Annotated in this window: 57 protein-coding genes (1 of these 57 cut by a window edge); 34 read left to right on the forward strand and 23 right to left on the reverse strand. The window is 63.3% G+C overall.

Annotated features, from left to right (window positions below; all coding sequences use genetic code 11):
* The 4 genes from ABMA32_RS19595 to ABMA32_RS19610 form a co-directional block, all read right to left on the reverse strand.
* Window positions 1–193, reverse strand: a 193-nt coding sequence (locus tag ABMA32_RS19595; protein ID WP_349015493.1) for a hypothetical protein, incomplete at its 3' end; no start/stop codon positions are given.
* A 28-nt stretch (window positions 194–221) separates the two neighbouring features.
* Window positions 222–2,171 carry an ABC transporter permease gene (locus ABMA32_RS19600; protein WP_349015957.1) on the reverse strand — a complete coding sequence of 650 codons (1,950 nt, stop codon included), beginning with the start codon at window positions 2,169–2,171 and terminating at the stop codon, window positions 222–224.
* Between the two features lie 5 nt (window positions 2,172–2,176).
* The gene (locus ABMA32_RS19605) at window positions 2,177–3,202 is read right to left on the reverse strand and encodes a quaternary amine ABC transporter ATP-binding protein (RefSeq protein WP_349015494.1); all 1,026 of its coding nucleotides are present in this window, start codon (window positions 3,200–3,202) and stop codon (window positions 2,177–2,179) included.
* An 87-nt stretch (window positions 3,203–3,289) separates the two neighbouring features.
* Window positions 3,290–4,243, reverse strand: a complete 954-nt coding sequence (locus tag ABMA32_RS19610) for an ABC transporter substrate-binding protein (RefSeq protein WP_349015495.1) — start codon at window positions 4,241–4,243, stop codon at window positions 3,290–3,292.
* A gap of 160 nt (window positions 4,244–4,403) precedes the next feature.
* Here ABMA32_RS19610 and torR point away from each other — a divergent pair, with 160 nt between their 5' ends.
* The gene (torR, locus tag ABMA32_RS19615; RefSeq protein WP_349015496.1) at window positions 4,404–5,120 is read left to right on the forward strand and encodes a two-component system response regulator TorR; all 717 of its coding nucleotides are present in this window, start codon (window positions 4,404–4,406) and stop codon (window positions 5,118–5,120) included.
* On the opposite strand, the gene torS is transcribed toward torR, so the two are convergent.
* Entirely contained in the window at window positions 5,093–8,023 is a 2,931-nt protein-coding gene (gene torS / locus ABMA32_RS19620; protein ID WP_349015497.1) for a TMAO reductase system sensor histidine kinase/response regulator TorS, read from the reverse strand. The genes torR and torS overlap by 28 nt on opposite strands.
* Before the next feature lie 72 nt (window positions 8,024–8,095).
* On the opposite strand from torS, the gene torT reads away from it, so the two are divergent.
* Entirely contained in the window at window positions 8,096–9,154 is a 1,059-nt protein-coding gene (gene torT, locus ABMA32_RS19625; RefSeq protein WP_349015498.1) for a TMAO reductase system periplasmic protein TorT, read from the forward strand.
* A 19-nt stretch (window positions 9,155–9,173) separates the two neighbouring features.
* Here the strand turns inward: torT and ABMA32_RS19630 are convergent, their stop codons facing one another.
* The 11 genes from ABMA32_RS19630 to ABMA32_RS19680 form a co-directional block, all read right to left on the reverse strand.
* Window positions 9,174–10,523: an aspartate aminotransferase family protein gene (locus ABMA32_RS19630; RefSeq protein WP_349015499.1), complete on the reverse strand. Its 1,350-nt coding sequence runs from the start codon at window positions 10,521–10,523 to the stop codon at window positions 9,174–9,176.
* A gap of 94 nt (window positions 10,524–10,617) precedes the next feature.
* On the reverse strand, window positions 10,618–12,075 hold the full coding sequence (locus ABMA32_RS19635) for an FAD/NAD(P)-binding protein (RefSeq protein WP_349015500.1): 1,458 nt from the start codon (window positions 12,073–12,075) through the stop codon (window positions 10,618–10,620).
* A gap of 64 nt (window positions 12,076–12,139) precedes the next feature.
* The gene (locus ABMA32_RS19640; RefSeq protein WP_349015501.1) at window positions 12,140–13,777 is read right to left on the reverse strand and encodes a GMC family oxidoreductase; all 1,638 of its coding nucleotides are present in this window, start codon (window positions 13,775–13,777) and stop codon (window positions 12,140–12,142) included.
* Window positions 13,774–15,291, reverse strand: coding sequence for an FGGY-family carbohydrate kinase (locus tag ABMA32_RS19645; protein ID WP_349015502.1), 1,518 nt, complete (start codon window positions 15,289–15,291; stop codon window positions 13,774–13,776). The genes ABMA32_RS19640 and ABMA32_RS19645 overlap by 4 nt, the downstream gene beginning before the upstream one ends.
* Complete coding sequence (locus ABMA32_RS19650) at window positions 15,284–16,126, reverse strand: class I fructose-bisphosphate aldolase (protein ID WP_349015503.1); 843 nt, start codon at window positions 16,124–16,126, stop codon at window positions 15,284–15,286. Before ABMA32_RS19650 ends, ABMA32_RS19645 begins: the two co-directional genes overlap by 8 nt.
* A complete protein-coding gene (locus tag ABMA32_RS19655; protein WP_349015504.1) occupies window positions 16,117–17,847 on the reverse strand; it encodes a glycerol-3-phosphate dehydrogenase/oxidase in 1,731 nt (576 codons plus the stop codon). The genes ABMA32_RS19650 and ABMA32_RS19655 overlap by 10 nt, the downstream gene beginning before the upstream one ends.
* Window positions 17,848–17,914: 67 nt before the next feature.
* Window positions 17,915–18,910, reverse strand: a complete 996-nt coding sequence (locus ABMA32_RS19660; RefSeq protein ID WP_349015505.1) for an aldo/keto reductase — start codon at window positions 18,908–18,910, stop codon at window positions 17,915–17,917.
* Entirely contained in the window at window positions 18,900–19,880 is a 981-nt protein-coding gene (locus ABMA32_RS19665) for a sugar-binding transcriptional regulator (RefSeq protein WP_349015506.1), read from the reverse strand. Before ABMA32_RS19665 ends, ABMA32_RS19660 begins: the two co-directional genes overlap by 11 nt.
* 16 nt (window positions 19,881–19,896) lie before the next feature.
* Complete coding sequence (locus ABMA32_RS19670; RefSeq protein WP_425475572.1) at window positions 19,897–20,847, reverse strand: ABC transporter permease; 951 nt, start codon at window positions 20,845–20,847, stop codon at window positions 19,897–19,899.
* 68 nt (window positions 20,848–20,915) lie between these two features.
* Complete coding sequence (locus tag ABMA32_RS19675) at window positions 20,916–22,448, reverse strand: sugar ABC transporter ATP-binding protein (RefSeq protein WP_349015508.1); 1,533 nt, start codon at window positions 22,446–22,448, stop codon at window positions 20,916–20,918.
* A gap of 75 nt (window positions 22,449–22,523) precedes the next feature.
* Window positions 22,524–23,543 (reverse strand): substrate-binding domain-containing protein, encoded by a 1,020-nt coding sequence (locus ABMA32_RS19680; RefSeq protein ID WP_425475566.1) that lies wholly within the window; start codon window positions 23,541–23,543, stop codon window positions 22,524–22,526.
* 414 nt (window positions 23,544–23,957) lie between these two features.
* Between ABMA32_RS19680 and ABMA32_RS19685 the strand changes: the two genes are divergently transcribed.
* The 9 genes from ABMA32_RS19685 (at window position 23,958) to hutC (ending at window position 32,331) form a co-directional block, all read left to right on the forward strand.
* Window positions 23,958–24,182, forward strand: a complete 225-nt coding sequence (locus ABMA32_RS19685; protein ID WP_349015509.1) for a hypothetical protein — start codon at window positions 23,958–23,960, stop codon at window positions 24,180–24,182.
* 100 nt (window positions 24,183–24,282) lie between these two features.
* Window positions 24,283–25,059, forward strand: a complete 777-nt coding sequence (locus tag ABMA32_RS19690; protein WP_349015510.1) for an SDR family NAD(P)-dependent oxidoreductase — start codon at window positions 24,283–24,285, stop codon at window positions 25,057–25,059.
* Between the two features lie 95 nt (window positions 25,060–25,154).
* On the forward strand, window positions 25,155–26,300 hold the full coding sequence (locus ABMA32_RS19695) for an ABC transporter ATP-binding protein (RefSeq protein WP_349015511.1): 1,146 nt from the start codon (window positions 25,155–25,157) through the stop codon (window positions 26,298–26,300).
* Window positions 26,301–26,316: 16 nt separating this feature from the next.
* Window positions 26,317–27,423, forward strand: coding sequence for an ABC transporter substrate-binding protein (locus ABMA32_RS19700; RefSeq protein ID WP_349015512.1), 1,107 nt, complete (start codon window positions 26,317–26,319; stop codon window positions 27,421–27,423).
* 92 nt (window positions 27,424–27,515) lie between these two features.
* Window positions 27,516–28,418 carry an ABC transporter permease gene (locus ABMA32_RS19705; protein WP_425475573.1) on the forward strand — a complete coding sequence of 301 codons (903 nt, stop codon included), beginning with the start codon at window positions 27,516–27,518 and terminating at the stop codon, window positions 28,416–28,418.
* Entirely contained in the window at window positions 28,415–29,215 is an 801-nt protein-coding gene (locus tag ABMA32_RS19710) for an ABC transporter permease (RefSeq protein ID WP_349015514.1), read from the forward strand. The genes ABMA32_RS19705 and ABMA32_RS19710 overlap by 4 nt, the downstream gene beginning before the upstream one ends.
* 8 nt (window positions 29,216–29,223) lie before the next feature.
* Window positions 29,224–30,540: a histidinol dehydrogenase gene (gene hisD, locus ABMA32_RS19715; protein ID WP_349015515.1), complete on the forward strand. Its 1,317-nt coding sequence runs from the start codon at window positions 29,224–29,226 to the stop codon at window positions 30,538–30,540.
* Between the two features lie 7 nt (window positions 30,541–30,547).
* Window positions 30,548–31,570 (forward strand): zinc-dependent alcohol dehydrogenase, encoded by a 1,023-nt coding sequence (locus ABMA32_RS19720; RefSeq protein ID WP_349015959.1) that lies wholly within the window; start codon window positions 30,548–30,550, stop codon window positions 31,568–31,570.
* Window positions 31,567–32,331, forward strand: a complete 765-nt coding sequence (gene hutC / locus ABMA32_RS19725; protein WP_349015516.1) for a histidine utilization transcriptional repressor HutC — start codon at window positions 31,567–31,569, stop codon at window positions 32,329–32,331. Before ABMA32_RS19720 ends, hutC begins: the two co-directional genes overlap by 4 nt.
* Before the next feature lie 22 nt (window positions 32,332–32,353).
* Here the strand turns inward: hutC and ABMA32_RS19730 are convergent, their stop codons facing one another.
* Window positions 32,354–32,644, reverse strand: a complete 291-nt coding sequence (locus tag ABMA32_RS19730) for a hypothetical protein (RefSeq protein WP_349015960.1) — start codon at window positions 32,642–32,644, stop codon at window positions 32,354–32,356.
* Between the two features lie 113 nt (window positions 32,645–32,757).
* Here ABMA32_RS19730 and ABMA32_RS19735 point away from each other — a divergent pair, with 113 nt between their 5' ends.
* The 3 genes from ABMA32_RS19735 to ABMA32_RS19745 all read left to right on the forward strand — a co-directional run bounded on the left by ABMA32_RS19735 (window position 32,758) and on the right by ABMA32_RS19745 (window position 35,135).
* Window positions 32,758–33,321 carry a hypothetical protein gene (locus ABMA32_RS19735; protein WP_349015517.1) on the forward strand — a complete coding sequence of 188 codons (564 nt, stop codon included), beginning with the start codon at window positions 32,758–32,760 and terminating at the stop codon, window positions 33,319–33,321.
* Window positions 33,322–33,657: 336 nt separating this feature from the next.
* Window positions 33,658–34,368, forward strand: coding sequence for a helix-turn-helix transcriptional regulator (locus ABMA32_RS19740; RefSeq protein ID WP_349015518.1), 711 nt, complete (start codon window positions 33,658–33,660; stop codon window positions 34,366–34,368).
* Complete coding sequence (locus ABMA32_RS19745) at window positions 34,365–35,135, forward strand: helix-turn-helix transcriptional regulator (protein ID WP_349015519.1); 771 nt, start codon at window positions 34,365–34,367, stop codon at window positions 35,133–35,135. The genes ABMA32_RS19740 and ABMA32_RS19745 overlap by 4 nt, the downstream gene beginning before the upstream one ends.
* A gap of 7 nt (window positions 35,136–35,142) precedes the next feature.
* On the opposite strand, the gene ABMA32_RS19750 is transcribed toward ABMA32_RS19745, so the two are convergent.
* The 6 genes from ABMA32_RS19750 to motA are packed head-to-tail and all read right to left on the reverse strand — an operon-like array spanning window position 35,143 to window position 39,999.
* A complete protein-coding gene (locus tag ABMA32_RS19750; RefSeq protein WP_349015520.1) occupies window positions 35,143–35,580 on the reverse strand; it encodes a hypothetical protein in 438 nt (145 codons plus the stop codon).
* Window positions 35,577–36,656 carry a flagellar biosynthesis protein FlhB gene (flhB, locus tag ABMA32_RS19755; protein ID WP_349015521.1) on the reverse strand — a complete coding sequence of 360 codons (1,080 nt, stop codon included), beginning with the start codon at window positions 36,654–36,656 and terminating at the stop codon, window positions 35,577–35,579. The genes ABMA32_RS19750 and flhB overlap by 4 nt, the downstream gene beginning before the upstream one ends.
* Before the next feature lie 39 nt (window positions 36,657–36,695).
* Entirely contained in the window at window positions 36,696–37,709 is a 1,014-nt protein-coding gene (locus ABMA32_RS19760) for a flagellar motor switch protein FliG (RefSeq protein WP_349015522.1), read from the reverse strand.
* Between the two features lie 29 nt (window positions 37,710–37,738).
* The gene (gene fliN, locus ABMA32_RS19765) at window positions 37,739–38,149 is read right to left on the reverse strand and encodes a flagellar motor switch protein FliN (RefSeq protein WP_425475567.1); all 411 of its coding nucleotides are present in this window, start codon (window positions 38,147–38,149) and stop codon (window positions 37,739–37,741) included.
* A gap of 31 nt (window positions 38,150–38,180) precedes the next feature.
* Window positions 38,181–39,116: a FliM/FliN family flagellar motor switch protein gene (locus ABMA32_RS19770; protein WP_349015524.1), complete on the reverse strand. Its 936-nt coding sequence runs from the start codon at window positions 39,114–39,116 to the stop codon at window positions 38,181–38,183.
* A gap of 7 nt (window positions 39,117–39,123) precedes the next feature.
* Complete coding sequence (gene motA, locus ABMA32_RS19775; protein ID WP_349015525.1) at window positions 39,124–39,999, reverse strand: flagellar motor stator protein MotA; 876 nt, start codon at window positions 39,997–39,999, stop codon at window positions 39,124–39,126.
* 164 nt (window positions 40,000–40,163) lie between these two features.
* Between motA and ABMA32_RS19780 the strand changes: the two genes are divergently transcribed.
* From ABMA32_RS19780 to fliF, 20 genes are all read left to right on the forward strand, one after another.
* Window positions 40,164–41,279 carry a DUF1217 domain-containing protein gene (locus ABMA32_RS19780; RefSeq protein WP_349015526.1) on the forward strand — a complete coding sequence of 372 codons (1,116 nt, stop codon included), beginning with the start codon at window positions 40,164–40,166 and terminating at the stop codon, window positions 41,277–41,279.
* 9 nt (window positions 41,280–41,288) lie between these two features.
* The gene (flgF, locus tag ABMA32_RS19785) at window positions 41,289–42,011 is read left to right on the forward strand and encodes a flagellar basal-body rod protein FlgF (RefSeq protein ID WP_349015527.1); all 723 of its coding nucleotides are present in this window, start codon (window positions 41,289–41,291) and stop codon (window positions 42,009–42,011) included.
* Between the two features lie 7 nt (window positions 42,012–42,018).
* Complete coding sequence (gene fliI / locus ABMA32_RS19790; RefSeq protein WP_349015528.1) at window positions 42,019–43,419, forward strand: flagellar protein export ATPase FliI; 1,401 nt, start codon at window positions 42,019–42,021, stop codon at window positions 43,417–43,419.
* Complete coding sequence (locus ABMA32_RS19795) at window positions 43,400–44,044, forward strand: hypothetical protein (protein ID WP_349015529.1); 645 nt, start codon at window positions 43,400–43,402, stop codon at window positions 44,042–44,044. The genes fliI and ABMA32_RS19795 overlap by 20 nt, the downstream gene beginning before the upstream one ends.
* Before the next feature lie 62 nt (window positions 44,045–44,106).
* Window positions 44,107–44,487, forward strand: coding sequence for a flagellar basal body rod protein FlgB (gene flgB, locus ABMA32_RS19800; RefSeq protein ID WP_349015530.1), 381 nt, complete (start codon window positions 44,107–44,109; stop codon window positions 44,485–44,487).
* Window positions 44,488–44,489: 2 nt separating this feature from the next.
* A complete protein-coding gene (gene flgC / locus ABMA32_RS19805) occupies window positions 44,490–44,909 on the forward strand; it encodes a flagellar basal body rod protein FlgC (RefSeq protein ID WP_349015531.1) in 420 nt (139 codons plus the stop codon).
* Window positions 44,906–45,232 carry a flagellar hook-basal body complex protein FliE gene (gene fliE / locus ABMA32_RS19810; RefSeq protein ID WP_349015532.1) on the forward strand — a complete coding sequence of 109 codons (327 nt, stop codon included), beginning with the start codon at window positions 44,906–44,908 and terminating at the stop codon, window positions 45,230–45,232. The genes flgC and fliE overlap by 4 nt, the downstream gene beginning before the upstream one ends.
* 41 nt (window positions 45,233–45,273) lie before the next feature.
* A complete protein-coding gene (flgG, locus tag ABMA32_RS19815; RefSeq protein ID WP_292770965.1) occupies window positions 45,274–46,062 on the forward strand; it encodes a flagellar basal-body rod protein FlgG in 789 nt (262 codons plus the stop codon).
* 11 nt (window positions 46,063–46,073) lie between these two features.
* A complete protein-coding gene (gene flgA / locus ABMA32_RS19820; protein ID WP_349015961.1) occupies window positions 46,074–46,532 on the forward strand; it encodes a flagellar basal body P-ring formation chaperone FlgA in 459 nt (152 codons plus the stop codon).
* Window positions 46,529–47,794, forward strand: a complete 1,266-nt coding sequence (locus tag ABMA32_RS19825; RefSeq protein WP_349015533.1) for a flagellar basal body P-ring protein FlgI — start codon at window positions 46,529–46,531, stop codon at window positions 47,792–47,794. The genes flgA and ABMA32_RS19825 overlap by 4 nt, the downstream gene beginning before the upstream one ends.
* 71 nt (window positions 47,795–47,865) lie before the next feature.
* Window positions 47,866–48,402 (forward strand): MotE family protein, encoded by a 537-nt coding sequence (locus ABMA32_RS19830; RefSeq protein ID WP_349015534.1) that lies wholly within the window; start codon window positions 47,866–47,868, stop codon window positions 48,400–48,402.
* Complete coding sequence (flgH, locus tag ABMA32_RS19835) at window positions 48,399–49,100, forward strand: flagellar basal body L-ring protein FlgH (protein ID WP_349015535.1); 702 nt, start codon at window positions 48,399–48,401, stop codon at window positions 49,098–49,100. Before ABMA32_RS19830 ends, flgH begins: the two co-directional genes overlap by 4 nt.
* A gap of 26 nt (window positions 49,101–49,126) precedes the next feature.
* Window positions 49,127–49,621 carry a flagellar basal body-associated FliL family protein gene (locus ABMA32_RS19840; protein WP_349015536.1) on the forward strand — a complete coding sequence of 165 codons (495 nt, stop codon included), beginning with the start codon at window positions 49,127–49,129 and terminating at the stop codon, window positions 49,619–49,621.
* Window positions 49,618–50,361, forward strand: a complete 744-nt coding sequence (fliP, locus tag ABMA32_RS19845) for a flagellar type III secretion system pore protein FliP (protein ID WP_349015537.1) — start codon at window positions 49,618–49,620, stop codon at window positions 50,359–50,361. The genes ABMA32_RS19840 and fliP overlap by 4 nt, the downstream gene beginning before the upstream one ends.
* A gap of 196 nt (window positions 50,362–50,557) precedes the next feature.
* On the forward strand, window positions 50,558–51,649 hold the full coding sequence (locus ABMA32_RS19850; RefSeq protein ID WP_349015538.1) for a flagellin N-terminal helical domain-containing protein: 1,092 nt from the start codon (window positions 50,558–50,560) through the stop codon (window positions 51,647–51,649).
* Window positions 51,650–51,906: 257 nt separating this feature from the next.
* Window positions 51,907–52,899: a flagellin N-terminal helical domain-containing protein gene (locus tag ABMA32_RS19855; protein WP_349015539.1), complete on the forward strand. Its 993-nt coding sequence runs from the start codon at window positions 51,907–51,909 to the stop codon at window positions 52,897–52,899.
* A 267-nt stretch (window positions 52,900–53,166) separates the two neighbouring features.
* Window positions 53,167–54,159, forward strand: a complete 993-nt coding sequence (locus tag ABMA32_RS19860; protein ID WP_349015540.1) for a flagellin N-terminal helical domain-containing protein — start codon at window positions 53,167–53,169, stop codon at window positions 54,157–54,159.
* A 139-nt stretch (window positions 54,160–54,298) separates the two neighbouring features.
* Complete coding sequence (locus ABMA32_RS19865; protein WP_349015541.1) at window positions 54,299–54,676, forward strand: DoxX family membrane protein; 378 nt, start codon at window positions 54,299–54,301, stop codon at window positions 54,674–54,676.
* 240 nt (window positions 54,677–54,916) lie between these two features.
* Entirely contained in the window at window positions 54,917–55,915 is a 999-nt protein-coding gene (locus ABMA32_RS19870) for a flagellin N-terminal helical domain-containing protein (protein ID WP_349015542.1), read from the forward strand.
* Between the two features lie 265 nt (window positions 55,916–56,180).
* Window positions 56,181–56,680: the 5' end (the start) of a flagellar basal-body MS-ring/collar protein FliF gene (gene fliF, locus ABMA32_RS19875; protein ID WP_349015543.1), read on the forward strand. Its footprint extends 1,132 nt past the window's final position; only the first 500 of its 1,632 coding nucleotides appear in the window; it begins with the start codon at window positions 56,181–56,183; the stop codon falls past the right edge of the window.

Below are 56,680 nucleotides of genomic sequence, written 5' to 3' on the forward strand. Positions count from 1 at the left end.
GTTCGCAGGCCTGTCCGCCTTCCGCGTTCAGCACCGTCACCCGGTCGCCCGCGCCGACCTCGACCAGCAGCGCCCCGCCCCCCGGCACGACGTAGCGCTCCACACCCGCCGGCAGCGAAAACCGCCCCGGCCGCACAATCGCGCTCGCCCGCGGAGGACCGGAGACAACAGTGGGGTAAACAGCCAACGGCATCTTCAATTCCTTCCAGTCCCTGCCAGCCTCATGCAAGTCCGAGTTGCTTCTTGCGGTGCCGCGCCCACGCACCGATCAGCCGATCGGCGGTGATGCCGATAAAAGCGATACCCATGCCCGCGAGCAACCCGCGTCCGGTATCGGCGCTCGGCAGCGCCTTGTAGATTTCCTGGCCGAGGTCGCGAGATCCGATCAGCGCCGTGATCGCCACCATGGCGAGCGCCATCATGATGGTCTGGTTGATGCCGAGCAGGATTTCGGGGAATGCGATGGGCAATTCCACCTTCCAGAGCCGCTGCCTGGCGTTGGCTCCGGATGCCGTCGCGGCCTCGATCGTCGCCTGCGGTACCAGGGTCATGCCGAGATACGTATAGCGTATTGCCGGCACCGTCGCATACGCCAGCATGGCGATCACATTGGAGAGATCGCTGGTCTGGAAGAGCATAATCACCGGTATGAGGTAGATGAAGCTCGGAAAGGTCTGCAGCGTATCGCACACCGTCATCGTGACCTTGGCGCCGCGCGGATGGCGTGACGCCCAGATGCCGATCGGCACGCCGATCAGGATGGCCAGGATGGTACAGCCCGTGACGAGATAGATCGTCAGCATGAGGGGCGTCCAGAAACCGGCGATCATCATGAAGCCGAGAAGGCACACCGGCACGAGCGCCAGACGCAGGCCGCCGAGATACCAGCCGATAAGCGCAAGGAAACCGATGAACGTGGTCCAGGGCAGCCAAAGGTAGAAGTCACGAATGGGCAGCAGCACCCAAATCGTTATCGTGTCCCGGACCGGCTTCACATAGGCAAACAGATTCTTCGATATCCATCGCACGGCTTCGTTGATCTGCTGGCCGAACGACAGCGTCATGTCGCGCGGGAGGACGGCAATCTGCGGCAGGACCTGTGCCGCGGCGACCGCAGCGACCGTGATCGCCACAAAGGCCACCAGATGAATGTGCCGCGCATACCAAGGTGTATCGATCGGCCAGCGCCGGGGTACGCGATACATGGCAGCCTGCGTCATGCGGTCGAGCACGATCGCGATCAGGGTGATGGCGATGCCTTGCTCGACGGCCTTGCCGATCTGCAATTGCTGAAGCGAGAACAGCAGCTTCTGACCGAGGCCCGAAGCCCCGACGAGCGAGGCGATCACCACCATGGCGAGCGTCTGCATGACGACCTGGTTCAGGCCAAGCAGCAGCGTCTTTTGCGCCGAGGGCAATTCCACCTTCCACAACAGCTGGCGCGGGGTGCAACCCGACATGCGCCCCGCTTCCATGATGTCGGAAGGGACGCCGCGTATGCCAAGGATGGTGCATCTCGCCATGGGCGGAAGCGCAAAGATCAACGTGGCGATCATAGCCGGGACCTGTCCGAACCCGAAGAGAACGACGATTGGTGCCAGATAGGCCATGTGCGGCGTGGCCTGCATCAAATCAAAGGTAGCGTTGAGCACCTTCTCGACGCGTTCGCTGCGGGTTGCCCAAACGCCAAGCGCCAGGCCGGTCGCAGCGGCCAGCGGCACGGTAACGAGGACGATGGAAAGTGTCTGCATCGAGTCCTGCCACAAGCCGAAGACGGCAAGGTAGGCGGTGCACAAGCCGCAGAGCAGCGCCAGCCGGGGCCCGGCAATCCAGTGGCCAAGGATGGCCGCCCCGGCGACCACCGCCACCCATGGCACAGGCTTCAGCCCCCACGATGGAACGCCCCGAAACAGGATCGTCTCGACCAAGGCAAGCGGTTGGGCGATCAGCCATGCGAGCGCTCGCGTGACCGGCTTGGCAACCACGCCGAGCCAGGCGAAAGCTTCGGTGACCCAGCCGCGAACCGGAATGACCCATTCCGCCGGCCACGTATCAAGCGGCGGAAAAAACCATGCCAGCAGGACCGTGGCGGCAATGAAAACGGCAAACACAACCAGCGGAGGCGCGACTGTCCTGACGGGAACGCGGCCATCCGCCACGCGAATCGTCATCTCGCTCACGGTCGCGCGTCCGGAAACATTGCGGCGATCATGTGTTCGCGGCTGACCGAACCGACGGCACGTCCCTCGTCATCGATGACAGGCAAAGGCATGTCCGAAGCAAGAACCCGTGCCGCGGCCTCACCGATCTTGGCGGACGCCCGCACGCCTTCCGCCGCAACGGCGACCAGATCGGATGACGCGATAGAACCGACGGACAGCACGCGATCACGTGGCGCATTGCGCGTGAACTGACGAACATAGTCGTCGGCTGGCTGCGAGATCATCTCTTCGGGCGTGGCCAGTTGCACCAACCGGCCTTCCTTCATGATGCCGATGCGGTCGGCCAGGCGGACGGCCTCCTCGAAATCATGCGTGATGAAGACAATGGTCTTCCTGAGCATCTTCTGCAGGCGGATGAACTCGTCCTGCATCTCACGGCGGATCAGTGGATCCAAGGCCGAGAACGGCTCGTCGAGGAACCAGACGTCCGGCCCCACCGCGAGCGAGCGGGCAATGCCGACACGTTGCTGCTGGCCGCCCGAGAGTTCGCGCGGAAAATAGGACTCGCGCCCCTCCAATCCGACGAGCTTCAGCATTTCCAGCGCGCGCTGCTCGCGCTCCTCGCGCGAGCTGCCTCGCACCTCGAGCGGGAACGCCACGTTGGCGAGCACCGTTCGATGAGGCAGCAAGCCAAAATGCTGGAAAACCATCCCCATCTTGTGCCGGCGCAGTTCGACCAGTTCCTGGTCCGATGCCTGCAGCAAGTCGGAACCTTCGAACCTTACCTCTCCGGCTGTGGGATCGTTCAGTCTGGTTATCGCGCGGATGAGGGTCGATTTGCCCGAACCGGACAGCCCCATGATGATCAGTATCTCGCCGGGATAAACGTCGAAGGAGACGTCGCGGACCGCGCCGATCATCCCTTCCGCCTTGAAATCTTCCGGCCGTGGCGCGCCACCGTGTCGGGCAAGAAAGCCGCGCGGGTCTTGACCGAATATCTTCCAGATGTTGCGGCAAGAAATCTTGGCCGTCTGCTTCATCTCATCTCCTGGGACTATGACAGCAAGCTGTGGAGGCAGTTTCGCCTGCCTCCACAGAGATTCAAAGAGGTGCGCGACCTCTTCGGCTTACTGTACCCAAGCCTTCCAGGTGGTCTCGTTGTCCGCGATCCATTTGGTCGCGGCTTCTTCCGGGGTAAGACCCTCGACATCGACCAGCGCTGCCGCGGCCGCGAATTGCGGATTGGTCAGGTTTACCCGCTTGAGAAATTCGGTGGCGTCTGGCCATTTTTCAGCAAGCTGCTTGGATCCTGCCTTCTTGAGATATCCCTTGGCCGGAGCGCCGCAGTCATAGATTGCGTCGGGGTTCTGGCCCCACTTGGGATCGCTCCAGCAGGCCGGCTCGAATTCCGGGAATTCGACGAACTGTCCCTCGAACTTCGCCTCGATGAAATTGGGCGTCCAGTTGAACAGCACGACCGGCTCCTTGCGGTCATATGCGGCCTGCAATTCGGCCCAGAGCGTGGCGGCCTGTCCGACCGGCACTTCCTGGAAGTTCATCTTCAAAGCCTCGATGCGCTCCGAATAGTGCTTTCCCCAGTCGGCGGGCGGCCCGACGAAGCGGCCTTTCGTGCCGGTTTCAGCCGTGGCGAACTTCTCGGCGCAGGCGTCAAGCGCCTTCCAGTCGGGGAGGCCGGGGCAAACCTCGTTCAGGTAGCTCGGATACCACCAGTCCTCGCGGGTGACTGCGTCGTGCGCGCCGAGATCGAGGGCACCGGCAGCGACAGCCTTGTCGAAGGCTTCTGCCTGCGATCCTTCCCAGACCTCGATCTGGAAGTCCATGTCGCCATTGGCGAGCGCGGTGTACTGCAACTGCGTGTCCGAAGGGACGTATTCGACGGCCCGCCCCTGCTTTTCGAGCAGCTGGCCGACGACATTGGCGAGCACGACCTGGCTCGACCAGTTGTTCATGACGATCTTGATCGGATCGGCGGAATCTTCCGCCTTCGCCCCGCCGAGCGCGGCGGCGACGAACGCTGCGCCCAGCATGCCGGCGCGCATGTATTTGGTGACGATCTGCATTTCGGAAAAGCTCCCATTGCCGGGCAACGCTATCTCGCCACTCACTGCGCTTTTTGCCCGAGGTGTGAACTGTGAGTGCAACGAAAGATAACGGCCACCTGTGAAGCGCTGGACGCATTATGGTGAAAGCGATGGACTGACTTGTGAAAAATTGTTAACAATGCTCATGCGTATTTCGCCAGCCCATATCCTGATCGTCGAGGACGATCCGGTCACACGCGCCAAGCTCGCGGCCTATTTCACGGCCGAAGGCTATCGGGTGAGCGAGGCGGAAGACGGCAACGCCATGCATGAAGTCCTGAGGTCCGATCCCGCCGATCTCCTGATGCTCGACATCAACCTGCCCGGCGAGGACGGGCTCATCCTCACCCGCGAGCAACGCGAACGTTCCGAGATCGGTATTATCCTCGTCACCGGCCGCACTGACACGATCGACCGCATCGTAGGTCTGGAGATGGGCGCGGACGATTATATCACCAAGCCGTTCAACCAGCGCGAGCTGCTGGCGCGCGTGAAAAACCTGCTTAGGCGCGTGCGCCGCAGCCGCAGCGAGGCGGAAACGAAGACCACCCGCAGGTTCCTCGGATGGTCGCTCGACCTCGGCAACCGGACGCTGCAGGACAAGGCAGGCAACTTTGTCGATCTGACGCGCGCTGAGTTCAAGGCGCTCGCACTGCTGTCCGCCAACCCCGGCCAGGTCCTTTCCCGGGATCGGCTTTTGCACGAGATCGCAGGGCGCGACTGGGATTTTGCCGACCGTACCGTGGATGTCGTGGTGCGCCGGTTGCGGCAGAAGCTCAACGACGACTCGCGTCAGCCGAAGATCATCCGCACCTCGCATGGCGAGGGCTATCTGTTCGCGACCAAGCTATCCTGATCCGCCTCGGCTCGAAGCGCAATGCGTCGGCGGGCTTCGCGCATGCCCAGATCGTACGCCGCTTCGCACTGGGCCAGGTGCCGTTCGACAGCTTCCCGGACATTGCAGCGCGCTGCCTCTTCCAGCTTTTGCGCGGCGGCATGGAGAGATTGCAGGCCGGCCGAACCGGCTGAGCTCTGGGTGGCGTGCGCCAAGTCCACGATTCCTTCGAAAGAACCCTGCAGCAACCGGCGGCGAATCTGCCGGAAGCGTCCGGGGATGGCATTTTCCGCCGCATCCAGGATACGTCCCACCGCGGCGGCGCCCAACTGGTGCAGGTCGGCATCGAAGGATTGCAGGTCAAGCTGAGCAGCCACCGTGGCCGGCTCGTCCGTCATGGCCCGCGCTATCGCCGCCTCCAACGCCTCGGGAGTGAGTGGCTTGGCAATGTAGCCGTTCATTCCCTCCGCAAGATAACGGTCGATCTCGGCCTTGAACACATGCGCCGACATTGCGAGCACGGGAAGCTCCGCTGCGCCTTCGAGCATCCGGATCCGACGCATCGTCTCGCCGCCATCCATGCCCGGCAGGCTGATGTCCATCAGGACGAGGTCCGGCAGGTCTTCTTCGATCGCCGCCATGGCTTCGTATCCATCCTTGGCCAGGATCACGCGGTGGCCGAGCTTCTCAAGGAAGGACGTTGCAACAAGTCTGGTGGCGTCGTCGTCTTCCACGACTAGGACGTTCAGCGCGGGCAACGTCGTGTTCCGCCTGGCCGAAACCCCGGTATCGGCCCGCTCACCACCGGCCTTCTTTAGCGGCACGGTCAGCGTGAAGGTGCTGCCGCGCCCGGGTTCCGACTGCACGGTCAGCGATCCACCCATCGCCTCGGCGAGACGACGGGAAATTGCCAGCCCAAGCCCGGTGCCGCCGAAGCGGCGCGTGATGGACGGCTCCGCCTGCGTGAATTCCTCGAAGACGCGTTCCTGGTCCTTGGCGGAGATGCCGATACCGGTGTCGGTCACCGAGACGGCAATCCACTGCGTGTCGCCAGCGGCGCTGGACAACCGGGCAAAAATGGCGACCCTGCCGCGCTGTGTGAATTTGATTGCGTTGCTGACAAGATTGAAGACGATCTGGTTGAGCTTGCCGGCATCGCCCGTGTGACCGGGCCAGATCCTGCGCTCGCAGGAAAATTCCATCCACAGGCCCTTCTCCGATGCGGAAGGACGCATCAAGTCGGCAACGCCGGAAAGGACATCCCGGAGGCTGAAGTCCGAGACGTCGACGGTCGTTGTTCCAGACTCCACCTTGGAGTAGTCGAGAATGCTGTCGAGAATGCCGAGCAGTGCCTTGCCCGCTCCGGCAGCGACTGCAAGCTCTCGCTTCTGCTTGGCAGGAATTGCGCTGTCTTCGAGGATGCGCAGCATGCCGAGCATGCCCGTCATAGGCGTCCTGATCTCGTGGCTCATGGTGGCGAGGAAGCTCGACTTGGCGCGGCTGGCGCTCTCGGCGAGTTCACGCGCCTTGGCATGCTGCACGACCTCCAGCCGGAGCCTTTCGTTCGCATCGCGCAACTGCCTCGTGCGTTCGTCGACCAGCACCTGCAAATCTTCCCTGTGGCGGCGAAGCGCCTCGTTGGTGCCTTCGCGCTCGATCTCCAATGCGCGGCGCTGCGCCGATTCATCGTGGAAGGCGCGTACGGCATTGCTCAGGGCCTGAAGTTCGGGAGCACCCTGCTCCGTCACCTTGACGTCCAGGTCGCCTGCGGTAAGCCGTTCCATGGCCGACGTCAGCCGCCGCAGCCGGATGACGATGCCGCGTTCCACATAAAGCCAGATCAGCGCGCCGCACAGGACGAACGCCACAAGCGAGCCGAGCAGCAAGGCGTTCAGCCTGCCGATGGACCGGTTGGCCTGCAACGCGGCGTCGCGCGCGAAGGCCTCGGAACTGACGAACATCGCTTCGGCGATCGACCCCACCTCGCCCGAAAGATCGGTGTTGTTTTTCGCCACGAGGTTCAGCTCGTCGGCGATGGAGATGAGGCGCTGCTTCTCGTCGAAAAGACTCTGCCCCCGTGGCGATGCGGCAATGGCGCCGCCCAGGACCTCGAGCTGGCGCGACGCCTCAGCGCGCCTGACCGGATCGTCGATGCTGGCGACGCGTCGCCTGACGACCCGAAGATGCTCGGCGGCGGCGATCTCCATCTCGGTGACTTCCGAATTTTCGATGGCGCGCGTGAGCCTGTTGACGAGCAAGGCGATCTGCGAACTGCGAAGGCGCAACTCCCACATGCGATCGAGCTGGTAGATGTCCTGCTCGATCAGCCGATCGAGCGCATCGTAGGTCTCGTTGTTGCGGGTTGCGTCCTCTACCAACCCATAGAGATTTGCGATGACGGCCGAAGCGCCGGCCGACGCGTTGGAGACCAGCGTCTCCGAGAGATCGACGATAGCCGTACCCGCTTCGATCGCCGCCCGCGAGCGACGCGCGAACTGCTCCTCGATCACCAGGCGCTCGCCGATCAGGCGGCTTTGCGTCGCGAGGTTGGACACCAGCAGGTCGAGCGCGTGGCTGAGTTTCTCGGCGGTGGCCTTGTCCAGCAACGAAGATCCCACGGCGGAGGCCGACCGCTGGATTTCCAGCGTCAGGGCCGAGAGTTCCTGTTCATACGCCGCGCGCTGGCTTTCGTTCTGAGAACGAATGAGAGCAGGTGTCGCTGCCACGAGTCGCGCGCTCGCGTCCGCAGCGCGCCGTGTCGCCGCGACCGCCGGCAATGCTTCGTCGCTCAGTCTCGTCTGCGCCTGCGAAACCTCCCGCAGCATGAACCAGCCGACGAAGCCCGACGACAGCGAGACGGCCATGACGCCGATGAAGGCGAGGAGAAGCCTTGCTCCGATACCTAGCCGTGAGAAGCCCTGCATACCCTTGCCGTTGTCCCGGAAGTCGCTAGGCTTGATGATACATGGTGTGGTTCCCGAGGGAAGATAAAGTCAGTGGCGGCAGTCCAGCGATGGTTTTTTCTGGTGCTGTCCGTGTTATGGCCCACGCTGGCGCAATCGGCGGACGCGCCGTGGCGGGTCGATGCATGGACGCCTCCCTTCGACTATTCGAGCGAACCGGCCGAGGTCAGCTATATGCCGCTGGCGACGGCGAAAAAGCCCTGGCGGATCTGCGCGTCCTATCCTCACATCAAGGACCCGTACTGGCTGTCGGTCAACTATGGGATGGTGGAACATGCCCGCCGACTGGGCGTCAAGCTGTCGGTTGTGGAAGCCGGTGGCTACCCGAACCTGGAACGCCAGATCGCGCAGATTTCCGAGTGCTCGGCAAACGCCGACACGCTGATCGTGGGCACAGTCTCCTATGATGGACTGACCCCGACGATCCGCCAGATCGCACAACGCATCCCCGTCATTGCGGCGGTCAACGACATCAACAGCGACGGCATCACCGCAAAATCCGCGGTATCGTGGACCACGATGGGCAGCGCGATAGGCGCTTATTTTGCCCAACGCCATCCGAAGGGTCGGCCCCCAGTCAAGGTCGCATGGTTTCCAGGCCCGCGCGGGGCGGGATGGGTGACGTTCGTGGAGGATGGGTTGCTGCCGCAACTTGCCGACAGCGCAGCCGTCATCGTTGCCACGAAGTTCGGCGACACCGGCTTCGAAGCCCAACTCCTCCTGCTCGAGGAGGTTCTCGAGGAACATCCCGACATCGATTACATCATCGGCAGCGCCGTCACGGCAGACGCAGCAGTCAGTCTGCTGCGTGCGAAGGGGTTAAGCCGCGAGATTCGGATTCTCGCCGATTATTTTACGCATGGCACGTATCGCGCGATCAGGCGCGGCAAGGTCCTCGCCGCGCCCACCGATTCACCCGTCCTGCAGGGAAAGATCGCCGTCGACCAGGCCGTCAGGGCGCTCGAAGGCTCGTTGTCTATCAGTCACGCGGGACCGGTAATCCGCGTGGTCGACCAGATAAGCCTCCCCAATCTGTCTATCGAAGACAGTCTTGCCCCGGCATGGTTCAAGCCGACCTTTGTCGTGGAGTAGGCCAGGCTCGATATCGTCGTCAGCCTTTTACGGACCTGACGGCTTCGCCTATCGCCTTGGACAGAACGTCGACGATCTCCGCCAGTTCGTCCTCACTGGCATTGTATGGGGGCGCGACGATAACAGTATCGCCGTTTACGCCGTCGACATTGCCCGTGCAGGGATAGACGATCAGCCCGTTTTTGAAGGCAGCCGCGCCGATCTTGGCGTGTAGATGGCGGTCCGCCGCAAACGGTTCCTTCGTCTGGGGATCGCGCACCAGCTCGATGCCGATGAAGAAGCCACGACCTCGCACGTCGCCGACTTCCGGTATGTGCGCCAGCGCCCGGCGCAACTCGTCCTTCAGCTTGGGACCCCGTGTCCTGACGCGGTCGACCAGCCCCTCGCGTGCGATCAGCTTCTGCACGGCGGCGCCGGCCGCGCAGGCGGTCGTATGGCCGGTGAAGGTATGGCCGGTCTGCGCACCGCCGTGCGCGTACCGCAGGGCGTCACTGACACGAGCAGAATACAATGCTGCCCCGAGCGGCACGTAGCCGGCGGCCAGGCCCTTCGCGACCGACATGATGTCGGGGACAACCCCCTCTGGCTCAAGCGCGCGCCACGTACCCACCCGGCCTGAGCCGGACATGACCTCGTCTGCGATCACCAGCACGTCATACCTGCGGCACACCTCTTCGACCGCCCTCGCATAGCCCGGTGGAGGCGGCACGACGCCACCGGCGGCGCCGACCACCGGCTCGAAAATGAACGCGGCGACCTTGTCAGCACCGACGCGCAGGATTTCCTCTTCCAGTTCCCGCGCCAGATGTTGCGCCAATCCATCCAGCGGAACGCCGGCAGGCGGGCGATATTCGTTGGCGGCCGAAACGAACGACGCATCGAGCAGGCTGCCCTCGAACGAGGCGCGGCGCGATTTGAAATCGGAAACCGAGAGCGCGCCCAGCGTATTACCGTGCCAGGATCGCCTTCGGGAAATGAAACGGCGCTTCATCGGTTTTCCGACCGCCGACCAGTATTGCAGCGCAATCTTCAGGCAGGATTCGACGGCCTCCGAACCACTTGAGACGAAGATCACCTTGTCGAAATGGTTTCCCGTGCGATCGAACACGATTTCCTGAAGTTCCTCCGACGCATCGCTGGTGAATGTATAGCGATAGGCATGGGCGATGCGGGCAAGCTGGGCTTGGATCGCGGCGTTTACTTCCTCGTTGGCATGTCCGATCGCATAAACCGCCGGACCGCCGGAACCGTCCAGATAGCGCTTGCCCTGTGCGTCATAGACATAGCTGCCGCGGCCGTGACTGATCCTCGGAAGGTCGTCAACGCCGAAACTGCTGATCGCGGGCGGTAGGCTTGGACGGCTGGACATGATACACCCCTGACGAATCCGCGACACACTTGCCGCGGAAGGAAGACGACCGTTTATCGTCTCATACTGCGGGTATCGAGCGCCACTCCAAGGCTCAAGGGTGAGCCAAGGCCGCGGCCAGAGTCCTGGCCTGCTGACGGATGTCAGGCACCGCCACGATCTCCCAGAACGCCCCGGTCGTGACCGGCCCGACGGCGAAAATGCGGTCCGATGTATTGCCCTGTGCATCGATCACGGCACAACCCGGCGCGACATCGACGCCCAGCCGAAGGGCATCCTGCCTGATAATACCCCGCGACAGCAGGTTCTGGAGAAGCGGACTGCGTGTCGTGCTCAGGTCGGCATTGTGGCCGCGGCACTCGATCATGTGCTGCACCGGCATCGTCTCGACGACCGAGCTGCCGCGCGGCACAAAGCTGACCCGAACGCCGTTGTCGGCTTCATCGACGCCGGCAAGGCGACCGCTTGTCACCGTCAGTTGCCCCGAAGCCGCGGCCGCATCGATCCGCCCCCGAACCTGCGGCGCCATGCGATGCCTGTGCACGTCCCACCAGGGTCTTGCATGGCGCAAAAAGCGCCGTTTCTCCACTGGCGGGAACGATTGCCAAAGGCGCTGGGTGAATGGGCGCAGTCCATCGACCACGCCGCGCCAGTCGCCTTGGTTCGCAGCGATCCGGCCACGCAGCCAGTGGAGGAGGCGTGACAGGCTGCTCCCGAACGGGATTTCGGCAGCCTCGAACCGGACGGCCTTGCAGGGGCCGTGCGGTTGCGGGAGCAGACCGCGCCGCGAAATCGCGGTTATGTTGCCGGAGTGTCCCGCGTCCAGCAGCGAAACGACGCTGTCGATCATCGACAGTCCGGTGCCAACGATCACGACTGAAGCCTCGCGGGGAATTTTGAACGTTGATCGTGTCGACCAGAAATCGTGCCGCCACTTCGCCGGCCGCAGCACCGGGCCTTCGTTGCCGGTAGCTAGGATGGCGGCGTCGGCCTCAAATCGGCCGGCTGATTTCGTCGTGACCTCCACGCCCTCCGGCGTCTCGACCACATCCACCGCCTCGTCCCGGATCACGGCAAGCCGACCTTGCGTCCGGTCCTCCCTATGGGGCGCCAGCAGGCCTGCAACGTAATCGCGATAGAGCCGACGCGGCACGAAGGTGCCCGGCGTCCAGCCGCCCACCGGCATCCACCTCTTTTCTCCTGCCAGCCAATCAAGAAAATGCTGCGGCTTGTCGGGAAATGCGCTCATGCCGGCGGCGGGAACATTGAGCAGATGGCCCGGATTCTCCGTGCCATACGCAACTCCAGCGCCAAGCAACTCACCGCGCTCGACGACGGTGACTTTTTCTGTGGAGGGATGGGAAAGCAGCTGCGCCGCGATCAGAACGCCGCTCGCTCCGCCGCCGATGATCACAAAGGTTTTCAGGCGATACTCCAATGCATGGACGTCAATGCAAATCCCTGATGCCTTCATTCCCTGGAATCGTCTGCCGGAATTGCGACCCTTTTCGTCGACCGGCCCGACCGAATCCGGGCAAGCGTAGTTTTTCATGCCACAGGCATCAACGATGACGCTGGAAATTGCGGTTGGCTGAGTTGGCAAACGGCGGGTAGGGTCAGCCCGCAATCGCTTGCGGCAGAGCTGTCGCTTGCCGCCTGCCTACCTCGATCATGTCTGCCGCCTTTTCGGCGATCATGACGACCGGCGAGGCCGTATTGCCCGAAACGATCTTCGGCATGATCGAGGCGTCGACAACTCTCAGGCCGTCCAGCCCGCGCACGCTGAGATCCGGGGTCACGACGGATTGCGCGTCCGGTCCCATCCGGCATGTCCCGACTGGGTGGAAGATCGTCGTTGCGATGTCGCCAATCCGCTTCAGCAGCGCCTCGTCCGATTCATGCTCCACGCCCGGCAGGATTTCCTGCGGGTGATAACGCTGCAACGCCTTCGCCGTCATGATCTGGCGCGCCTGCCGCACGGCAGTCACAGCGACATCCTTGTCCCTCTGCGCCGACAGGTAGTTCAGCCTGATGTTGGGCTGCACATTCGGGTCACGCCCCGTCGCATGAACGCTGCCGACGCTGTCCGGCCGCAGGTTGCAGACCGAGACCGTGATCGCCGGGAACGGATGCAGGGGATCGCCAAGCTTGTCCGTCGACAGCGGTTGCACGTGATATTCGAGGTCCGGCGTCTCCATCGACGGATCGGATTTGGTGAACATGCCGAACTGCGATGGCGCCATCGACATCGGCCCCGAACGCATCAGCGCATACTGCATCGCGATCCGTGCCTTGCCGATCGGACTGTTGAACATCTGGTTCAGCGTCAGCGCGCCAGTCACCTTGAAGACCGTGCGTATCTGCAGATGGTCCTGCAGGTTTTCGCCGACACCCCGGCTTTCATGCGCAACCTCGATACCCAGCCCTTGCAGGATGTCAGGCCGCCCTATTCCCGACTGTTCGAGGATTTTCGGCGAATTGATCGCACCTGCCGCGAGCAGCACTTCGCCGTCCGCGCGCGCCTCGTGCAAGCTCCCGCTTTGCCAATAGCGCACGCCAGCGACCCGCTTACCCTCCAGCACGAGGCAATCGACCAGCGCGTGGGTGACGAGGCGCAGATTCTGCCGCTTCAACGCGGGGCGCAAAAAACCTTTCGTCGTGTTCCAGCGGACGCCACGCCGCTGGTTGACCTCGAACAGGCCGGTGCCCTCGTTGTCGCCGTCGTTGAAGTCGGCGCGCGGCATGATGCCGAACTCCTTGGCGCCTTCCTGCACGGCGCGCAGGATGTCCCAGGTCAGCCGCTGCTTCTCGACCCGCCACTCGCCGCCCCTGCCGTGCAGGCCGCTCTTACCGCCGTGAAAATCTTCGGACTTCAGGAAATAGGGGAGGACGTCGTCCCAGCCCCAGCCGACATTGCCCATCTGCCGCCAGCGGTCGTAGTCGGCGGCCTGCCCGCGCATGTAGATCATGCCGTTGACCGAGCTGCAGCCACCCAGAACCTTGCCGCGTGGATAGGCTAGCGAGCGTCCGTTGAGGCCCGGCTCGGCGGCCGTCTTCATCATCCAGTCGGTGCGTGGATTGCCGATGCAATAGAGATAGCCGACCGGGATATGCACCCAGTGGTAATTGTCGGAGCCTCCGGCCTCGAGCAGCAGGACGCGGGTTCTGCCATCGGCCGTCAGCCGGTTGGCAAGAACGCAACCCGCCGTCCCAGCCCCGACGACGATATAGTCGTAGCGCCCTTCAAGCGTCATGCGTCCGTCTTTCTCTCTCCCAGTTCCCGCCACAGGGGGTCGACGGCCTGCGTCAGGCAAGTCCAGATAGCATAACGCCGGTCGTAATGCGCGCGCATGGCGAGATTGGGCGCGAAATGGCGCGCGGGCCGCGTCATGGCGCGCACCGCCACGACCTCATCGGGATAGATACCAACGCCGACCGATGCGGCGATCGCGGCGCCGAGCGCCCCGGTTTCGCTCGCCTCCGCGACGGTTACCGGAACGCCAAGCCCATCGGCGAACATCTGCGGCCAATGGACGGAGCGCGAGCCGCCGCCCGACAGCGCGGCGTTTGCGAAGCTGACGCCCGCCTCACCAAGTACCTCGACATGGCGACGATGCTCGAACATCACCCCTTCGAAGATCGCCCGCAGCATGTGTCCCTCGCCATGCCATCCCGCGAGACCGAAGAAGCCACCGCGCTGGTGCGCGCCGAGCCGCCCGCCATAAAGGAAGGGATGAAACAGGGGATCGTCATGTGCGGGCACGACCTCGCCGACCAGCCGGTTGACCACGCCGAAGGGATCGTCGTGATGCGCACCGCGTTCGATCAGCGTGCGCACATACCATTCGAGGTTTGCGGCCGAGGTCGCGCTGTTCTCCATGTTGACGAAGAGGTCCGGTCCGTAGGCAGCGACCATGAACACGCGCTCGTCGCGCACGGGCGTTTCCGAGAAGACCTGATTGATCGACCAGCTTCCTGCGACGATCGAAGCGGCCCCGGGACCGACAGCGCCCGAACCGAGCGCCGAAGCGACGACATCGAAATATCCCGCCATCACCGGCGTCCCCTCAGCCAGCCCTGTCGCCTGCGCCGCTTCGGGCGTCACCTTGCCCGCGACGCTGGTTGGCCGCAACAGTTCGGGCAGCAGCGCCTGCGCATCCTCCAGCCCGTAGAGCGCCCGCAATTCGGTGTCATAGGTCGTCTCTGGCAGGCGCAGCAGCCCGGCTCCCGACATGTCGGAAATCTCGCTCGCCCGCGCGCCGGTCAGGTATCGCGTCACCACGTCCTTGGCGAACAGCAGCGTGCCTGCGCGCGCGTAAAAGTCCGGCCGATGCCGCTTCAGCCATGCCAGCAGTACCGGCGTCTGCGAAGGCCACGGACGTTGCAGCGAGATTGCATGCATCTTTCCGCCCGCCCCCTCGTCCAGTTCCGCGGCAAGCGCGGCAGCCCTGATATCCAGCGACTGGATACCGATAAGCGGTTCCCCATCCCTGTCGAATAGATAGAGCCCGTTGCCGTGGCCAGCCGTACCGATGGCGGCGATGTCGCGCGGATCAATGCCGGCCTTTCGGATACAGCCGCCAATCGCCGCCTTGGCGTTTTCCCACAGCTCGGGAAGCGATCGCTCCACCATGCCGGGCGACGGCTTGTGGGTCGCGCCATCGACGCCATGCGCGGCGAGCTGGTTTCCCAGCCGGTCGAACAGCACCGCCTTGATGACGGTGTTGCCCGCGTCCAACCCGAGCAGATAGGGCCCGTTCTCAGCCACGGCTATAGATGTCCCACGCTTCGTCGCCATCAGCGCCTTGGTGAATGATCGCCATCAGCGCATTCACAACCGCCTTGGGGTTGTCGTGCTGGTAGATGTTGCGGCCATAGACCATGCCCTTGGCGCCCTGCTTCATCAGCGCCGCTGACTTCTTCAGCACGATCTTCAGGTCTTCCCTGCCCCCTCCGCGCACGAGAACCGGGACCCGCGCCGTCTCGACAACACGATGGAAATCTTCCGCGTTCTCGGTCGGATCGGCCTTGATGATGTCCGCGCCCATCTCGGAAGCGAGACGAACCAAGGTCACAATCTTTTCGGCGTCGCCGTCGACCTGATAGCCGCCGCGTATATCGTTGGGCAGCATGACCAGCGGCTCGATCATCAGCGGCATGCCGTATCTGTGGCAGGCCGCGCGCACCTTGCTGATGTTCTCGACGCACTGGCGGAACAGCTCCGGTTCGTCGGGCAGCATGAAAAGGTTTACCACGACACAGGCCGCGTCCATCTCCAGCGCGCCGACAATCGGCTCCTCGTAGTTCTGCAACAGCGCCCACATCACGCGGTGGCGCTGGGCGTTGTACGGATTGCCCATGTCGAGGCGCATGACCAGCGCGGGCTTGTCCTTCTCCGGCCGGCTTTGCAGCAGGTCGGCCTGTCCATAAGCCATCTGTATCGCGTCGGGCCTGGCGTCGATCAGCGTATCCACGACGCGCGGCATGTCTTCCAGCCCGACGAGGAAGCTCGGCTCGTTGCAGACGCCATGGTCCAGCGCGACATCGAGGCATGCGCCATTGGTGAAAAGGCGGTTCATCCGGGCCTTGGTGCTCACGCGCATGTCAAACTCCTCTCTCTGGATCGTCGATCCAGCATGTCCTTCGGGACGCCATGATAGTTTTCGAGATTGCGGAGGAAAGATGCGATCTCGCGCTCCTTCCGCTCGTCGCTCCAGCCGAGTTCGCCGGCCATGGCCTCGGCGGTGCGCACCACGATATCCGCAGACACGTCGCCTCGGATCGACAGCGGCGTCCGGCGAAGCAGCACGTCCTCGAGGCTGACGGCAAACTCGTTTGCGGCAAGGAACGCGATTTCTGCTTCTGTCGTCCGGCTCGTGTCATCAAGTGGCCGATCATCATCGCGCTGCTGGCAGAAGCGCAGGACATCCTCAGCGCGTGTCCCGTAGGCATCGGCGAGATAGGCAGCGCGCCGGGGATCAATGCCGTAGCGCTCCACCAGCTCAGCCTCGAATTCGTCGACGACATCGGAAAACCCATCCCCTCCGCCAATCGGCAGAGCGAGTGTGTCCCTGACGCGGTCGCAGCCAAGCTCCGCAAGAACCGCATCTGCGGTCTGTTCGGCTAAGGCGCGAAACGTCGTCCACTTGCCCCCGACCATGCAGAACTGCGGCACGACCCCATCGACGCGATGGATGAAATGGCTGCGCGTTATGCGACCGGTAAATTCCTGATCGCTCGTCGGCAGCGGACGGATCCCGCTGTAGCTGAAGACGACCTGGTCCGCCGCGATTCCGATGCCCGGAAAAACCCTGCGCAGCGCATCGAGGATATAGTCCTGCTCCTCCGGCTCGCACCGCACCCTTGCAGCGGCCTTAACACGGATGTCCGTCGACCCCGCCAGAACCTTGCCGAGATAGGGGAACACGATGCAGACGCGCCCGTCGGCATTCTCGAAGAAGATCATGTGCCCGCCCAGCGCTTCAAGAAGCGGCGGGCAGTCAAGAATGAGGTGCGATCCCTTGGTGCCCGACACGAAAGGCTCGTTTCTCTTTTCTCCAGCGGCCAGACTGTCGAGGGACTCATCCAGCCACGCTCCGGTGGCGTTGACGATGACCTTCGTGCTCACCTCGATCTTGTCCCCGGACTGTCCGTCAACGACAACAAAGCCGTCCCCTGCCCGCTCGACCTGCGCGTAGTTCAGCGCGACGCTTTCCGGCGCAAGGCGCTTGGTGTCGATCACCATTTCGACCCCAAGCCGCTCGGGGTAGCTGATCCACGCATCGTAGTAGGTCGCTGAGAAGAGCAGGCGCGGCGAAAGCTGCGGCCACCTGCGCAGGGTTTCCCTCGCCCCGCGAAAGCTGTGCTTGGGCAGCAGCCTCTTTTTACGCGTCGTCCAGTCGTAGAGCGACAGTCCGATCTTTATCGGCAGCGCGCCACGGCTCGACGGTTTGCTGGACAAACCCAAAAAGCCTGCCGCGCCGTTAAGCAGCCCGGAGAAAACCGACCAGATCGGGATCGTCGTCGGCAGCGGACGCACCATGTGCGGTGCGTTGGTCAGCAGCGCATCGCGTTCCCTGAGCGATTCCCGCACGAGGCCGAATTCGCCGTTCTCCAGGTAGCGTAGCCCGCCATGGATCATCCGCGACGGCGCTGCGCTGCAGCCGGAACAGAAATCGTTGCGCTCGACTAGCAGCACCCGCAAGTTCTGGAGCGCCAGTTCGCGAAAGACGCCGATGCCGTTGATGCCTCCGCCGACGACAACGACGTCGAACGCGCCGTCGCGGCGTATCAGTTCGAGGTTTTCGTCTCTTTGTGCGGACATGGCCGTTGGCAATACTCGTCATGCACCGTTTTTCGGACGGTGGCTGGTCTCGTTTCGGGTTAGTCGATCAGGCGTCCAGGTCGGTCAGATGGCGCGTGGCTGCCTCGCTTATCGTCTCTGTTTCGGCCTTCGACAGACGGATACGCCCCGCCCCGGCATTTTCCCTGGCCTGCTCCGGATTGCGCGCACCGCAAAGCGCAAACGTGATGCCCGGTTGCTGTATGGTCCACGCGATCACCAACTGCGCAGGCGTCGCGCCATGTGCATCGGCCAACGGCGCGATGTCATCCATCAGTCGCACCACCTTTTCCCGATTGGCCTTCGAGAAACGCGGATTGTCCTTGCGCTGGTCGTCGCCAGAAAAGACACGGTCGACTCCGATCTTGCCCGAGAGCAATCCGAGCGCAAGCGACGAGTAGCTCAACGTCGACACCCCGTTTCGCCGCGCGACCGGCAGCAGCGTCTTCTCGATGTCGCGCTTCACCATGGAATACTCTTCCTGGATGGCATCGAGCCCGCCGACGGACACGTAAGTCTCCAGGTCCTGCACCGACAGATTGCTCGCACCGATCGACCGGATCTTGCCCTGCGCCTTCAGCTTCGACAGCGCCTCCATCGTCTCCGCGATCGGCGTCGTCGGGTCCTGCCAATGCGTGATGTAATGGTCGATGGTGTCCGTCCCGAGCCGCTTCAGGCTCTGCTCGATCTCATGGACGATCGAGTCCGCACCGAGATAACGATGCACCGGCCGGCCGTCATAGTCGAAGAAATGCCTGCCCCTGGTCGTATGCCGGACCAGTCCGCATTTCGTCGCCAGTACGACCTTGTCGCGTCGTCCCTTTATCGCCTTGCCAACGATCTCTTCTGCCACACCCTGCCCATAGGCCGGTGCCGTGTCGATCAGGCTGACCCCCTCGTCGATCGACGCCTGGATTGCCGCGATCGATTTCGCTTCATCCGTCCCGCCCCACATCCAGCCGCCGATGGCCCAGGTGCCGAGCCCGATGGCTGACGCATGCACGTCGGACGAGCCTATCTCGCGGACGAGCATTTCATGCGACATCTTGTAGATTCTCCATGGCGTCCAGCACGGCGCCTGCGGTTTCCTCGTCGACGACAAGCGAGTCGAGGAAGCGGCCGTTCAGCACCGCGCGTATCGGCAAAATCTTCTCCGCGCCGGCCGCCACTCCAATCGTGTGCCGACACTGCGAAAGCTCGTCGGGCTCCAGCGCTACCAGCCTTGAATTCAGCGGATAGTCGCCGACTGTGCCGTCCTCGCGGATCAGATGCGCCAGGAACTCGCCGCGCACCCCGCTCTTGAGGAGGAATTGGCGGTCAGGGTTGGGCATGGGGTGCAGATCGTAATAGCTCGAACCCGGCGTCAGGATCGACCCGATGCCGGTCAGCGCCACTGACGCCTTGCGCGCAAGATCGAACACCTCCTTCACCGAGCCCATCTCCATCAGCATATCGCGCTGCTCCCGGCTCTCGGCAAACAGCGGCGCATGCACCAGCATGTTCTTGCCGCCCAGCCGCTCGGCCAGCCGCGAGGCGAGATGGTTGACGTCCGTGTAGAACTTGCCCTGCACGCCGCCCGTCAGCGGCACGACGGTCACGTCGAATGCGCGCTCCGGCTCAAGCGCTTCCACCACCGCGCTCACCGCCTTGCCGCCGGTGATGGCGATGACATCGCCGTCACGCAGTGTTTCGAGCAACTGGTTGCCGGCAGCGCGGCCAACCTGTTTCAGCGTCGTCTCCGGGCTGCCAGAGACCGTTGGTGCCACGACCGCACTGGCGAGGCCGGCCTTTTCCTTGAGCCGCTTTTCCAGATCGACCAGCCGCTGGAACGGGCTTTCGATGGCGATCTTCACCATGCCGCTCTTGCGCCCTTGCGTGATCAGCCGGTTGACTTTCGAGGTCGACAGGTTGAGCGCGATGGCGATATCCGCCTGCTTCATGCCGTCGATGAAATGCAGCACGCACACCGTGTAGATCTGCCTGATCGATTCGAAGTCTTCTTTCCGTTCAGCCATCTCAGTCAGGTTCCGGTCAGCCGCGGCGCTTGTTGAGGTAGTGGTCGATCGTCACCGCGGTCAGCAGGATCGACCCGCGGATGATGTCCTGCCAGTAGACCGACACGTCAAGCAGGGCGAGCGAACTTGATACGACCGAAAGCAGAATGGTCCCCAGGATCGCGCCGAAAATCGTGCCCGAGCCGCCGGAAAGACTGGCTCCTCCGATCACCGCCGCCGCGATGACGTTCAGCTCCATGCCGATGCCGAATGTCGGCTGCGCCGACCCGAAGCGCGCCATGTAGATGATGCCGGCAACACCGCAGAGCGCCGAGCACAGCGTCGTGGTCAGGAAAACCACCTTCTTAGTGCGGATGCCGGAATAGGCCGCCGCCTTCTCGTTGCTGCCCGTATAGAAAACCTTACGGAATACGGTCGTGCGCCGCAGCAGGAAGTCGAAGGCGACCACCACAACCACAAAGATGATGATGACAACCGGGATCACCCCGATCGACCCCTGCCCAATGAACTTGAATTCCGGTGGCAGCGTGTAGAGGCCAAGTGGCCGCCCGCCGGTCCCGAGCAAGCAGAGCCCGCGCGCGATCACCATCACGGCCAGCGACACGATGAAGTGGTGCAACCCGACCCGCGTGACGAAGAACCCCATGCCCGCGCCGATGGCCGTGCAGGCAGCAATCGCGATGCCCGATGCGATCCATGGATCGACGCCGTTCAGGAACAGCAGCCCTGCGATCACCATGGCCAGCGCCGTCACCGAACCGACGGAGAGGTCGATGCCGCCGGAGATCAGCAATATCGTCATGCCGACGACAACGATGCCTTCCACCGCGAAAGCCATCGCCATGGCGCGCAGGTTGTTCCAGGTCAGGAAGTAGGGCGACGCGAAGGACATCGCGATGAACAACGCAAGAATGATCAGGATCAGCCCCGTCTCGCGCATGCGCAGCAACTGCTTCAATCCGCCCATCAGGCCGGTCGTCACTGGGCGTTCCTTGGCGGAAGGCGTCGCTATCGAAGTCATGGTTTCCTCCGTCTTCATGACGCCAGCGCCTGTTCCTCGCCAATGGAAGCCAAGTACATGATCCTGTCCTCCGTCATTTCGCCGCCACTCACCTCTCCCGAAATGCGCCCTTCGCGCACGACCAGAACGCGGTCGCAGACACCGATCAGTTCCGGCAGTTCGGACGAGATGACGATGATGCCCACGCCGCCCCGCGCGAGATCACGCAGGATGCGGTGTATTTCAGCCTTGGCGCCGACATCGACGCCACGCGTCGGCTCGTCGAGGAAGATGACATTCGGGTTGACGGACAGCATCTTGGCGATGGCCACCTTCTGCTGGTTTCCGCCCGACAGCGCCGACACCGGCTGGCCGACATGCGCGCATTTGAGGTTCAGGCGGCTCCCGAGCAGTTCCGCCTGCGCGGTTTCCCGTTGCTCGTCGATAATCCCGAACTGCGACGCGACCTGCTCGACCGAAAGCGCGGCCACGTTCGACGCGATCGACATGTCTAGGAAAAGCCCGTCGCCCTTGCGGTCTTCCGACAGATAGACGATGCCCTCGCCGATGCTGTCGCCGTAGTTCGTGATTCTGAGTGGCTGGCCGTGCAATCGCACCTCGCCAGTGACGTCGCCCTCCAATCGACATATGCCTTTGACGATCTCGCTGCGCCCCGCGCCGATCAGTCCTGCAAGCCCCAGGATTTCGCCTTTGCGGAGCTGGAAGGAAATGTCGCGGAAGCGCATGCGTTCGGTCAGGTTGCGCACGTCGAGGATGATCTCGTCCGAGCGCTCGTCGTCGCCAAGCTTGGCCGGGTAGAGATCGTCGATCACGCGGCCCACCATGGCGCTGACGACCTCGCCTGGCGTTGTCCGCGCCACTACCTTCGTCGTGATGTATTGTCCGTCGCGCAGCACCGTCACGCGGTCGCAATTCTCGAAGATCTCCACCATGCGATGCGAGATGTAGATGATCGAGATGCCTTGGCTCGCCAGCTTGCGCATGATGCCGAACAGGATCTGCGCCTCGCGCTCAGTCAGCGCGGCCGTCGGCTCGTCCAGGATGAGCACGCGGCAGTCGAGCGTGAGCGCCTTGGCGATCTCCACCAATTGCTGCTGCGAGATCGACAACGTCCGCACCAGCACCGACGGATCGATGTCGCCTAACTGGCCGAGGATTTCACCGGCCTTCCGCTCCAGCGTAGCGTAGTCCATCAGCAGCGAACGGGTCGTGTTGGTCACGGACATGAAGATGTTCTCGGCGACAGACACGTCCGGGCACAGTGCGATTTCCTGATGCACGAAGCCGATGCCCAATTGTTGCGCCATCGCCGGCGACGTGATGCTGACCGGCTTGCCGTCCAGCAGGATCGAGCCGCTGTCGGGCCGGTGGATGCCGTCGATGATGTTCATCAACGTCGATTTGCCTGCACCATTCTCGCCGGCGATCGCATGGATTTCCCCGCGCCGCAGTTCGAAGTCGACGCCGCGAAGTGCCTTCACCGGACCGAACGACTTGGTGAGACCGGCGATCTTCAGTATCGGGTCGTTTTCAGCGTGCCCGGACATGCCGCTAGCCCTGCATTCAATTGAAACTGGCGCCCGCGCCGCCTCGTACGGCGCGGGCCTTGGCGCTTCCCGGGCTTAGCTCGGGTCGCGTCCTTCCATGTACTTGTTCAGGTCGAACGAGTCGGCATTCTCCTTGGTGATGACGGCAAAGCCGTTATCCACAAAGGGAATCTGCATCGGGTTGTAGCCGGAGACCTTGTAGTCGTTGAACGGGTCGAACAGGTCCGGATGCGCGCCGAGGAAGGTGGCGATGAAACCCATGTAGCCCTGCACACCCTGGTTCGGGTTGAGCGACATGTGGATGTTGCCGGCCTTGATGTGCTCGAGCGTCGCGGGCGTGACGTCGGCGTGAATGATCAGCACGTCGGCCTTCGCTTCCAGAACGGCAGTGACCGCGCCCTCGGCCGAGCCGGCTTCGGGGATCCACATCGCCTTCAGGTTCGGATTGGCCTGCAGGATCGAAGAGGTAGCCTTGTAGGCAGCGTTCGCATCCTGGTTGGTCGCCTGACGTCCGACGAGCTTCATGTTGGGGTAGTTCTTCCCCATGTAGTCGATCAGCGCTGTGACGCGCAGGTCGTGGTTGCTCTGGCCGGGGTTTTCCAGCACCGCATATTCCGCGCTGTCGCCGACCTGCTTGACGATCTCCTCCGCAGCGAACTTCGCTTCCGCGAGGTTGTCCGAAGTGATGTAGCCGGTGCGCTTCGATTTCGGCGAGTCGGCCGCGAAGGTCACTACGCTCACGCCATTGGCGATCGCCTGATTGATCGGCTCGATGAAGGGGTCCGACTGCATCGGATGCAGCAGGACGCCGGCCGGGTTCTTGACCAGATCCTGTTCGAAGGATGCGATCTGCTTTGTGATGTCGTAGTCGGGCGTGCCCGAGAAGACAGTCTCGCAGCCCATCGCCTCGGCCGCCTGCTTGAAGCCCTGGTAGACGGGCACCCAATAGGGATGCGCCGACACCATGACGTTCATCACGTAGGTTTCGCCCGGCTTGCACTGGAATTTGCTCTGCGCGTCTGCGGCATTAGTCGAAACGAGCGCAGCAGTCATCGTCGCCGCGGCCATGGCCCCGGCCCATCCAAACTTTTTCATGTTCTCCTCCGCTTTGGACTCCTGCCCTCGCGATCGACGCTGACAGCATTTCGGCGCGAATGCAAGAAATTTCACATTGCGAATTTTATCGCAACGCGGCGGATAAAAACGCACACCCGGCGATCTGTCAATCGCTTCGGTATAAAAATCGTTTCATGAAATTTATTTCATGTTGGGTTGATCCAGGCGATTTGCATGGGTCGGGAAAATTCGCCATCCTGTGCGGAAGATTGGACTCAGCGCTGGTTAAGCCGGCTCGCAACTTCCGACCGCCGTGACATGACCCGCAGTGCCCGCCCGCCCATGGAAAAACTTTTGTCCGCAGCCCCGGCAGCGCGATGGCTGCTTCTTTGTCTCGTGGTTTCCGGCTGCTCGCAGAGTCTGCGGCCCGTGGATACAGCGGGCTATGCGTCGATGAGTTGCATAGAACTGAACGACCTCATGAGCCGGACATCGGCGGAGATTTCGCGCACGGCCATCAACCGGGGAAATGTCGAACGCACCGACATCCCGACTTGGGTGCTCGGAGGCAGGCAGGTCGCGTCAAAAGTAGCAGCGCGTCAAACCGCGAGGATCGAGCATCTCCAGGAACAGGAACAGGCGATCGCTGCGGTCCGGCTGCGTAACTGCGGCCGCTAGCCGGTTCGCGCGACGACGCCTCGTCGCAATAGCCGCACTTGTCCGTGCCCCGTCGCTGATGCTTGTATAGACAACATCAGTTCGTCGAACGAGGCGATGCATGCAGGACGTTTCCCAGCTCTTTTCTCTTACGGGTCGAAAGGCCGTTGTGACCGGCGCCAGCCGTGGCCTTGGTCGTGCGATTGCCGAGACGCTTGCAAGCGCGGGAGCAACCGTGGGCGTCACGGCGCGCGACCTCTCGTCGCTCGACGATACGGTCGCGGCGATCGGCGCTGGTGGCGGCAAGGCGATCCCGATCGCGCTCGACGTCCGCGACGTCGCAGCGACCGGCATCGCGCTCCAGAGTCTCGCCGGGCAGATGGACGGCATCCACATCCTCATCAACAACGCCGGCTACGAGGAAGTTCGCGCTTCGCTGGACGTTGACGAGGCGCTATGGGACCGCATCGTCGACACCAACCTGAAAGGCGCGTTCTTCTGCGCGCAGGCGGCCGCGAAGCTGATGGCGGGACAAGGTTCGGGTGGCAGCATCGTCAACCTGTGCTCGCTCACCTCCTACGTCGGCATCCCGACCGCCGTCCCCTACGGTTCCTCGAAATCCGGCCTGCTCGGCATGACGCGGGCGCTGTCAGCCGAATGGGCGGCCGCCGGCATCCGCGTCAACGCCGTCGCGCCGGGCTATTTCCGCACCGACATGACGGAAGTCTTCTACGCAGATGCAGCATGGGAGCAGGCCATGCTTGGCAAGATCCCGCTGCGCCGCTTCGGCAATATGGGCGATCTTTCCGGCGCGATCCTCTTTCTTGCCAGCGATGCGTCCGCCTATGTAACCGGACAAAGCATTCCGGTGGATGGCGGCTTTCTCGCCTCCATCTGAAAAGCGGCTCGACTCCTATTGCCGAGGTATGTTGTACATGCTTGTATATACCACTCCGATGATCCAGTTGCCGTTTGAAGGAATTCCTGCGCGCCATGCCTGACCAGAAGGCCAATGACGCTATCCCGGCGGTTTCCGTCCGTGACGTGAGCATGGTCTATGACGGCCTGCATGCCGTGAAGTCGGCCTCCTTCGACCTCGCCAAGGGAAGGTTCCTGACCATCCTCGGCCCCTCCGGCTCGGGCAAGACCACGCTGCTGCGAATGATCGCCGGCTTCCTGCGTCCGACGCACGGGGAAATCTTCATCAACGGCCAGCCCGTCAGCGCGGTACCGCCGCATAAGCGGTCCATCGGCATGGTGTTCCAGCGCCTTGCGCTTTTCCCGCATATGACGGCCGCGCAGAACGTCGCCTTTCCGCTGAAGATGCGCCGGACGGACGCGACGCTCATTCCCGAGCGCGTCGATCGCTACCTCGATCTCGTGAAGCTCGGCGGCCTCGGCAACCGCCGTCCGCACGAGCTTTCCGGCGGCCAGCAGCAGCGCGTGGCGATTGCCCGCGCGCTGGTCTTCGAGCCCGATCTGCTTCTGCTCGACGAACCGCTCGCCGCGCTCGACCGCAAGCTGCGCGAGGAGATGCAGCTTGAGTTTCGCCGCATCCAGCGCGAGCTTGGCGTGACAACCATCAATGTCACGCACGACCAGCGCGAGGCGCTTGTCGTCTCCGACGAGGTCATCGTCATGGACGGCGGCGAAATCCGCCAGAACGCCCACCCGGTCGACACCTATCGCAAGCCAGCCAGCGCCTTCGTCGCCGGCTTCATCGGCGTCACCAACTTCATCTCCGGATCGGTGACCAGCACCACCGACGACAGCGTCGTCTTCGCAGAGGAAGGCCGGGAGTTCATCGGCCGCAAGGCCCATGGCGCAACGTCGCCGGCCCCGGGCGAAGAGGTGCGCGGCGCAATCCGCGCTGAGCAGATCCGCATCGCCGGCGACAGCGCCGAACTCTCCGACCTCGACACGGTTCTCCCCGGCAAAGTGGCCGACGTCATCTTCGAAGGCGACCGCGTGGTCTACGAGGTCGAGGTGCCGCTTTCCGGCGCCACCATCCTGCGCATCTTCGACCGCGATCCTGCCGGTCACAACCAGTTCGAACCGGGCGACGGCGTATCCGTCGGCTGGAACGAAGCCGACATGCACGTTTTCAACACAAAACCGGACGGTGCAGAACGCCGGTAAACCAGAGGAGAATGACATGAAACAAAAAGACATCCTGTCCAGTTCGATCAACCGCCGCACTCTGATGCAGGGCGCAGCGGCGCTCGGCGGCGCGGCAGCGCTGGGCGTCCGCCCGTCCTTCGCGCAGGAGCCGGCCAAGCCGGCCGAACTCATCATCCGCGCATGGGGCGGAAGCTGGGTCGACAGCCTGAAGGCCGGCGTGTCCGATCCCTTCACCGCCAAGACCGGCATAGCCATCCGCCACGACCTGACCGAAGACAACGAAATCCAGCCGAAGGTCTGGGCCGCCGTCGCTCAAGGCCGCGTGCCGCCGATCCACATCAACTGGGACACCACCACCAACGCCACCAAGTCGGCGCTGCGCGGCGTGACCGAAGACCTCTCCGACCTGTCGAACCTCGCCAACACCACCGATCTCGCCAAGCCGGTAGGCCTCGACGGCTATCCGATCGTCAACACCTACGGCTATGTCTACGTTCTCGCCTATCGTCCGGAAGCTTTTCCCGATGGCGCGCCGAAGTCGTGGAAGGATCTTCTCGACCCGAAGTTCAAGGGCCGCCTCGCCTTCTACAATGACGGCATTGGCTTCCATTTCCCGGCGCAGGTCGCCGGCGGCGGCAAGCTCGAGGACATCCCGGCCAACATGCAGCCGGCCTGGGATTTCATCACCAAGATGAAGGCGCAGGCGCCGCTGCTCGGCGAGGACCCGGACTTCACGACATGGTTCCAGCGCGGCGAGATCGACGCGGCCTGCACCATCTCCACCAACGCGCGCGAAGCCCGCAAGAACGGCGTCGAGATCGCGTGGACCGTGCCGGAAGAAGGCTGCAAGTTCGACACCGACGGCCTCTGGATTCCGAAGGGCCTGCCCGAGAACGAACTCTACTGGGCCAAGGAATACATCAACTTCGCATTGACCAAGGAAGCCCAGCAGGGCTGGCTCGACGGCCTCGGCCTTCCGGGCGTCGTTCCCGGCGTCAATCCGCCGGCGGACCTCGTCAACGATCCGTCGTACCCGACCAAGCCGGAGGACTTCGAGCACCTGATCCGCATCTCGTCCAAGATTCAGGTCGAGAACGAAAGCGAGTGGTTCGCCAAGTTCAAGTCGATCATGCAGGGCTGAGTTCATCAGGGCCGCCGTCCCAGGCGGCGGCCCATTTTTCTATCGGAAATCTCGTGCGATCGCTCAAGGCCTACCCGATCGGCTGGCGCATCATGGACGCGGCGGAAGCAGTCGCCGCGGCACTGTGGCCGTCGCGTTTCAGCAGGGCCGTGCCCTATCTGCTGCTTGCACCCGCGATCCTGCTTGTTGGGCTGCTTGTCATCGGCATGATCCAGATCGCCGACTCCAGCCTGCGCACGCTGGATACCTCGACCTTTCTGCAATCCGACTACTACACGCTTGCCAACTACCAGCGCGCGTTGACCGAGGGGCTGTTCCGCACCGTCGCGACCCGCAGCCTGCTCGGCGCGGTGATCGTCACCGTCGTGACGCTCATCCTCGCCTTTCCCTATGCCTATCTCATGGCGCGGACGCGCTCGCCATGGCTGCGCAAGCTCCTGCTTATCGCACTGTTCCTGCCCTTCTTCATCGGCCAGGTCGTGCGCGCCTATGGCTGGCTGATCGTGCTCGGCAATCAGGGCATGGTCAACGAGGCGCTCGGTCTCATAGGAATCGCGCCGATGCGCCTGCTCTACAATTATCCGGCCGTTCTCTTCGGCCTCGTCCAGTACATGCTGCCCTTCGCGGTGCTGATGCTCGCGCCGGCCATGACCGCCATCCCCGAGGAACTGGAATCCGCCGCCCATTCGCTCGGCGCGAACTGGGTCCGCGCCATGATCCACGTCGTCCTGCCGCTGGTGAAACCGGGCCTCGTCGGCGCGGGCCTTGTCGTACTGACGCTTTCGCTCACCGACTTCGCCATGCCGGCCATTCTCGGCGGCGGCTCGCAGGACTTCATCGCCAACGCGATCTACGACCAGTTCTTCCGCACGTCCGACCAGGGTCTCGGCTCGACGCTAGCGCTCCTGCTGGTCGCCGTCGGCTCGCTGCTCGTCGGCATCGTCTTCATGATCTTCGGAGCCGGCACACTTGCAAGGCAAGGGGCGCGCAGATGACCATGCCGCTCAGCCAGCGCATCGTGTTCTGGACGATCGTCGTCTGCGTTCTTGTGATCCTGTCCGTCCCGACAGTCGTCGTGCTCGGCGCGTCCTTCACTGCCGGCAACATGATCGACTTCCCGCCCGACGGACTTTCGCTGAAATGGTACTCCAAGATTGCGGGCGCGAGCGACCTCTGGCGCGCCTTCGGCCGTTCGCTCTATGTCGCGACCGTCTGCACGCTTGTCGCCATTCCTGTGGGCACGCTCGCCGGCATCGCCCTCGCCAAATACCGCGTGCGCTTCGAGACCCCGATCCAGATCTACCTGCTGCTTCCCTTCACCATCCCGTTGATCGGCTCCGGCATCGGCCTCATGCTTTTCTTCGGCGAGATGCGCCTGCTCGGCCAGCTCTGGCCGGTCGGCGTCGCCTGCGCCGTCATCAACCTCCCCTTCATGGTCTGGGCCGTCATGGCCAGCGCATCGGGCCTTGAGCCTGACCTCGAACTTGCCGCCGCCAATTGCGGCGCGCCGCCGCTCTCGACCTTCTTCCACGTCACCCTGCCTGCCGTGACGCCCGGCATCATCAGCGGCGCACTTCTGATGTTCATCCTCGCGCTCAACGAGTTCTTGGTCAGCCTGCTGCTCGTCGACGCGCGCATCGTCACGCTTCCGGTGCAGATCTACAACTCCATCCGCTCCATCATCACGCCCGACCTCGCCGCGATCTCCGTCATCTTCATCGCCAGCGCAGTCGTGGCCGTCATCGCGCTCGACCGGCTGGTCGGGCTCGAAATTTTTCTCAAGTCGAAGTGAACTGACCTATGACAGACGTATCCTTTCACGAGATCGCCAAGCTCGACGCCGCAGGCCGCGAAGCGCTTTACCGCCGGTCGGAAACCGACCTTTCGGCCTTCACGGAGAAGGTGAAACCGATCATCGACGCCGTGCGCACGGAAGGCGACGCCGCGCTGCTGCGCTACGCCCGCGAACTCGACAAGGCCGACGTGAAGCCCGGCAGCCTGAAAGTAACGCCGGCCGAGATCGATGCCGCCTTCGACAAGGTCGATGAGGAGGTGATCGCCGCGATCCGCTTCGGCATCGACAACATCCGCCGCTTCCACGAGGAACAAAGGCCTGAAGCCATGTGGCTGAAGGAAATCCGTCCCGGCGCCTATGCTGGCGACCGCATCACACCCATCAAATCCGTCGCCATCTATGTCCCGCGCGGCAAGGGCGCATTCCCGTCCGTCACCATGATGACGGCAGTGCCCGCCGTCGTCGCTGAGGTCCCCGAACTGGCAATCCTGACGCCGCCCGCGCCCGACGGCTCGGTCGATGCCGCCACGCTCGTTGCGGCCCGCATCGCCGGCGTCGAGACCGTCTACAAGGTCGGCGGCGCGCAGGCCGTCGCCGCTGCCGCCTTCGGCACCGAAACCGTGAAGCCCGCGCTCAAGATCGTCGGCCCGGGCAGCCCGTGGGTCGTAGCCGCCAAGCGCCTGCTGTCAGGCGTCATCGATCCCGGCCTGCCCGCCGGCCCGTCCGAATCCATCATCCTCGCCGACGACACCGTGAAGGGCGGTCTCGCCGCGCTCGACCTGCTGATCGAGGCGGAACATGGCCCGGATTCCTCCGCCTATCTGGTCACCCACAGCCGCCGGGTCGCAGAGGAGGCGCTTGCCTCGCTGCCAGAACACTGGGCGCACATGACCGAACAGCGCGTCGCTTTCTCGAAGGCGGTGCTGTCAGGCGCCTATGGCGGCATCGTGCTGACGCCTTCGCTCGAGGCGAGCTACGACTTCGTCAACGGCTACGCGCCGGAGCATCTGGAAATCCTCTCCACCGATCCCTTCCGCCACCTCGCCCACATCACGGAAGCCGCCGAAATCCTGATGGGCCCGCATACGCCGGTCTCCATCGCCAATTTCGGCCTCGGGCCTAACGCCGTGCTACCGACCAGCCGCTGGGCGCGAACCTATGGCCCGCTGTCGGTGCACGATTTCGTCAAGCGCTCCTCGGTCGGTTACGTCACGGAATCAGCCTATCCCGACTTCGCCAAGACGGCCTGGACGCTGGCGCGCTACGAGGGCTTCTCCTCGCACGAACACGCCGTGTCCGACGTCCGCAAGAAATACCTCTGAGTGAATGATGAAGGCAGTCCGGCTCTACGCGGCGCGCGACCTCAGGGTAGAGGAGATCGATCCTCTCGCCCCGCCCGCACCCGGTTGGGTCACGCTGCGCACCACCGCCGCCGGCATCTGCGGCTCCGACCTGCACAACTATCGCACCGGCCACTGGATCAGCCGCTCACCCTCGACGGCAGGTCATGAATTCGCCGGCGTCATCACCTGCCTCGGAGACGGCGTCACCGGCTTCGCTATCGGCGACACCGTCGTCGCGGACTCGCGCTTCTGGTGCGGCGAATGCGATGCCTGCCGAAACGGCCGCACCAATGTCTGTGCGAAGCTCGGTTTTGTCGGCGAAGTCTGCGACGGCGGTTTCGCGGAATTCACCTCCCTTCCAGCGCGCCTCGTACACCGGCACGATCCCGGTCTTGATCCCGCGATCGCAGCCATGGCCGAGCCGCTCGCGGTGGCGCTTCACGCCATACGCAAGCAGGCGGTTCCATCAGGCCAGCCGGTGCTCGTCATTGGCTGCGGCACGATCGGCGGCTTCGTCGCGCTCTTGCTTTCCCGACTCCACGAAGGTCCTGTTCTTGTCGCCGACAGGAATGCCGAACGCGCCAGCCTCGTCGCCGAGGTCACCGGCGCAAAAATCGTCGATCTGGACGCCGCCTCGATCCGCAGCGCTCTCAACGGCCAATCTCTCCTCTATGCCTGCGACGCCACGGGCGACGGCCGCGTTCTCAAGACGACCCTCGACCTGCTCTCCGGTGGCGGCTCCATTGCGCTGGTCGGCATCGCCAACGCGCCGGTAGAGCTAGAACTCAACACGCTAGTGGAACGCGAGACGGCGCTCATCGGCTGTCACGCCTTCATCGACGAACTTCCCGAAGCGCTCGCCCTGCTTCCAAGCCTGGCTCCACAACTCTTCCGGCTCATCGATGCGGAGATCGGGCTGGACGAGGTTCCCGCCGCCTACGAGCGCCTTCTGGCAGGACAATCGAAGGGACTGAAGACAATCATACGAATTGGAGAGGCGGCCGGATGAAGCAGAAAAGCGCTTCCGCAAGCAAGGCGCCAACCACCGCCTCGCTGCCCGATTCCGCTGGCCCGCTCTACGAGAAGGTCAAGGAATATGTCCTGACCAACATCGGCAACGGTGCCTGGGGCCGGAACCAGAAGCTGCCCTCGGAAAATGAACTGGTCGCCTCGCTCGGCGTTTCCCGCATGACCGTCCATCGGGCACTGCGCGAATTGACCTCCCAAGGCCACCTCCTGCGTATCCAGGGCGTCGGCACTTTTGTGGCGCCACCGAGGCCCCAATCGGCGCTCATCGAGATCAACGACATCGCCGACGAGATCGAGGAGCGCGGCGCGCGTCACCACGCTCGGGTGGTCACGCTCGAAACCATCGTTCCCGCGCCGGACCTTGCTGCCGCGTTCGAATTTTCCAGCCGCTCGCCGGTCGGCCACTCGATCATCATTCATCACGAGAACGGCGTGCCAGTCCTGCTCGAGGAGCGCTTCGTCAATTCGCAGCTGGTCCCGGACTACGAGGCGCAGGATTTCGAAACGACGACCACCTTCGACTATCTCCAGCAGAGCACACCGCTGACGGAGGTCGAGCACGTCATCTCAGCCGTCGCCGCCGACGGCGAAACCGCCGAGCTTCTCATGATCGAGCCGGGTGCGCCCTGCCTGCTGCTGCACCGCCGCACATGGTCCGGCGCATCGGTCGCGACCGTCAACCGGCTCGTCTATGCCGGCAATCGCTATTCGCTCGGCAGCCGTTACTCGCCCCGGAGCTAGACCCCGGAGCTAGTTTCCGAAACTAGATTCCGGATCCGTAGAGTTCCTCAGCATCCTCGCCGGCCCAAGGCTCAGGCAGGCCGCCCTCATCAATCCCGGCGTCCTGGCTTGCGGTAGGGAGCGGCATCCAGCACTGAAGTTCCGGATCGGCATAGGCGAAGATTTGCCCGGGAGACGAGTCCGCGGCACGCCAGCCCTCGATGCCGAACTGGTCGGCCCTTGCCCAATAGGCCACGTCCACCTCTGCCGCCCCTTGTTCCGACGAGCGGACCGTCACCAGGATGCGGCTGCCGTCCTTGGGCGCGCTCGACATATGCCGCCAGCGAGTTTCGACCACGCAATTCCTCCTGTCTTGATATTTTCCGCGAACATCCGACTCTTGGGTTATAGTGCCTCCCCGGGTCAAGACTTCAAGGTAAGGCGAACATGAGAACCGTTAGTGCCCTGTTCGACACCTACGACGAGGTAACCGCCGCGGTCGATGCCCTGACCGAAGTCGGCGTTAACAGCGAAGACATCACCATTGTCAGGCAGGCTCGCCGCGCCTCAGTGAAGATCCTGCAGGCCATCGCGCTCGGCGCAGCGATCGGCGGCGTCTGCGGTATCCTTGTCGGCCTTGCCTCGGTCGCCTTTCCCGGCAGCGGCCTGCCGTTCAGCCGGCTGTGGGCGGCCCTCGTCGGCGCCGCAGCCGGCGGATTGATCGGTGCCGCGCTCAGCCTGATCGCGCATGGGCGCAGTCGCGCCAACCGGCCACATGCCGGCGCCAGGACGGTTTGGGCTCAGTCGATCAAGGGAGGCTCCACGCTGGTCACCGCCCGCATACACGAAGACGACTCCTCGAAGGTCTTGGACGTCTTCCGTCGATGCGGGGCTTTGAACACCAATGTCAGGCGCGGCGAATACGCTGGAGGCGAGTGGGACGACTTCGTCGATGAGGACATGTGGGACGAGGATATCGGTCGCGAGGACGCCCCTCCGCCCAAGGAATAAAGGCCTCCGCCTCTCATTGGTGCGGCCCCTGGACGCCGCCTGAGTCTGTCAGACGGACTCCAAAGCAGACTTTTGTCAATCTGGGTTTGATGTCGGATTCGACTGCGGGTAGATTAGACCCGAATCAGTCGTTCCGCGGGGGGGTCCGCGAACCATCACATCTCCAGACGCTCCGGTCACTCCGGCGCGGTGACTTGATCGGTTCGGCCAGGCTTCTCGTCTACGGCAGGATTCTCTGCGGCGTTAGTATTCCTGCGTCTTCACCCTGTTGGACAAGCAGCAGCCAGGTTTGCGGCACACGCCGTGGCCGGCACCGGATGAGTCTGGCCTAGAAAATTGACAACGAGCCTCGCCCTTCAGGAGTCGGACAGTTTCCAGCCACTGGCCCTGTCGACGCGCAGCGACCTCACAGCCTTCCTGATGGACTTGGTCGCCGAGCTTCTGGCGGATTCCTACATGCTTGTCGCGATCGTCAACGAGGAAGATCGCAACATTGCTCGCATCCTCGCCTCCAACTGGATTCACGACGCCATCGAGTTGGTCGGCCACGACCTCATCGCCAGGTTGGCGCAACTCCCGGCGGCCGCGCCCGGCGCCAGACCACGCAGCCTCCTGGTGTCGCATGCGCCCGCCATGCCGGAGCTGTTGAGCGGCGAGGAAGCAGCCCTGCTCGATGTCCTTGGCCATTGCGAACTTTATGCGCTCGCTGTCCAGGCCGGACGCCAGCGCTACTACCTGCTGCTCTCCTCGGAACATGTCGATCGCATCGACGAGAGCAGGCTCGTCAGCGCACAGATGCGCTGCGGCTACGCGCTCTCGCAGATGCCCGACCTGCTTCGGGCTGCAGTGACCCGCGACCCTCTCTCAGATCGCGAGCGTGAATGCCTGCTGTGGGTATCCGAAGGCAAGACGACGGAGGAAGTCGCGCTCATCCTTGGTGTGTCTGGCAACACCGTGAACAACTACGTGACCCACGCCATCCAGAAGCTGTCGGCAAGCAACCGCGCAATGGCAATCGCCACGGCGATCCGGAGTGGCATGATTTGACCGAACCCGCCCGCAACCTTGAAGATCCGGCGCAGGATCTGCGTCAGCCGCTGTTCGGAAATCCTCTGTTCAATGCGGAGGCACACCGGACGACGACGATCCCCGACGCCGTGCGCCGCGCCCGATGGATCGCGGTCGACATCAACGCCGAGGGCTTTGGCCTCTTCTTCACCCCGCCTTCGCCGGAGCGCCCCATCCTCTGGCCATGTTTCGACTCGAGCTATCCTGCCGTGTCGTCGGAGACCATTTTCGTCGCCGGCGAGGACAGGCCGGATCTGGTCCGGCACATACGCGCTACAAGCGTGCCGCTCTGGTGGGCCGACGAACCTGCCGCCGGCGCATCGGAATGCTTCGGCAAGATTCCCTGGATCAGGCGAATGCCGGAGCCGCTGGTTCCCGAGATGGCGGGCATCGCCTTCCCGGTCCACACCGAACGCGGTCGTTGCGGGCTGGTCGTATTCCTCGGCTTCGAGATCACGCTGACGCCCAACAGCCTGTTCGACATCCACGCCCGCTGCTTTTCGCTGTTCGAGGCCGTCGCCAGAATCCGGCCCGGCGAAGGCGCGAAGTTCCCGATGATCTCGAAGCGGGAACTGGAATGCCTGAAGCTTACGGCAAATGGCTATACGAGCGAGGAAATCGCGCGTTTCCTCAAGCTATCGGTCCACACCGCGAACCAGTACCTGACCAACACCACGCAGAAGCTCGACGCTGTCAACCGCATGCATGCGGTGGCGAAGGCCTTGCGACTCGGGTTGATCGAATAGCCGACTTTCAGGGACCACCTACCGCTTCCGCCCTGCGGATTCTGCACCGTTCCAGCGCATCGACCAGAAAAGCCGTGTTCAGCATCGGATCGGCATCCGGGCGTTCAAACGCCACGTAGTTCACCTCGACCGCCGCGCGCTCGTCCTCCAGGATCAGCGCGAAATAGACGGTTGCCCCCGGTGGCCGCAATTCGAGGTCGAGGACGATACGGGGCGGCTCCGACCACGTGACATGCGCCTCGCCGCCATGGCCGAGCTTCAATGTGCCGGGCATGAAGAACAGTTCGGATGCCGAGTCCACAATGTCCGAAACCGTAGCGAAATGCTCGAGGCGGATGAACGCGATATAGTCGGACGCATCGACGAGACGCAGCTCGCCGACCACGTCCTTGATCGCTTCCGCGACGATCGCCTCGCGCGATGCTGCATGCGGCTGTCGGTTCATTGGAGCTTTCGCTTGGCCTTGTTTGCGTACACCACACGGATCAGTTCGGCGACTGCCTGGTAGAACTGTTGTGGGATCACGCTATCCACCGAAACTTGCTTGTACATGGAACGCGCGAGCGCAACGTCCTCGAAGACCGGAACATTGTTCGCTTCCGCGATCTCGCGGATTTTCAGCGCGACCAGATCGGTGCCCTTCGCGAGCACCATGGGCGCGCTGTCCTTGTCGCGCGCATAGCGCAGCGCGATGGCGTAGTGGGTCGGGTTGGCGATCACCAGCGTTGCATTGGGCACAGCAGTCATCATGCGCCGCCTTGCCCGGTCGCGCGCCAGCGAACGCAACCGCGACTTGACGATCGGGTCGCCTTCGGACTGCTTCATCTCGTCCTTGACCTCCTGCTTCGTCATCCTCAGATCTTGACGCCAGTGGAAGCGCGACCAGACGATGTCGATGCCTGCTATCAGGCCCATCACGGCCACGATCGAAACCAGGATGTCGATCGCCATACTGCGGATGACGAGCACGAAGTCCGTCGTCTGCGTCAGCATGCCGGCCAGGAACTGCCTCAGGCTGTCCGAAAGCACGAAGCACAGCACGGCTATGGCGAACACCATCTTGCCGACCGACTTAAGGAACTCGACGAAACCCTGCACGCCGAACAGCCTGCTCCACCCCTTGGCGAGCGAAATGCGCGACGCCTGCGGGCGGATGCGTTCGCCGACGAACTGCGGCACGTTCTGGAGGACGGACGACCCGATGCCGGCCGCGACCAGCAGCAGAAGCAGGCTCGCCACCGCCTTGCCGATCTCCAGCGTCACCATGCGGGACAGCTCAACCACGTCGTTTGACGTGTCCATCGTCCAGGCATCGGGCTTTTCGAGGAAGACCGACAGAAAGGAACCAAGCTCCATGATGGAGCCGCCGGCGAAGAAGACCGTGAACAGGAGGATCGCAACGAAGGAAGCGAGGATTCCGGTCTCTTTCGATTGAGGCAGCTTGCCTTTCTCGATCGTGTCACGGATTTTCTTCTCCGTGGCTTCCTCGGTTTTACTTTCCTTGTCGACGTCCTCCGCCATGGCGATAGCACTCTGAGAGGGTCAGGGACCGGGTTGGGACTAGGCCGCCGCGCTTTCGGCGCTGGGTAGCTCGAACGCGCCTTCGCGCGCCATGCGGATCGCTCCGGCGGCGATCGCCTTGCGGGCCCGCGTGATGTCGGCGGCGTTGACGCTCTCCGAACCCTGTCCCAGCTCGGATTCGATCATACGTCGCGCGCGTGCTCCGATCGAGGACAGCACCGCTTCCGTCAGCGCCGGCGGCGCGTTGCGCAGCGCCAGCGTCACCAGTTCCGTGGAAATGCTGTCGAACAACGCGACCCGCGCCTTCTGCGTAAGCTGCACGATGTCCTCGAACGCGAAGAGCCTGGCGCGCAGCCCCTGCACGTCGGGCGCGCCGGAATGCTCGAGTTCCAGCATCACCTCGTCGAGCTTGTCCTTGTCCATCTCGTTCAGCACGCTGGCGACGCGAATCTGTCCGGCCGACGTGTCGCGCGTCGCGCTTTCCGAAAGCAGCCGAGATCGCAGCTGGTCCTCGATAATGCCGGTTGCGACTTCCGGGATCGTCGCCATCGACATCATGCGTTTCACGACCTCGCTGCGCACATCCCGGTCGAGGACGAGCAGCACGTTGGCGGCGGAGCCGGGGGAGAGTTTCGACAGCACCAGTGCGGCGGTCTGCGGATGCTCTTCGGTCAGGAACGCCGCAATCTTCGCCGGCTCCGCCTTCTCGACATCGGGCCAGACCGGCGGCGGCCCGCTTTCAACCGTCTCCGCCTGGGCGACGCCCATCAGCGCGTTCATTTCCTCCGGCGAAAGAGTCTCGTTAAGAATGGTGTCCATCTGGTCGCTGGAGTCCATCAGGCCCGCGCCTTCCGCGAACTCCGCCTCGAACTCTGCCACGATCTTCTCGAGATCGGCCTGGCTGATCGTGCGCAGCAGCCGCGCGCCTTCGACCAGAGCCTTCAGTTCCTCCTGCTTGAAGAACTTGAGGAGCTTGCTGGCCGACGGCTTGCCCATGGCCACCAGGATGGCCGCGGCCTTCTGCGCCCGCGTCATCTCAAGCGCCCTGCTCATGCGATCTCCATCAGCCACATACCAGCCAGTCAGCCCTGCTTCGTCGCGCCGCTGATCTCCGTCAGCATGATGCCGAAGCGGGATGGATCGTTTTCCAGGACCGTTATCTCCCCGCGCGCGATCCTGCGGCCGTTGACCATGACATCGACCGCTTCGCCGACGCGGCGGTTCAGCGCCACGGTCGAGCCTTTCTGCAGCCCCATCAGGTCGGAAACGGCCATCTCGGTGCTGCCGAGCACGATCTGTACCTCGACGGGAATGTCCATGATCAGCGAGGCGTTGGGACCGCCGGCAGGCATCGACATCGCGACCGGCGAGACGGTCGCTGTCTGCGGCCGCTGCTTCTCCTCTTCATGCAGCACTCCGCGCAGTTCCTCTATGGCCCGGTTGAGCTGTTCCTGCGAGTTTTCTTCGTCCAAGGCTGCGCTGCCCTGCGTCATGATCATCTCCAACTCTCGCGGATGCTGGGCCCTAACGCCCGGCAACCAGTCCTTCCATGAGATCCTGCCCTGCATCGAAGGGATGCCGGACGCGAACCGTGTAATTTTGGCCGAGTTTGCCGAATTCGCAGACGAACAGCGTCTTCTGCCGTGCGGACAGCTTGGCTTGCGACTGAGCGTCGGTCTGGAACTCGATCAGTTGCCCGACTTGCAGCGACGCGACGTCGCCGAGCGTCATACGCGCAAGCGGCATGGTCGCCTGAAGTTCCACGCCGGAGCGCATGACTTCCTCCCCGAAACGTTGCCGCCAAACGTCCGCCGGACCCGATGCGTTGGGCGAGGCCACGGCGGACCCTTTCAGGAGAAGCCGCTGCGGCATGGTCAGTTCGATTATCCCGCTGGTTGCCGACCCGGCCAGTGAAAGTCTCACCCTCGCGCCCGCGCCATCCTTCAGCGGATGCTTTCTCAACTCTTCGCCGGACATCGCCTTGGGTGATGGCGCCAGCAGTTCGAAATGGCCGTCACCCGTCCGTGCCAGCGCCGTCGCAAACTGTTCGAAGATTCTCGAGGCGACAACCGTCTCCGTCGGCGAGAGCTGGCGCCGGATCGGCGCGACCGCGATGCAGGGATCGCCGCCGAACAGCGCACTGACGGCCAGTGCGATCGCCTCCGCGTCCATCGTCATCACCACCGCGTCCGGCCCGACTCCCGAGACGATCACCGCCATGGCATGGCCATCGCCATCCGGCTTCGCATCGGCGACGCGAACGAGTTCGACGCTCGTGATCTCCATCTCCAAGTCGAGCGTCAGTTGTTGCTTCAGTGTCTGCCTGACGTCGGGCAGCAGCTTTTCGACGATCGCGCGCGCCGCATCGGTCACCCGGTCCGGCTCCCCGGTCTCTCCGGTCAGCCGTTCAATGATGTAGGCCCGCATTTCGGCCGGGCTGCTGGGGACGGCGGATTTCATGACGCGCTCATGCCGCCTTCTTGTCGGCGCCGGTGGCGTTCATCGTGCTCTGCTCGACGGCGTCGATGGACGGACGCTCATAGGCCGAGATCGTCTTGCGCCCGAACTCGATCGCCACCTGCGGCAGCGCGCCGTTCATATGGGCGAGCAACGTCTGCTTGACGATGACATAGAGCCTGTTCTTCTTCTCCCGGACGGTCTTCACCTTGCCTGCGATCGGACCGACCACGCAGTAGGACATGAAGATGCCGAGGAAGGTTCCGACCAGCGCGGCGCCGATTAGCCCGCCGAGGATCTCGGGCGACTGGTCCAATGCGCCCATCGCCTTCACGACGCCCAGCACCGCCGCCACGATGCCAATTGCGGGGAAGCCATCACCCATCACCGTCAGCGCGTGATACGCCTTAAGCTTGTCGGCGCGGATCGTCTGGATTTCCTCGTCCATCAGCGCCTCGATCTCATGCGGACGCGCATTGCCGATGATGATGATGCGGCAGTAGTCGCAGATGAAGTTGGTCAGGTCGATGTTCTTCAGGATAGTCGGGAACGCCTGAAAGATCGCTGATTCCTGAGGGTTGTCGATGTGCGCCTCGACCTCGCTTCGCGACTTGGACTTCAGCTCGCGCATCAGCGCGTGCAGCACGCCCAGCACTTCGAGATAGTCTTTTTCCTTCGGCACCGCCTGCTTGAAGGCTTCCATGCAGGCCTTGCCGGTATCCTTGACCACCTTCATCGGATTGGCGACGAGGAAGGAGCCAAGTGCGGCGCCGCAGATGATGACGACTTCCCATGGCTGGATCAGGACCTCGATATGCCCGCCCATGGCCATGAAACCGCCAAGCACGCAGCCGAGCGTAACCACCAGTCCAATCAGAATGCTCACGGAGCCAGAGTCCCTCGCAAAGATATGACATTGCAGGACTACGCCCCGTGCCTTGTGTGAGGCTTGAATCGACTTTCGTCCCTGCTGGCTTGGCTGGCTTCAGCCTCGCGCAAGCAATAGGCCCTAGCCTTGGGTGATAAGCTTCGCGGCCGGAGGCCTGTCTGGTGAATACCTATCTCAGCTTCCAGCTCATCGTCAGGGACATGGCCAAGTCGATCGAGCGCGTCGAAAAGCAGCCGACGGTCGACCGCGAGACGAAATACTATCTCGAGAACATCTCGAAGGTGAAAACCATCGACGAATTCGTCAAGGACGATCGCCTGTTCCGCTATGCCATGAAGGCGCACGGGCTGGAGGACATGACCTATGCCAAGGCCTTCATGGTCAAGGCGCTGAAAGAGGGCACGGCCGATCCCGACAGCTTTGCCAACAAGCTGCAGGACAAGCGCTACGCGGAATTCGTCAACACCTACAACTTCGCTCGCTATGGCGAGCTCGCCACCGTCTACAACAAGGCGCAGCACGAGGTTCCCGGCAACTACATCATGCAGGCTGAGATTGCCGGTCTCGACCCGGACTCGCCCTATGTGAAACAGGAGACGGCCTACTACCGCGCCAACATCGGCAAGATCACCTCCATCGAAGGACTGATGGGGAACGGGCGCCTGCTGACCTACGCGATGGCCGCCTACGGCCTGGACAGCGCCAGCGAAAACCTTGACTACATTGAGGAACTGCTCGCCGGCGGCGTGCGCGACCCGAACAGCCCTGCCAACAAGGAAGAGGACAAGCGCTACACCGCCTTCGTCGCCGCCTTCGACTTCGAGGCTCTCGGCCCGAACGCCACCACCACCACCCGCGCCCAGCAGCCTTCGATCGACAAATATCTTCGCCAGACGCTCGAGGAGAACGCAGGCGAGACGAACGAAGGCGTGCGCCTCGCGCTCTATTTCGAGCGTAAGGCATCCAGCCTCACCAACTTCTACGCGATCCTCGCCGACCCGGCCCTCGCCGAAGTCGTGCGCACAACGCTCAGCCTACCGGATTCCTTCGCCTCGGCCGACATCGACCAGCAGGTGAAATACTTCGAATCCAAGCTCGACATCGAGGACTTCACTGATCCCAAGCGCCTGGAGAAATTCCTGACACGGTTCACCACGATGTGGGAACTGGAGAACCCGACCACCACCCCACAGTCTCTCATCACGTCGCTGTTCCAACCGGTCGACTATGGCATTTCGGCCAATGTGTTGTTCGCGATCCAGTCGATGAAGCGATAGGATTTCCGCGTGCAAACCGGCCTCTACGTCGCCCTCTCCTCCCAGGTCGCGCTTGAAAAGCGATTGAACACGATCGCCGATAACGTCGCCAATACCTCGACCATTGGCTTCCGCGCCACGGGTGTGAAATTCGAGGACGTTGTTTCGGGTCTAGGCGACAAGGAGCTTGCCTTCGTCTCGACCGGCGACACCTATCTGTCCACCGCCGCTGGCCCCTTGCGCGAAACCGGAAACCCATTCGACTTCGCCATCCGCGGCGACGCATGGTTCGGCATCGAGACGCCTGCCGGGACGGTCATGACGCGTGACGGCCGCTTCACCATGACCGAGAACGGCGAACTGGTCTCCATAGAAGGCTATGCGGTCCTTGACGCGGGCGGCGCCCCGATCCAGCTCGACCCGCGCAACGGCCCGCCGCGGGCCGGCGCTGACGGCTCGTTGCGGCAGGGCGACAATCTTGTCGGCGCGCTCGGCCTATTCAATTTCGATCCAGGCCCCAACTTCACGCGTTTCGGCAATTCCGGCATCGTCCCGAAGGGCGAGCCGGATCCCGTTGTCGACCGCATCGACGCCGGCGTGGCGCAAGGGTTCCTGGAGGAATCCAACGTCAATCCGATGATGGAGATCACCCGCCTGATCATGGTGCAGCGCGCCTTCGAGAACGGGGCGGCGTTGCTGCGCGACAGCGAGTCGTCCTACGACGAGGCAATCAAGACGCTCGGCGGGAAATAGCTGACGCATGTCGCTCGCCCCGCATCCGACTGACCGCAACGCTGCCGCCGGCGACAATCCTCTCGACGCGCTCGAACGCGCGTGGCGCCGCATCTCCGACGAACACACACTTATCCGTCGCGGCGGCCGCGTTATCGAAGTTTCTCCAACGCATTTCCGCGTCCGCGGCCTCTCGGCGGTCGCACGCCTCGGCGACATGGTGGAGCATCGCAGCCGCGCCGGCGTGCGCCACGGCGAGATCGTGCAGATTTCCCCGGACGAGGTTCTGGTCGCTCCGTTCGAACGCGCAGGCGACGCCGGGGTCGGCGATACGGTCATCGACCTAGGCCCCTTCGCCATCCTCCCGCACGCCTCGTGGCGCGGTCGCGCCATCGATGCGCTCGGCCGTCCGATCGACGGCGGTCCTCATCTCGCGCATGGCGATCTGGAGGATGCCGCAAAGCTCGTTCAGCCTCCCGCCCTCTCCCGCCAGCGCGTCGGCGAAGGATTTCGCACCGGCGTCAAGGTTATCGACGTCTTCACCCCCATCTGTTTCGGCCAGCGCCTCGGCATCTTCGCCGGCTCGGGCGTCGGCAAGTCGACACTGCTCGCCATGCTGGCCTCGGCGTCCGCCTTCGACACCGTCGTGGTTGCGCTGATCGGCGAACGCGGCCGAGAGGTGCGCGAATTCCTCGAGGACACGATCGGCCCTGCATGCATGGTCAAGACTGTCGCGGTCGTCTCCACCAGCGATGAAAGCGCCATGATGCGCCGCCGCGCGCCGGATACCGCCATGCGCGTCGCCGAGCATTTCCGCCAGCAGGGCGACCGTGTGCTGCTGATCCTCGATTCCATCACGCGCTTTGCCCATGCGTTGCGCGAGGTCGCCACAGGAACCGGCGAGCCGCCTGTCGCGCGCGGCTATCCCGCCTCGGTCTTCACCGAACTGCCGAAACTGCTGGAGCGCGCAGGCCCCGGCGTCGAAGGTTCCGGCTCCATCACCGCCATCATCTCCGTGCTCATCGACGGCGACGACCACAACGATCCGGTCGCCGATTCCGTGCGCGGCATTCTCGACGGACACGTCGTCCTCGATCGCTCAATCGCCGAGCAGGGCCGCTACCCGCCGGTCAACCCACTCGCCTCCATCTCGCGCCTGGCGCCGAAGGCGTGGACGGACGACCAGCGCACCCTCGTGACCAAGCTCAAGGCGATGATTTCCCGCTTCGAGTCGACGCGCGACATCCGCCTTCTCGGCGCCTACCAGCCCGGCGCAGACATCGAACTGGACACCGCCGTCCGGCAGGTTCCCACAATCTACGACGCGATGACGCAGACGCCGCGCGACCCACCATCGGCGGATGCCTTCGCCGACCTCGCCCGCCACCTGAAGTCGAAGGACAGGCCGCATGTGGCGCAGCAAGGCTGACCGTCTGCTTGAGGAACTTGTCCGCGAGAACCGTCTCGCAGAGCTTGCGGGCTCGGACGAAAGCGCCCCGAGCTCCGCCAAGCCCCTGTCTCCTGAACAGGAGGCAAAACGGCGCGACCGTCGCAGCGACCTGACCGTCGCTGCGCTCGGCGTGACCCTCGGCCTCATCTGCGCACTTTTCCCGTGGTACATCTTCTTCAACCCGGACGAGTTCGGCGTCAGGGCCATGCGGTTTGGCGGCGGCGGCAACGGCACTCAGCCGATTGTCCTCGGCGCTCAGACGGAACGCGTCGGCGCGCCTGCGGAAAAGCAGGACATCCCCTTCCTTGACCTTGAACTCGACCTGCGCACGACGGGAACGGCGGTCAAGGACCCAGAAAGCGACGACGGCGGCCACGCAGCCCTCCCCAGCGTCGAGGAACAGCCGTTTCCCCCTCCGGTTATCGAGTTCAAGGTGATCCAGATCGCCAACGGACGCGCCATGATCGAGGACGACACCGGCCTCTTCGTCGTCCAGACCGGCTCGGTGCTGCCCGACGGAGCCCATGTCCGGTCGATAGAGGACCGCGACGGCAAGCCCGTTCTCGTCACGGACAAGGACAAGGTCCTGAAGGTCGGGGAGTAAGCCCCCGCAAGGCCCACGCAAGACTGGCGGCCTACCCTGTGCATATCCGGCCGGAGATTTGCATGGAGACCGTCAACCTATTCGCTCTCGCGACGCAGCAGTCGAAATGGCTCGCCGTGCGCCAGACGGCGGTTGCCGGCAACGTCGCCAATGTCAACACGCCGGGCTACAAGGCGGTCGACGTCGAGCCCTTCGAAAGCGTGCTCGACAAGACGGGCGTCAGGCTTGCCACGACGCAGCAGGGGCATATTGCGGGTAGCGTCGGCGAGTCCGGTTTCGCGGTCAACGCGCAGGCCGACGATCCGTCGATCCTGCCATCCGAGAATTCGGTCGTCCTCGAAGACGAGTTGATGAAGGCCGGCGAAGTCCGCCGCCAGTTCGAACTCAATACGGCGATCGTGAAAGCCTTCCATCGCATGCTCATGACGGCGTCGAAAGGCTAGCCATGGACCCGTTGGCAGCCGCTCTCAAAGTCGCAGCATCCGGCCTCGGCGCTCAGTCGGAGCGCCTGCGCGTCGTTTCGGAAAACCTTGCCAACGCGCAGTCGACCGGCGACGCGCCAGGCGCCGAACCCTATCGCCGCAAGACCATCACCTTCGCCGCCGAACTCGACCGCGTCACCGGCGGCTCGATGGTCGAGGTTAACAGGATCGGCCGCGACGACGGCGCGTTTCCGGTCCAGTTCATGCCCGGCCACGAAGCAGCTGACGAAAAGGGCTACGTCAAGATGCCCAACGTCAACGTGCTGATCGAAATGGCCGACATGAGCGAGGCCAACCGGTCCTACGAGGCGAACCTGCAGGTCATCAAGCAGGCGCGCGAACTCATTTCCCTCACCATTGACCTGATGCGGAGCCAGTCATGATAACCGGCCTCGGCGCTATCGATTTCAGCACCATCGGCAAATCGTCCGGTCTCGGAAACGGCGGGACAACCGGTCCGGGCACGGCAGCCGGCGCTGCCGATGCGGCAGGCTCCTTCGCCTCCGTCATGGCCGACCTTGCGACGAATGCCGTCGATACGCTGCAGCAGGCCGAGCAGCTTTCCGTCAAGGGCATGCAGGGCCAGGCGGACACGCGCGAGGTTGTCGACGCGGTCATGAGCGCAGAGCAGGCACTGACGGCAGCGGTCGCCATCCGCGACAAGATCGTCAGCGCCTACATGGAAGTCAGCAGGATGCAGATCTGACGGGCAGTCAGAAGACGGGCAGTCAGAAAGGGTAACAAGTCATGAAAGCGCTTGCCATCGCCGCGACGGGCATGAATGCCCAGCAGACCAATCTCGAGGTCATCGCCAACAACATCGCCAACATCAACACGACCGGCTTCAAGCGTGCGCGTGCGGAGTTTTCCGACCTGCTCTATCAGGTCGACCGCATGCAGGGCGTGCCGTCGCGCGCCGATGCGAGCCTCGTCCCCGAAGGCGTCTCCATCGGCCTCGGCGTCAAGACCGCGGCCATCCGCAATGTGCACATCCAGGGCGGCCTCACGCAGACGGGCAACAGCCTCGACCTCGCGCTGACCGGCAATGGCTGGTTCCAGATCGAAGGCGCCGAGGGGCAAACTCTCTACACCCGCGCCGGCTCCTTCAACACAGACGCCAACGGCCAGTTGGTCACCGTGGACGGCTACAACGTCATCCCGGCGATCACCGTGCCGACCGACGCGCTCGCGGTCGTCGTCAACAAGACCGGCCAGGTCTATGCGCGCATCGACGGCCAGACCGACCTCCAGGAACTCGGCCAGCTGACGCTCGCCAGCTTCGCCAACGAGGCCGGCCTCGCGCCGCTTGGCGACAATCTTTTCCAGGAAACCGCTGCGTCCGGCCCGGCAACCGTCGGCTCGCCCGGCGATGTCGGCTTCGCCACCGTCGAACAGGGCTATCTGGAGAACTCCAACGTCGATCCCGTCAAGGAAATCACCGAGCTGATATCCGCCCAGCGCGCCTACGAAATGAACTCCAAGGTCATCCAGGCGGCCGACGAGATGGCGGCCGTCGTCTCGAAGAACATCCGGTAAGGCAGATGACGATGCGGTTTCTGGCAAGGACAGTCACCCTGGTCGCCTTCGCCTGCCTCGCAGGCGGGTCGGCGTTCGCCCAGGAGATCGTGTTCATCCCGAACCGCGTCATCTATCCCGGCGAGACGATCGAGATGGCCTCCCTGAAGGAAGTCACCCTGAAACCCGACCGCATCATTCCGCCCGGCGTCGTCATCAGCCCTGCGGAGCTCGACGGCAAGGTCGCCAAGCGCACCCTGCTGCCCGGGCGCTACGTTCCCGCAGCCGCGCTCCGCGAAGCCTGGGTCGTCGAGCAGGGTGCTGCCGTGCAGATGGTGTTCATCGCTGGCGGTCTCACCATCTCGGCAACCGGCGTGACGCTGCAGCCGGGTGCTGCCGGCGACATGGTGCGCGTGCGCAACATCGACAGCGGCAAGATCCTCTCCGGCACCGTCATGGCCGACGGCTCGATCAGGATAGGAACTTCATGATCGGCCTGCGTCCCTTCACGGTCCTGCTCGCCTTCGCGCTGGCCGCCTCTCCGGCAGCCGGCGCTGATCTCATGCTGGAGGCCCCTCTCCCACCTGAGGGCGGCGGCGGCCTGGTCGACCGCTTTCCGCAGCCACAGGGCGGTGTGCCCATCGGTCAGGAGGGCGCGGGCGCCTTCAAGCAGTTTCCGTCCTCCGGCGGCCAGTTGCCACAACACGGCACTGCCGCCCGCATCAAGGATATCGCCCAGCTCCAGAGTGCGCGCGACAACCAACTCGTCGGCTACGGTCTCGTCATCGGCCTGAACGGGTCGGGCGACAGCCTGCGCAACTCGCCCTTCACCGAACAGTCCATGCGCGCCATGCTCGAAAATCTCGGCATCGCCGGCGAAGGCAGTCGTGCAAGGTCGCGCAACGTTGCCGCTGTCATCGTCACCGCCAACCTCCCGGCCTTCGTCAAGTCCGGTGCACGCATCGATGTCGGCGTCTCCTCCATGGGCGATGCATCGTCGCTGGCCGGCGGTACGCTCGTCATGACACCGCTCAAGGCCGCCGACGGCGAAATCTACGCGGTCGCCCAAGGACCTGTTTTCGTCTCGGGCTTCAATGCGCAGGGTCAGGCCGAGCAGTTGACGCAGGGCGTGCCCACTTCCGGTCGCGTCCCCAACGGAGCCATCATCGAACGCGAGGTCGCGGCCGATTTCGCGGCACAGTCGAACATGGTGCTCCAGCTCAGGAACGCCGATTTTTCGACCGCTGTCCGTGTCGCCGACGCCGTCAACGCCTATGCCGGCCAGCACTACGGCATGCGCGTTGCCTTCGAGCAGGATTCGCGCACGATCATCATCAAGAAGCCGGAAAAGGTCTCGCCGGCCAGATTCTTCGCCGAGCTGGAAAACATCGTGGTTGCGGCCGACGCACCGGCTCGTGTCGTGGTCGACGAGCGCACCGGCACCATCGTCATCGGCAACGACGTGCGCATCTCACGCGTCGCCGTCAGCCACGGAACGCTGACGGTTCGGGTTACCGAAGCACCCACCGTTGTGCAGCCCGAACCCTTCTCTCGCGGCGAGACCGCCGTCGAACCCTACACCGAGATCGACGCCGGCTGGCCAGACGCGAAGATCGCGCTCCTCGACGGCCCCGATCTCGAAACGCTCGTTTCCGGCCTCAATCGCCTCGGCGTCAAGCCGGACGGCATCATCGCCATCCTGCAGGGCATCAAGTCCGCCGGCGCGATGCAGGCCGACCTTGTCTTGCAGTGAGTCCGATGATGGCTTTCCCCCGCTCCCGCCCCTCCTCAACGCTTCGCCCTCTGGCGTTTGCGACATTGTCGGTGCTGGTTCTTTCCACCGGCGTGCTCGGCGCAACAGAGACGCTTGTCGAGCAGTTGGACGATCCCGCGCTGCTAGTGCCAGAGGAAGCACTCCTTGACGAAGCAGCCACCGGCACGGTCAGAGCCAAACCCCTCGAATCCGGCACGGACGTCGAGCGCTTCTGCTCCAACATCGCCGACGCCGCGCGCGATCGCCGCTACGCCCTGCAGAAGGACGAGTTGCAGGTCCTTCAGCAGGAGATCGACAAGCGTATCGCGGCGCTGGAGGAAAAACGCGCAGAGTATGAATCCTGGCTCAAGCGGCGCGAGGATTTCCTGGCCAAGGCGAAAGAGGATGTCGTCAAGATCTATTCCGGCATGAAGCCCGACGCCGCCGCGGAACGCCTAGCTGAGATGGACGCCGTGCTCGCCGCCAGCATCCTGATGCAGATAGAGCCGCGCAAGGCCGGCGTGATCCTGAACGAAATGGAGCGCAAGGCGGCGGCCATGCTGACCGGCGTCATGGCTGCGGCATCGCGCAGGACCGACCCATCATGATCCGCGCTCTTCTCACCCTACTCGTCGCATCGCTGCTGGCCGGTTGCGGCAGCCTCAAGGAGATCGGCCGCGAGCCGGAGCTGTCTCCGGTCGGCTCGGGCCTCGAAAGCGCCCCTCCACCGCCTGCTACCTATGCCGGCTATCCAGCAGCACCCGAGAAGCGCTTCTCCCTGTGGAACGACCGGCAGAGCCGGCTGTTTACGGACCCGCGCGCGCTATCGCCGGGCGACATCCTGACGGTACGCATCAAGATCAACGACCGCGCCCGCTTCAAGAACGAATCCGACCGCAAGCGCACCGCCAGCAGGTCCCTTGGCGGCTCCGTCGATTACGAATGGGACGGCATAGGCTCGAGTGGTGCCCTGGACGCCAGTGTCAACTCCTCTACCGCCGCGGCTGGCGATGGCGAGACGAAGCGCTCGGAGGATCTGGAGCTTTCCATCGCCGCCGTCGTCACCGAAGTCCTGGGCAACGGCAACCTGATCATCCAGGGATCGCAGGAAGTGCGTGTCAACGCAGAACTGCGCGTCCTGACCATCGGCGGCATCGTCCGGCCGATCGACATCGGACCGAACAACACAATCAATTACGAGCGCATCGCGGAAGCCCGCATCGCCTACGGTGGCCGTGGCCGGCTGACGGAAGTCCAGCAGCCGCCATACGGGCAACAGTTCCTGGACAAGGTATTGCCCTTCTGATGGCCGCCGCGGCGAAAAATCCTGCCATGGATGCGCCGCCGGCCAAGGGCGGCCCGTCGCTCGTCATCCAACTCGGCGTCCTCGTCGTGCTGACCGCCGCCGCCGCAGGCATGGGCTGGTTCTCGGGCGGTCTCCTGACCAGCGGCAAATCCGGCGAGGAAGCACACGCGCCAGCCGCCGGCGGACACGGCACGGAAGCCAAGGAAGGCGGCCATGAGGCGGCTGGGCCTGCCTCCGAAACGGTCATCGCTCTACCCGCCATCACCACGAACATCGCCTCTCCACCCGATGTCTGGGTCCGCATGGAGGTCTCTCTCGTGCTGGACGCGCCTCCCGAGACTGCGGACCTGGCAGGCGCGGTGTCGCAGGATCTCATCGCCTACATCCGCACGATCAAGATGCACGAGATCGAGGGAGCCAGCGGATTTCGTCATCTCAGGGAGAACCTCGACGAACGCGCGTCCATCCGCAGCGATGGCCACGTGAAGCAGGTTCTGATCAGGACGTTGCTGTTCGAATGAAGCGCCTCGCCCAGATTTCCGCCCTGATCGGCGTCCTGCTTTTCGCGGGCGCAACCGCTGCCTCCGCGCAGCAGCTCGATCTCGGCGCCATAGGCCAGGCGGACGGCACCACCATCGGCCGCATCATTCAGATGTTCGGCCTGCTCACCATCCTGTCGGTGGCGCCGGGCCTGCTCATCATGGTGACGAGCTTCACGCGCTTCGTCATCGCCTTTTCCATCCTGCGCGCCGGCATCGGCCTGCAGACCACGCCGGCCAACCTGATCATCGTCAGCCTGTCGCTGTTCATGACCTTCTACGTCATGGCCCCGACATTCGATCAGGCGTGGAACAACGGCGTCCGCCCGCTGATGGATAACCAGATCAACGAGACGGAGGCGTTCCAGCGCATTTCCGATCCGTTTCGCGGTTTCATGATCCGCAACGTGCGTGACGAGGACTTCAATCTCTTTGCTGATCTCGCCCGCGAGCGCGGCGACACCGTCGATCCGCAGAACGTCGACCTGCGCGTGCTGATCCCTGCCTTCATGATCTCGGAGATCCGGCGTGGTTTCGAGATCGGCTTCCTGATCGTGCTGCCCTTTCTTGTCATCGACCTGATCGTCGCCACCATCACCATGGCGATGGGCATGATGATGCTCCCGCCGACCGTCGTCTCTTTGCCGTTCAAGATCTTGTTCTTCGTGCTGATCGACGGCTGGAACCTGCTCGTCGGCAGTCTGGTGCGCTCATTCAGTTGACGCGCTTTTCGACCCCTCGATAAAAATCACAATCCGTTAACCACGTCCCTTATCCAAATCGCAGCTATCAACCTGCATTCTCTGCCCCACTAACTATGGCGGGTGAGCGCGGGGGACGCGATCATTGGCATGATGCCGTACCGCCATACCGGTCGAGCCGGTATGGGAAAAGCATTCGAGTAAGGGTACGGGTACCATGTCCAGCATTATGACCAATGCCTCGGCAATGACGGCATTGCAGACGCTCAACGCTACCAACAAGAACCTCGCCACCACGCAGTCGCGCATCTCCACCGGCTTCCGCGTTGCCGAAGCCTCGGACAACGCCGCCTACTGGTCGATCGCCACCACGATGCGTTCGGACCACAAGGCGCTTTCCACCGTTCAGGATTCGCTCGGTCTCGGCGCGTCGAAGGTCGACACCGCCTACACCGGCATGAACAAGGCCATCGAAACCGTCAACGAGATCAAGGTCAAGCTCGTCGCCGCCAATGGCGCCAGCGCCGCCGACAAGGAGAAGATCCAGGTCGAGATAAAGGCGCTGCAGGGCCAGCTCAAGAGCTATGCCGACGCCGCCACCTTCTCCGGCGCCAACTGGCTCTCGGTCACCTCCGACAAGACCGCTGCCGGCGCCAACGCCGGTACCGCCGATGCCGTCCAGCAGGACGTGAAGATCGTCTCGGCTTTCAATCGCTCGGCTGCCGGCACGGCTTCGCTCAGCACCATCGACGTCAAGATCGAAGGCATCAAGCTCTTCGACAACGGCACCGGCACCGCAGTCAAGAACGATGGTATCCTGGATCGCGAGACTCGCATCTGGAATACCACCGCTGCGCAGTCGGCATATGACACGAGCTATGCCGCATCGCTGGCTGCGGGCGATACAGACGCGGATGCCGACTTGGATGCCGACATGGCCGCACACGCCGCTGATATCACCGCCGGCGAACTGACCGGCGTTTCCGTCTATAACCTCGACGTCACGGCGGCAGGCGTCACCGACGGTTTCATCACCGGTATGCTGGCCAAGGTCGAAGGCGCTCTCAAGTCGATGACGACGGCCGCGACCAACCTCGGCGCAGCCAAGAGCCGCATCGACCTGCAGAAGACCTTCACCACCAGCCTGATGGACTCCATCGAGCGTGGCATCGGTCAGCTCGTCGATGCCGACATGAACAAGGAATCGACCCGCCTCCAGGCCCTGCAGGTCCAGCAGCAGCTCGGCGTCCAGGCGCTGTCGATCGCCAACGGCAACTCGCAGTCGATCCTCTCGCTCTTCCGCGGATAGCGCTCGAACAAGGGGCTTGGAAAAGGGGCCGCGCCATGCGCGGCCCTTTTTGCATTTCAGGACTGCTTCGGAAGGGTCGCAAAATCCAGCAAAAAGAATTCGTTAACCATGATGCTTATCCAATTCGCAGGGAGTGGCTGCGATAGTCCCGGGAGATGGCGGGTTGATCTCTTTTTTCTGGTCATGGGCATGATGCCGCTCCGTCATACCGGTCGATCCGGTATGCAAAAAAAGATCCGAGTAAGGGTACGAGTACCATGTCCAGCATCATGACCAACGCCTCGGCGATGACCGCGCTTCAGACGCTCAACGCCACCAACAAGAACCTCGCCACCACCCAGTCGCGCATCTCCACCGGCTTCCGTGTCGCCGAAGCTGCGGACAACGCCGCCTACTGGTCGATCGCCACGACGATGCGTTCGGACCACAAGGCGCTCTCCACCGTTCAGGATTCTCTCGGCCTCGGCGCTTCCAAGGTCGATACCGCCTACACCGGCATGCAGAAGGCCATCGACACCGTCAACGAGATCAAGGTCAAGCTCGTCGCCGCCAACGGCGCGTCGGCTGCCGACAAGGAGAAAATCGACGTCGAGGTCAAGGCGCTGCAGGGCCAGCTCAAGAGCTACGCCGACGCCGCCACCTTCTCCGGCGCAAACTGGCTGTCGGTCGATACAACGTCTGGCCACACGGCTGCCGGCACGTTCGACAACGTCAAGATCGTCTCGGCTTTCAACCGTTCGGCTTCGGGTGCTGTTTCTCTCGGCACCATTGACGTCAAGGTCCAGGACATCAAGCTGTACGACGCGGCATCTGCTGCGACAGGCCTGACGGATGGCATCCTCGACGCCCACCGTCTCGGCACCACCGGCGCACGTATCGCTGCCGGCGCCACGGTCGTGGCCGGCACGGACGCCGCTGGTGACACCTACACCGTTGCCACGCTCTCGGTCGCTGGTTTCTCCGATGCGCAGATCACCAAGCAGCTTGCGGTTGTCGAAGGCGCGCTGAAGGAAATGACGACGGCCGCGACCAACCTCGGCGCAGCCAAGAGCCGCATCGACCTGCAGAAGACCTTCACCACCAGCCTGATGGACTCCATCGAGCGTGGCATCGGTCAGCTCGTCGATGCCGACATGAACAAGGAATCGACCCGCCTCCAGGCCCTGCAGGTCCAGCAGCAGCTTGGTATCCAGGCGCTGTCGATCGCCAACGGCAACTCGCAGTCGATCCTCTCGCTCTTCCGCGGATAGTCCCCGAACAAGGGACTTGAAAAAGGGCCGCCATGCGCGGCCCTTTTTTTTGCATTTTGGTTGCTCGTTGTGGCCATCGCAAAGTCGAAAAAACAAGCAAAAATAGTCCGTTAACCACGCCCATTATCCAATTTGCAGCGATCGTCGGCGCATAGTTACTCCCATGGCGGGTTGATCTGGCGGGGACGCGATCATTGGCATGATGCCGTACCGTCATACCGGTCGGGCCGGTATGCAAAAAAGAATTCGAGTAAAGGTACAGGTACCATGTCCAGCATCATGACGAACGCCTCGGCGATGACGGCGTTGCAGACGCTCAACGCCACCAACAAGAACCTCGCCACCACCCAGTCGCGCATCTCCACCGGCTTCCGCGTTGCTGAAGCTTCCGACAACGCAGCCTACTGGTCGATCGCCACCACCATGCGCTCGGACCACAAGGCGCTCTCCACCGTTCAGGATTCGCTCGGACTCGGCGCTTCGAAAGTCGATACCGCCTACACCGGCATGCAGAAGGCCATCGACACCGTCAACGAGATCAAGGTCAAGCTCGTCGCCGCCAACGGAGCCAGCGCGGCCGACAAGGAAAAGATCGACGTCGAGGTCAAGGCGCTGCAGGGCCAGCTCAAGAGCTATGCCGACGCCGCCACCTTCTCCGGCGCAAACTGGCTGTCGGTCGATACGACGTCTGGCCACACGACGGCGGGCACGTTCAACGACGTGAAGATCGTCTCGGCTTTTAACCGTTCGGCTGCCGGCACCGCTTCGCTCAGCACCATCGACATCAAGGTGCAGGACATCAAGCTGTACGACGCCTTCGCAGGCGCCACCGGTGCTAACGACGGTATCCTCGACGCGACGCGCCTCGGCACCACGGGCGCTCGCTCGGCCACCGCACAGGTTCCGACCGCGGGTGCTGCGCCGGCCGCAGGCGACACCTATTCGGTCTCCAGCCTTTCGGTGAAAGACCACAGCGACGCGCAGATCACGCAGCAGCTGGCGGTTGTCGAAGGCGCGCTCAAGGAAATGACGACCGCCGCGACGAACCTCGGCGCCGCCAAGAGCCGCATCGACCTGCAGAAGACCTTTACCTCCAGCCTGATGGACTCCATCGAGCGTGGCATCGGTCAGCTCGTCGATGCCGACATGAACAAGGAATCGACCCGCCTCCAGGCCCTGCAGGTTCAGCAGCAGCTTGGTATCCAGGCGCTGTCGATCGCCAACGGCAACTCGCAGTCGATCCTCTCGCTCTTCCGCTAAGCGGAGCAAATCTCTTACCGGAAAGGGCCGCGAAAGCGGCCCTTTTTCATTGTGACCCGCCGTTCGCCTCTGCCGGCGCTTGCAACCCGGCAGTTGTTTGACACATCCTGCGCGGGGTTCAGTTCCCAGCGAGACGTCCATGCCAGCAGATCTGCCGGATCATCTCTACCTGTTCGGTCGCCTCCTTCTCGGCGGCCTTTTCGTGGTCGGTGGCATCGAACACTTTTTCATCCAACCTGTGCTGACAGGGATCATGGCCGGGCGGGGCGTTCCCGCTGCAAGGTCAGTCCTCATCCTCGGTTCGATCTGGCAGGTCATCTTCGGCCTGTTGTTCATCTTCGGCATCGTCCCGGCGCTTTCGGCGCTGGCGCTCGCCGTCTTCACGGCCCTCGCGTCGCTGATCTTTCTCGACTTCTGGAACAAGCAGCAGCCGGAGCGCAGCGCATTGCGCAACGCCTTGCTCTGCAACATCGCGATCATCGGCGCGCTCTTTATGGCCGCGGCGTCGGCTCTGTAAACGCGACCCGCCCCATTCCCCAGCCCAACCTTTTCGCGGCACCGGCGAAAAGGTTACCGGTAGGGAAATCCGCTTAATCCGCTGTTAACCATATCCGCGTAGTGATGGTTAACCAATCGCTATGGCGGGTGGACCATGACGGCAAGGCGGCATGAAGCAGCGACCGGCATGAGGCATTCCTTCAGGCGATAAATCCGGCTCGGGAAGCCGGGCAGGCTGTTCGAAGAAGGGGTGAGTATCGTGTCAAGCATCATGACGAACGCTTCGGCGATGACGGCGCTTCAGACGCTTAGCGCGACCAACAAGTCGCTCGAGGCTACCCAGAACCGCATCTCCACCGGCTATCGTGTTTCCGAAGCCAAGGACAACGCAGCCTACTGGTCGATCGCAACCACCATGCGATCCGACAACAAGGCCCTGTCGGTTGTTCAGGATTCCCTCGGGCTCGGAGCCTCCAAGGTCGATACGGCCTACACCGCCATGAACAAGATCATGGAGCGTGTGGACGAGATCAAGGTCAAGCTCGTCGCCTCGGTGGGCGCCAGCGAAGAGAACAAGGGCAAGATCCAGTCCGAAATCCAGGCGCTCCAGCTTCAGCTGAAGAGCTTCGCCGACTCCGCCAGCTTCTCCGGCACCAACTGGTTGTCGGTCAATTCCACGGTGGCTTCGGGCAACCCCTCCGCCGGCACCCACGCCAACGCCGAGATCGTGTCGTCCTTCACGCGCGACAATGCCGGCAATGTCGTGCTCTCCAAGATCAACATCAACGTCCAGTCCATCAAGCTCTATGACGCTGCCGCTACAACGGCCGAGACCCGCGGCATTGTCGAAGGTCTTCGCCTGGCATCGACCGGCGTGCGCGAGGATACCGCCGTGCAGGGTGTTGCCGGAACGTTGACGCCGGCGACCGACGGCTACTCCGTCTCGACGCTCACCGTCGTCGGCTTCACCGACACGCAGATCACGCAGATGATCACCGTCGCCGACCAGACGCTTGCCGAAATCGCGGACGCGGCGACGATGCTCGGCGCCGCCAAGAAGCAGATCGACCTGCAGAAGGAATTCACCACCAGCCTGATGGACTCCATCGAGCGAGGCGTGGGTCAACTGGTCGATGCCGACATGAACAAGGAATCGACTCGTCTGCAGGCATTGCAGGTTCAGCAGCAACTCGGTATTCAGTCGCTACAGATTGCCAACGGCAACGCGCAGTCGATTCTCTCGCTCTTCCGGAGCTAGACGCCTTCCATCCGTCAGGATTGAGCTCCCGGCCATTCGTCACACCGGACAGCTTGAACAGGGCCTGATCCGCTCTCCCTCCGGGAAGGCGTATCAGGCCCTAGCTTTTTGTTTCGCAAGAACTTTTCAGGTCGTGGCGTCAGCACTTTTTCCTGCCCTGAACGAGGCTGATTTCATCCTCGCACAAGCTTCGGGCCATACGGTCTCGGGACAAGCTTCGGATTGAATCGATCCGGCGTGAAAGCGAATGCGGGAGCAAAGGTCAGTGCCCGAGCAGTTGAACGCAATCATCCGGAACCTGCAGGAGTTCGGTCCGCGCCGCCTCGCCATGATGGGCGGCGTCGTCGCGCTGGTGCTCGCCGTCATCGCCGTCGCTTCCATCTATCTCAACCGTCCGGCTTACGAGACGCTTTACGTCGGCCTTGAACGCGCGGACGTGAACCAGATCGGCCTCGTGCTCGGCGAAGCCGGCATCGGCTTCGATGTCGCTTCGGACGGCACCACCGTTCTCGTTCCCGCCGGCACCACCGCGCAGGCGCGCATGCTGCTTGCGGAGAAGGGCCTGCCGACGAGCTCCAATGCCGGCTACGAACTGTTCGACAATGTCGGCTCGCTTGGCCTGACATCCTTCATGCAGCAGATCACCCGTGTTCGCGCGCTCGAAGGCGAGATCGCCCGCACCATCCAGTCGCTCGCCGGCATCCGCGCCGCGCGCGTCCACATCGTGATGTCGGAGCGCGCCAACTTCCGCCGAGACGAACAGAA

It is taken from the genome of Mesorhizobium quangtriensis (genome assembly GCF_040081925.1).
Taxonomy (GTDB): Bacteria; Pseudomonadota; Alphaproteobacteria; order Rhizobiales; family Rhizobiaceae; genus Mesorhizobium_K; species Mesorhizobium_K quangtriensis.

Excerpts from the sequence above, each read along its gene's own strand:
- ABMA32_RS19600 (WP_349015957.1), bottom strand. The coding sequence starts at position 2,171 with ATGACGATTCGCGTGGCGGATGGCCGCGTTCCCGTCAGGACAGTCGCG.
- ABMA32_RS19605 (WP_349015494.1), bottom strand. The coding sequence starts at position 3,202 with ATGAAGCAGACGGCCAAGATTTCTTGCCGCAACATCTGGAAGATATTC.
- ABMA32_RS19610 (WP_349015495.1), bottom strand. The coding sequence starts at position 4,243 with ATGCAGATCGTCACCAAATACATGCGCGCCGGCATGCTGGGCGCAGCG.
- torR (WP_349015496.1), top strand. The coding sequence starts at position 4,404 with ATGCTCATGCGTATTTCGCCAGCCCATATCCTGATCGTCGAGGACGAT.
- torS (WP_349015497.1), bottom strand. The coding sequence starts at position 8,023 with ATGCAGGGCTTCTCACGGCTAGGTATCGGAGCAAGGCTTCTCCTCGCC.
- ABMA32_RS19630 (WP_349015499.1), bottom strand. The coding sequence starts at position 10,523 with ATGTCCAGCCGTCCAAGCCTACCGCCCGCGATCAGCAGTTTCGGCGTT.
- ABMA32_RS19635 (WP_349015500.1), bottom strand. The coding sequence starts at position 12,075 with ATGAAAAACTACGCTTGCCCGGATTCGGTCGGGCCGGTCGACGAAAAG.
- ABMA32_RS19640 (WP_349015501.1), bottom strand. The coding sequence starts at position 13,777 with ATGACGCTTGAAGGGCGCTACGACTATATCGTCGTCGGGGCTGGGACG.
- ABMA32_RS19650 (WP_349015503.1), bottom strand. The coding sequence starts at position 16,126 with ATGCGCGTGAGCACCAAGGCCCGGATGAACCGCCTTTTCACCAATGGC.
- ABMA32_RS19655 (WP_349015504.1), bottom strand. The coding sequence starts at position 17,847 with ATGTCCGCACAAAGAGACGAAAACCTCGAACTGATACGCCGCGACGGC.
- ABMA32_RS19660 (WP_349015505.1), bottom strand. The coding sequence starts at position 18,910 with ATGTCGCATGAAATGCTCGTCCGCGAGATAGGCTCGTCCGACGTGCAT.
- ABMA32_RS19665 (WP_349015506.1), bottom strand. The coding sequence starts at position 19,880 with ATGGCTGAACGGAAAGAAGACTTCGAATCGATCAGGCAGATCTACACG.
- ABMA32_RS19670 (WP_425475572.1), bottom strand. The coding sequence starts at position 20,847 with ATGGGCGGATTGAAGCAGTTGCTGCGCATGCGCGAGACGGGGCTGATC.
- ABMA32_RS19675 (WP_349015508.1), bottom strand. The coding sequence starts at position 22,448 with ATGTCCGGGCACGCTGAAAACGACCCGATACTGAAGATCGCCGGTCTC.
- ABMA32_RS19680 (WP_425475566.1), bottom strand. The coding sequence starts at position 23,543 with ATGAAAAAGTTTGGATGGGCCGGGGCCATGGCCGCGGCGACGATGACT.
- ABMA32_RS19685 (WP_349015509.1), top strand. The coding sequence starts at position 23,958 with ATGAGTTGCATAGAACTGAACGACCTCATGAGCCGGACATCGGCGGAG.
- ABMA32_RS19690 (WP_349015510.1), top strand. The coding sequence starts at position 24,283 with ATGCAGGACGTTTCCCAGCTCTTTTCTCTTACGGGTCGAAAGGCCGTT.
- ABMA32_RS19695 (WP_349015511.1), top strand. The coding sequence starts at position 25,155 with ATGCCTGACCAGAAGGCCAATGACGCTATCCCGGCGGTTTCCGTCCGT.
- ABMA32_RS19700 (WP_349015512.1), top strand. The coding sequence starts at position 26,317 with ATGAAACAAAAAGACATCCTGTCCAGTTCGATCAACCGCCGCACTCTG.
- ABMA32_RS19705 (WP_425475573.1), top strand. The coding sequence starts at position 27,516 with ATGGACGCGGCGGAAGCAGTCGCCGCGGCACTGTGGCCGTCGCGTTTC.
- ABMA32_RS19710 (WP_349015514.1), top strand. The coding sequence starts at position 28,415 with ATGACCATGCCGCTCAGCCAGCGCATCGTGTTCTGGACGATCGTCGTC.
- hisD (WP_349015515.1), top strand. The coding sequence starts at position 29,224 with ATGACAGACGTATCCTTTCACGAGATCGCCAAGCTCGACGCCGCAGGC.
- ABMA32_RS19720 (WP_349015959.1), top strand. The coding sequence starts at position 30,548 with ATGAAGGCAGTCCGGCTCTACGCGGCGCGCGACCTCAGGGTAGAGGAG.
- hutC (WP_349015516.1), top strand. The coding sequence starts at position 31,567 with ATGAAGCAGAAAAGCGCTTCCGCAAGCAAGGCGCCAACCACCGCCTCG.
- ABMA32_RS19730 (WP_349015960.1), bottom strand. The coding sequence starts at position 32,644 with ATGTCGAGCGCGCCCAAGGACGGCAGCCGCATCCTGGTGACGGTCCGC.
- ABMA32_RS19735 (WP_349015517.1), top strand. The coding sequence starts at position 32,758 with ATGAGAACCGTTAGTGCCCTGTTCGACACCTACGACGAGGTAACCGCC.
- ABMA32_RS19750 (WP_349015520.1), bottom strand. The coding sequence starts at position 35,580 with ATGAACCGACAGCCGCATGCAGCATCGCGCGAGGCGATCGTCGCGGAA.
- flhB (WP_349015521.1), bottom strand. The coding sequence starts at position 36,656 with ATGGCGGAGGACGTCGACAAGGAAAGTAAAACCGAGGAAGCCACGGAG.
- ABMA32_RS19760 (WP_349015522.1), bottom strand. The coding sequence starts at position 37,709 with ATGAGCAGGGCGCTTGAGATGACGCGGGCGCAGAAGGCCGCGGCCATC.
- fliN (WP_425475567.1), bottom strand. The coding sequence starts at position 38,149 with ATGACGCAGGGCAGCGCAGCCTTGGACGAAGAAAACTCGCAGGAACAG.
- ABMA32_RS19770 (WP_349015524.1), bottom strand. The coding sequence starts at position 39,116 with ATGAAATCCGCCGTCCCCAGCAGCCCGGCCGAAATGCGGGCCTACATC.
- fliI (WP_349015528.1), top strand. The coding sequence starts at position 42,019 with ATGTCGCTCGCCCCGCATCCGACTGACCGCAACGCTGCCGCCGGCGAC.
- ABMA32_RS19795 (WP_349015529.1), top strand. The coding sequence starts at position 43,400 with ATGTGGCGCAGCAAGGCTGACCGTCTGCTTGAGGAACTTGTCCGCGAG.
- flgB (WP_349015530.1), top strand. The coding sequence starts at position 44,107 with ATGGAGACCGTCAACCTATTCGCTCTCGCGACGCAGCAGTCGAAATGG.
- flgC (WP_349015531.1), top strand. The coding sequence starts at position 44,490 with ATGGACCCGTTGGCAGCCGCTCTCAAAGTCGCAGCATCCGGCCTCGGC.
- fliE (WP_349015532.1), top strand. The coding sequence starts at position 44,906 with ATGATAACCGGCCTCGGCGCTATCGATTTCAGCACCATCGGCAAATCG.
- flgG (WP_292770965.1), top strand. The coding sequence starts at position 45,274 with ATGAAAGCGCTTGCCATCGCCGCGACGGGCATGAATGCCCAGCAGACC.
- flgA (WP_349015961.1), top strand. The coding sequence starts at position 46,074 with ATGCGGTTTCTGGCAAGGACAGTCACCCTGGTCGCCTTCGCCTGCCTC.
- ABMA32_RS19825 (WP_349015533.1), top strand. The coding sequence starts at position 46,529 with ATGATCGGCCTGCGTCCCTTCACGGTCCTGCTCGCCTTCGCGCTGGCC.
- flgH (WP_349015535.1), top strand. The coding sequence starts at position 48,399 with ATGATCCGCGCTCTTCTCACCCTACTCGTCGCATCGCTGCTGGCCGGT.
- ABMA32_RS19840 (WP_349015536.1), top strand. The coding sequence starts at position 49,127 with ATGGATGCGCCGCCGGCCAAGGGCGGCCCGTCGCTCGTCATCCAACTC.
- fliP (WP_349015537.1), top strand. The coding sequence starts at position 49,618 with ATGAAGCGCCTCGCCCAGATTTCCGCCCTGATCGGCGTCCTGCTTTTC.
- ABMA32_RS19850 (WP_349015538.1), top strand. The coding sequence starts at position 50,558 with ATGTCCAGCATTATGACCAATGCCTCGGCAATGACGGCATTGCAGACG.
- ABMA32_RS19855 (WP_349015539.1), top strand. The coding sequence starts at position 51,907 with ATGTCCAGCATCATGACCAACGCCTCGGCGATGACCGCGCTTCAGACG.
- ABMA32_RS19860 (WP_349015540.1), top strand. The coding sequence starts at position 53,167 with ATGTCCAGCATCATGACGAACGCCTCGGCGATGACGGCGTTGCAGACG.
- ABMA32_RS19865 (WP_349015541.1), top strand. The coding sequence starts at position 54,299 with ATGCCAGCAGATCTGCCGGATCATCTCTACCTGTTCGGTCGCCTCCTT.